A 55,023-nucleotide genomic window follows, 5' to 3' on the forward strand; every position below is an offset into this window, starting at 1 on the left:
CGTTCCAGAAGCAGACCTGGCCGAAGACGTCGAAGCCGGCGACGCCGTCCGGGTTGATCTTGTCGAAGCGGGGCTTGGGGATCTGCAGGCCGTTGATCCCGTCACCGGCGAGCGGTCCGCTCGTCACGGTGCGGTCGGGTACGGGGCTGCCCTCCTTGAGGTCGCCCTTGAAGTAGAGGCTGCCGACCTCGCCGGTGTTCCATGTGCCGACGCCGTTGCCCTCCACGGAGAATGTCGGTACCGGGATCCCGCCGAATCTGCCGGTGCCGGCCACGTCGAAGACGATGTCGGTCAGCTCGGGCGCCGCCCCGCTGGGCGATCGGCAGTCCTTGTACCCGATGTGCCCAGTCACCTCTGCCTCCCGGACCAGCACGCCGAGCGGCGGACTGAAGTTCACCTCGGCGTCGAGGCGGCACACGAGGTCGGGCACCGGGACCGGGGCGGCCTGGGCGGCGGGAGCGGTCAGGACCGTCCCCGCCATGACGACGGCGGCCAGCGCGGCCCTCCTCCCGTGGCGCGCCGGGCGGGGAGAGGCCTTCGCGGGGGACACCGTCGCTTTCGCTGCGTACGTCATGCCGTACAGCTCCTTCTCTGTTGTGTTCACGCCGTGGCCGTCCTGCCACGGAGGACTTCGCTCGCGGAACCGAGATGGCGCGCGAGGTCGCGGTACGACTCCAGGACCCCGGTCTCGACGTACGGGATCTGCCGTTCGGCGCAGAACGCCTTGACGACGGGGTACGCGTGTCGCAGGGCCGAGCGCGGCATGCCGGGGAAGAGGTGGTGCTCGATCTGGTAGTTGAGGCCGCCGTAGAAGAAGTCGCCGACCAGGGAGGTGGGCAGGGTGCGCGAGGTGAGCACCTGCCGTTCCAGCCAGCTCCACTCCTTGCCGACCCGGGTGGGCAGCCCCTTGTGGTTGACGGCGAAGGCCAGCCCGAGGAGGTAGCCGAGGAGGCCTTGGTGGACCGCCAGGAAGAGCAGAACGCTCGGCCAGGGCAGGAGCAGGAAGAGGGCGCCGAAGAAGAGCACCATGTGCAGGGCCATCAGCCCGCCCTCCAGGAGGGGCTGCCGCACGGCCCGCCTGCGCAGGGCGATGATCCCGGCGATGCGGAGCACCACGGCTTCCAGGCCCAGCAGCGGGAAGAACAGGTACCGCTGGTTGGCGGCGAGGAAGCGGGCGAATCCCTTGCGTTCCTGCGCCTGTTCGGGGGCGAAGATCGCCACGCGGCGCAGGATGTCCGGGTCGAGTTCCAGGTGGTTGGGGTGGTTGTGGTGCCGGTTGTGGTGCTGCTCCCACCAGCCGAAGCAGACCCCGAGCAGCAGGTTTCCGTGGATCAGGCCGAGGGCCCTGATGTGCTTGCGGGACCGGGTGATCTGCCGGTGTCCGGCGTCGTGCAGGAGGAAGGCGAGCTGCTCGTGCCAGACGGCGAGCCAGACCGCGGCCAGGACCACCTGCCACCAGGCGCCGTCGGAGAGCGCGAGGGCCGCCCAGCCGACGGCGTTCATCAGCCAGACCACCACGATCCCGGTGACGTACTGGCCCTTGCGGGCCCGCATCAGCCCGGCGTCCGTGACGCGCCGGGTCAGTTCACGGAAGTCGTCCTCCAGCGAACCGGGTTCGTACGGTGAGGAGTTGGCTGCCGGGCTGTCGGTCATCGGTGTGCCACCGAACCTTTCGTGCGTGTGCGTCTTGTACGTCCGCTGCGTCTTGTACGTCCGCTGAATCGCCTTGTGCCTCCGCCGGATTGCCTTGTCCCTCCGCCGGATCGCCTTGTATGTCCGTCGGATCGCCGGAAGTCACGGAGTCAGGCCCATGTCCGCGAGCCGTGCTTCCTGGGTGGCGCGCGCCCATTCGGCGGCGGTCAGCATCCGTTCCTCGGGGGTGGTGTCGACGAGGCGGCGGCCCGGCCACAGCTCGTAGTCGTCCGCGAGGTCGCGATGCTGGTCCAGGCCCTGCTGGTAGAGCTGCTCGCGGCGGAAGGTGAGTTCCTCGACCGGCAGCCGGGACCACAACTCCATGCCGCGCCCGATCAGTTCGCCGATCCGGCCCAACTCCTCGGGGTGGCGCCGCAGATGGCGCCGGACGATGGTGCTGCCCACCGACAGATGCCGGATCTCGTCGATGCCAGCCGCCCGCTCGATCTCGGCGGCCGGCGGGTCGAAGGGCCGCCACTTGCGCTCGCTCAGCTCGGCGGTGGGCGCGAGGACGCCTTCGACGAGGACGGTCAGGGTGATCACACCGCCGATGTAGTCCCGGCCCTCCTCGAGGACGGACAGCCCGAACTCCTCCAGCGGGGTCAGGATCGCGTCCCGGTCGGCGCCGGCGAGCGACTCCATCGTGGCTTCCAACCGGTCTTCCGCCACGCCCAGTTCGAGCAGATGGCCGCGGAAGGCGTAGGCGTGGCGGGCCTCGTCCATCAGCTGGGTGGTGAAGAAGTCCATCCCGGTGAGGTCGGGGGCGTACGCGACGAGGAAGGAGATGGCCCGGGCCGCCTTCTCCTCCGCCATCGAGCGGAAGGCGAGCTCCTGCATGACGGCCTGCCGCAGCGGGCCGTCGGCCAGCATGTGGTCCGGGACCGGTACGTCCGGTGAACGGCCCATCGGATCACCGCCGAGGGTGCCTTCGGGCACGGCGCGGAACCAGTAGCCGAGATCGCAGTACTCCGGTGTCAGTTCGGTGTGCAGCGCTCCTTCCAGGAGGTTCGGGGCGCGGTGGCGGTCGGCTTCCGCCGGGATCTTCGAAGCGAACGTGGTCATTTCGGCCTTTCTGGCTCAGGGTTCGTGGCTGCTGGGGATGGGGTTTCCGACCGACGGGCTGCTGATCGGCTCGGATGCCGGACCGACTCGTACGGCGGACCGGCTCGGACGGCAATCCGGCTCGGACGGCAAACAGGCTCGGACGGCAAACAGGCCTGGTTTCAGACCGACTTGGTGAGGCGCATCAGCCGCCATACGGCGCGGGGGCTCACTCCGCCCTGGAACGCCAGGTACTCCGGCTCGATGAGGTGCGGGCGCCACTTGAGCTTGAAGGACTCCTGGGCGGCGGCCGGGTAGACGGCCTGCCCCCTGGCCGCCAGCAGCTCCACGCAGCGGCGCAGGACACGGCTGGCAGGGCCGGGCTCGGCCGCGTCGGGGCGGAGTTGGACGAACGGGGTGAACCCGAGGTGCAGCCAGCCGCAGCCCTCGTCCTGGAACTGCCGCAGGGCGGTGGCGAACATCAGCTCCACCGTGCCGGGCGGGGCGTCGGGCAGTCGCCGCGTAAGGTCGTACAGCCAGCCTGCCCGCGCGCCGAAGACGGGCGAGTAGGACACGTACCCGACGGTCCGCCCTTCATGGATGGCGGTGAACAGGCGCCGGTGCGGTGCGCCCGGGCCGCCGCGTTCGCCGATGAGGAAGTCGAGTTCCTTGACGTGGCGGCCCTTGGCCCGCAGCCAGGCGGCGTCCACCGCGTCGAGGGCCGCGCCGACCGTTTCGCCGTCCCGTTCGGCCGCGGGCACCTCGGTGACGGTCACTCCTTCTCTGCGGGCCCGGTTGACCATGTTGCGGACCTTCACCATGCGCTGGCCGCCGAGGCTGTAGCCGTCCAGCGCGATACTGAAGGAGGCACCGAATCTGTTGACCACGAAGCCGTGCCGGGCATGCAACTCGGCTCCGGCGCGGGAGAGTTGTACGGCGGCGACCCGGCGCCCTTCTTCGTCGGCTCGCGCGAGCAGCGCGCCCAGCAGCCGCTCCCGGTCCTCAACCGGACATACGGGGCCGCCCAGTTGGAACAGATGCCGCCCGGCCTCCCGGTAGGGGACGAACCCGTCGACTCCGTCCGCGTGGAAGCGCCGGTTGCCGCGGTTCATCGCGAGGAAGGCACTGCTGTGGCTCCCGTGCCGGCGCAGCATCTCGTACGCCTCGGTGTCCGCGAGTGCCTGCGGGGCGCTCACCGGGTCGCCGCCTCGTGCTTTTCATGTGCTTCATGTGCTTCATGCCAGGGCACGGCCGCGAAGTCCCGTAAGGCGGTCTGGACGGAGGGGTGGGGCATGGGTTCGAAGGACACCGTGAACGACTTGGCGAAGTTGCCGAACAGGGCGCGGTCGCCGAAGAGATGGATGGGCAGGACCAGCAGCGCCCACTCCCAGCCGGACACCAGGATCCAGGCGCCGAGGACCGCGCCCTGCACGCTCAGGCTGTGCATGGTGTTGTAGAGCACGTAGTAGACGCGGGAGACGCGCCGGTCGGGACTGCGGTGGTACGCGATCGCGCCGGGGAGATAGCCGATGACGTCGACGTACGCGAAGAGGGCGACGGCGACCCACCAGCGCACCTCGTCCAGGTGCGCGAGGAAGAAGCCGGTGGCGACCAGCAGCCCGAGCAGGTACTCGAGGCGGAGCAGCCGGTAGGTGGTGGGGGTCTGACAGAGGTTGTGTCCGTCCACGGTCACCGCCCGAGGAGCGGGATCAGGGCATCCGGCCCGATGCCCGCCGGGCGGGTCGCGGTCACCAGGATCATGCTCTCCTTCTCCAGTCCCGGGAACGCCGCCAGGTGCGGGGCGAACCGCTCGACCGCGTACGGCAGTGCCAGCAGGTCGGCGACGCGGGCCTGCCAACCGTGGCCGCCCCACCAGTGCTCGGCGTCCGCGAGGTGCCAGACCCACGGGGTTCCGGAGCCGGACAGGGCCTCCAGCCAGGGCTTGACGAAGGGCGAGTCGGCGGCGTCGGCGTTCAGGCACTCGGCGCCGAGGGTGCTGCCCGGCGCGGACAGCCCGCTCACCGTGCGGACCAGGCATTCCACCGCCTCCGGCGCGAGATAGAAGAGCAGGCCCTCGCACAGCCAGGCGGTGGGACGGCTCGGGTCGAACCCGGCGGTGAGCAGCGCGTCCCGCCAGTCGCCCAGGAGGTCGGCGGCGACGGCGGTGCGGCCGGCGGTGTCCGGGCGGCGGCCGGCGAGGACCCGCTCCTTGAAGGCGTGCACGGCCGGCAGATCGACCTCGTAGACGTGGGTTCGGGCGGGCCAGTCGAGCCTGTACGCCCGGGTGTCCAACCCGGCGCCCAGCAGGACCACTTGACGGCATCCCGTGCGGGCCGCGGCGAGCAGGTGGTCGTCGAAGAACCGGGTACGGACGGCCAGCCAGTCGGGCAGCACCTTCTGCAGGACACCGGATCCCGGAGGGGCACCGGCCGGGCCCGCGGAGTCCAGGAACTCGGCCGCCAGGGGGTCCCGGAAGAGCGCGTCCGCCCGGCTCGACTCGTGGGCCCGCATGCGTACGGTCCACAGGGCGGTCTCCGAGACGCCGCCAAGGGGCGTGGCGGCGGTGGCGGTGGCCGCGGCGCGCGGCCCCGCGTCGTGCGAGGGGTCGTGGTGCGGCACAGGCAGGGACATGGGCATGGGTGTGTCCTTCGTACGTACGGTGAATGGGAACGGTTCGGAGAATGGGAACGGGTCGGAGTCGGGGTGGAGTTGGAGGTGCGGCCGCGTCAGCGGGATAGGCGGCGGCGGTCGAACAGCAGGGCCGCGGCGCCCAGGGCCATCAGGCCGCGTGACGGTGACCAAGGTCGTTGCCCGCCCATCGCGGCGGGGGTGTGCGGCTCGTGGAGCTGGAGCGCGAGCTGGCGGTTCGCGGCGTCGGAGAGGAGCCCTCGCCACTGTTCGGGGGCGGACGCGGCGGCGGACAGCAGGTCCATGGTGTTGCGGGCGACCTGGTCCAGGGAGAAGTACTCGCGGATCAGGGCCACGATGATGCCGCGTACCTCCGCCTTGAAGACCTCCGCGAGGGCGATGTCCGGCGCGAGGCAGCGCACCGAACCCTCCAGGTTCGCGAAGGACTTGCCGAGCAGGGAGATGGCGGGCGCCGAGCCGATGCCCCGCCTGGTCGCCTTCTCCAGCACGGTGGTCAGGGAGACCCCGAAGTTGATGTCCTCCAGGGAGGCCGTGGCGACCTTCGGGACCAGCGCCGCCATGTCGGCGGCGAACGCGGGCAGGTTCGACCAGGCGGTGACCCGGCCCATGTCCGCCCAGGCCCGGGCCAGGCCGTGGCCGTCGTTCTGGGCGATGGCCATGAGCAGCGGCAGCAGTTGCAGACTCGTCCGGCGGTCGAGGCGGCCGACCATGCCCCAGTCGATGAGCGTGGCGGGGCCGCCGGGCTGCGCGAAGACGTTGCCCGCGTGCGGGTCGGCGTGGAACATGCGGTCGACGAAGTAGCCCCGGTACATGAACCGCAGCAGGTCCTTGCCGATCTCCGTGCGCTCCCGGTCGCTGAACTGGGCGCGGTCCAGGTGCCGTACGGATGCGCCGGGCGCCAGCGACTGGACCAGTACCTTCGGGGTGGCGTGGACGACCCGGGGCACGGCCAGCGTCGGGTAGCGGCGGATGTTCTCGCGGGCCTCGTCCATGTTGCGGGCCTCGCCGGTGAAGTCCAGTTCGGGTTCCATCGCGTCGAAGATGGAGCCGAGCATCGCCTCCACGTCGATGACCTCGTTGAAGCGTGGTGCCGTGCGGGCCACGATCCTGGACGCCTTGCGCATCAGGGCCATGTCCGCGTGGACCGTGTCGCGGATGCCGGGCCGCTGGATCTTCACCACGGCGGGCCGACCGCCTGGCAGGGTGACCCGGTACACCTGTGCCAGGGACGCCGCTCCCAGCGGGCGGGTCGTGTCGATGTCGTCGAAGCGCAGCTTCCAGTCCGCTCCCAACTCGTCCTGGAGTACGGGTTCGAAGACGGAGAACGGCTGGACGTCGACCTGGTCGTGGAGGTTCTGCAGTTCGGCGATCATGGACGCGGGCACCATGTCGGGCCGGGTCGAGAGGATCTGGCCGAGCTTCACATAGAACGGGCCGAGGCTTTCCAGGGCGTGCCGCACCGCCTTGGCGCGGCGCGACCCGTCCCCGGCGGAGGCCTCGGCCTCCGCCGGGGACAGCGCGTCCCGCCTGGACCGCCGGCGCTCCCGCGTCACCTGGCCGACCTCGTCGGCGACGAGGCTTCCCAGCACCTTCACCACCAGCCGAAGCCGACTGCCGAGCATGGCACCCATGCGTGACAACCTCCTTGTGCCTGACGAGTTCTGTCGGTCTGCAGGCGGCCGCCCGCCGCCCCGGTCGCCCATCCGCGTGGGGTGACGAGGTGCGGTCGCCCGCGCGAGGTGAGCACCGGCGATCACCCCTCCGGTGTGGAGTCCTGCGCGAGCCCTCCGGGCGCAGCGGTCGCTCGCGCAGGCCCATCACGCAGGCCCATCACGCAGGCCGGTCAAACGGTGCGGTCACCGGCGCGAGGTGCGGAGCTGCGTCACCTCGCGAGGTGCGAGGCGAGGAGCCTGTGCCACCTCGCGAGGTACGGCTCCGCGCCCCGGCCACGGACGGCTGGCGTCGCGCGCTCCGCCAGGGGCAGGTGGCGCGGGCCTGGCTCAGCCGGTGCTCAGGTCCCCTTCCTGGCCGCCGGTGTGCGGCTGCCGCCGGTCACGGCACCGGTGACGCCCTGGACGTTCTCCAGCACCCCCACCAAGTTGGCGACGAGCTCGGAGAGTTGGGCGATCTGGCGGGGCAGGGCGGCCAGGCCCTCCGCCATGTCCGCCGCTCCCGACACCGCGGAGGTCGCCCCGCCCGCCACCTGCCCGAGCGCGGCCAGCGGATTGGCTCCACCGGCGCCACCCCCCAGGGCGGCCAGCGGGTTCGCACCCGCGGCTCCGCCGAGGGCGGCGAGGGGATTCCCGCCGCCGCCCGCGATGGCCGCGAGCGGGTTGGGCGCCGCGCCCGCGGCACCGGCGATCGCGGCGAGCGGGTTCGCCGCACCGGCCCCGGCCGCCGCGTTGGCGGCGTTCGCGAGTGCCGCCACGGGATTGGCCACGCCGCCCAGCGCCGACAAGGCGCTGACCGTCCTCAGGACGTCGCCCGGCAGTCCGGTAAGCGCCTGATACGGGTTCCCCGGGGTGAGCCAGTCCGTGGAATTGGAGTCATCTCCTTTCCGGTCGAGGATGTCATCGAACGCCTTCTTCGTGCTGTCGGCGATATCGCCGATGAAATCCTTGATCGTATCCTGGGTGTTGTTCTTGCCCACGGTCACTTCCCTTTCCCTCGCACCTGCACCCCCGGAGTTCGGGAGCCGTTCTGATGCCCGCGCGCGCAGAAATGAGCCACACACGGGAAGAAGGTGGAAATCCGCTATGCCACGGCACCGTCAAGAGCTCTGGCGCAGACGAGCCGCAGCCGCGCCCGACCACGCGTGAACGCACCCTCGGCCGCCTTGACCGAGATCTGGTGTATGCGGGCGAATTCCAGAGTGGAGATTCCATGGGCGCGAGCGAGCACGACCTGCCGCTCCCGCCCCCGCAACAGGTGCACCTGACGGAGCAGCCAGCGCCCGAAGTCCTTGTCGCACACACCCTCGTCGGGCATCTCGGGCGTGCGCACGTCCGCGGCGCGGCGCAGCAGCCGTCGGCTCCGCTCCAGCTCGCGGTAGTGGTCGACGCATAGACGCAGCGCGACCGTGGTCAGAAAGGGACCGATCCGCTCCCGGTCCAGATCGCCGTACGCGGCCGCCCTCAGCATCGCTTCCTGTACGCAGTCCTCCGCGTCCTGCGCATTCGGAAGCCGCCGGCGTACCAGCCTCATCAATCTTTCCCGATGGCTGGCGATCACATCCCAGGATAACTCTCGTCGCATTTCTTCCCGGGATTCATCAATTTGAGGTTCGTGAATTTCTGGATCGACGATACCGAACACACCCGAGCTGTCTACCGAATTCCTGTGGTCCATTGGCCCCGAGACGATTTCCTGGTGCGAAGTTGAATATTCACACGGCCTATCCAAACCCGACGCGAAGGTTCCTTTCCGAGCCGGGACAGCAGCAAACCGGGGCCATTGCCTTCCACTCATCCGCATGGAAACCGGACGATCGCGTTCCGCCACGCTTCGAGCCGTGCTACACATTTTGTGCACGCGCCTGCGGCAGCGAACGCCTGCTGAAACGTCACGGCGTTGACGAAAGCGGCTCCTGAGACTCAGATAAACCACCCGCACCGGCGATGCGCGCATTGAACAAGCCAAAATCCATCAGGGCGCGCAGGGTCCGGCCGCCCCCGTCACTCGGTGTCGGGCTCCTGGGTGAGGCGAGCGAAATCGGTGATGACGGGTACGAGTTCGCCGCGCAGCCACAGGGGCAACTGGTCCCGGTGGTGCTCGCCGCCCGGGATGCCGTCGGCACCCAGGGGTACGACCCAGAGGCTGTTCTCGCGCCGGGCGAGGTCCCAGACGTACCGGGCGGAGGGCCCGCGGGAGCTGAGATCGGTGACGCCGGGCGTGCTCGAGGTGGCCAGAACGCAGTCGTGGTCACCGCCGAGGCCGGGCCACTCCTCGTCCTCGGCGGCGGGGAGAATCCGGGCGGGAGCGAGGCGATGCAGTTCGCCCCAGGTCACGGCTTCCGCGTCGGCGACCTCCTGCAGCGCCGCCCGGACGATCCCCGTTCCGTCGAGCCCCGGGAGCAGGTCGGTTCGCAGGAGGTTCTCCAGCGCGGAGGCGATTTTCGCGGTGAGGTTCAGCCATGGCTCGAACACGGCGGGATACGGCAGGGGCGGCACGGCGAGTCTCTTCAACTCCGGGGCCGCCGCGACCCGTCGTACGACGGCCGAGCGCAGCCGCGCGTAGTCCGCGGCGGCGATGCTGTCGGCGTCCATACGTCGATTCCAGGACAGCAGTCGCTCCCGCAACCGCGCCGCTTGCGGACCGAGGCCGTCGAGCCGCGCCACCTGTTCCAGCAGGGGAACGGCGGCCGCGAGGTAGGTGTCCATGTGAATGGCCGCCATCTCCTGGGGCGTCCACTCCCGCGACTCCCGCAGCAGCTCGTCGATGCGGTCGGCACGGTACGGCGGGGCGAACTCCGCCCCGAGGGGTGCGGCGAGGCCACGCTCATTGGCCATCACCGCGATGCCGTCCACCTCGGCGCGCGGTGTGTCATGGCGGCCCTGCCACTCGTGCCCTCCCTCCCAGGCGGGCACGATCCGCAGTCGGTTGTCCCGGTGACGTATGGGCACGTATCCGGCCACCCGGTGCACCAGTCCTCCGGCCGAGTCCGCGGCGTGCACGACGTTCACCGGCTCGATCCAGCGGTCGAGCGCCCGGTCCACGTCCTCGACCGTACGGGCGCGGAGGAGGGCCGGGAGCACGTCGAACCCCAAGTCCGCGGTGACGCGCGGCGGATAGCGGAGACTGATGCCTCCGGGGAGCCCGACGGGTTCCGAAGGCTCCGAGTCCTGCGCATCCCTCGCATCCCCCGCGTCCCCCGCGTCAAGCCCGTCGATGATGACCGGCCCGCGTTCCGTCTCGATCACGTCGATCTCGACCGGATCGCCTCCGGCGACCCGAATGGTCTCCCGGTGACGGGCGGCCGGTCGCCACCCCGAGGGTCCCAACGCCTCGATGCCGCCGCCCGAGGCACGCAGGCGCTCCGCGTACAGGTCGTGGTAGTCGGACATGGCGTTGGTGATGGCCCAGGCGACGGTGCCGGTGTGGCCGAAGTGGGCGATGCCGGGGACCCCGGGGACGGCGAAGCCGACGACGTCGTACGAAGGGCAGGACAGGTGTATCTGCTGGTAGAAGCCGGGATTCTGGATGAAGCGGTGGGGGTCGCCCGCGATGAGCGCGGACCCGGAGGCGGTGCGGTCGCCCGAGACCATCCAGCCGTTCGAACCCGACGTGGCAGGACCGTCCGTGGCGAACAGTTCGAGGGCCTCGTCACCGAGCCGGCGGGCCACCTCCTCGCGCCACAGCTTGGTCGGGAACCCCGCGAAGAGGATGTGGTGGGCGAGCCAGACTCCGAGGGGTGTCCAGCTCCGCCAGGGCTCCGGGACGAGCCTGACGGCCGCGAACTCGGGCGCGTTCGCCGCTCCCCGCTCAAGGCCGGCGTTCACACCGTCGACGTACGCCGAGACCCATGCCGCCGTCTCCTCGTCCAGCGCGTCGAAGCAGCGCCGGGCAGTGTCGTCGAGCCGGGCCCGGCGGGCGAAGCGGTCCCAGGGGACGGCGTCCACGCCGAGGAAGGAGGCCGAGGTGCCCTGCGACCGGTGGCGCTCCACCTCGATCTGCCAGGCCCTGTCGTGCGCCGCGTTCCTCCCCTGGGCGAAGGCCAGTTGGAGCGGATCGGAGGCACGGAGATGCGGAATACCCCAGGCGTCCCGGTACGTACTGCCCGCCATGGTCCGCTCTCCTCAAACTCCTGGCACACGGCTGAACCGAGCACCCGACGACAGCCCCGCATCAAGTTAGCTTAGGCTAAGCTAACTTTTCTGAATCGGGCTCGGCGCACACGCCATCAGTGAGGAGTCCGCCCATGGGCTTACCGGTCATCAGCTCCTATCCCATGCCTGACCGTTCAGCGGTCCCTCCGTCCGGACCGCCCTGGACGATTGACCCGGCACGGGCCGCACTGCTCGTCCACGACATGCAGAACCACTTCGTCCAGGCCTTCCCGCCGGACTGCTCCCCCGTCGTGGAGCTCCTCGACAACATCACCACCCTGCGCGAACTCGCGGGCACCCTCGGCATGCCGGTCGTGTTCAGCTGCGAACCGGCCGCCCAACGCCCCGGCCAGCGAGGGCTGATGACCGACATCTGGGGTCCGGGCATCGGCCCGGAACCCGACGACGACGCGGCGATCGTCACACAACTGACACCCCGGGTGGGAGAGCACCTGCTGGTCAACGTCCGCCACAACGCGTTTCTCCGCAGCCACCTCGGCCGGCTGCTCCGCTCGGCGGGGCGTGACCAGCTGGTCCTCTGCGGTGTCCGGGCCCACCTCGGCATACTGCTGACGGCGGCGGACGCCTTCATGCACGACATCCAGCCGTTCGTCGTGGCCGACGCGGTGGCCGACTTCTCCGCCGAGGACCACTCCATGGCCCTGCGGTGGATCGCGCGCACCAGCGTCGTCTGCACCACCGACCAGCTGATCCGCCACCTTCTGCACGGCAGGGCCGCACAGAGCATGTGACGCCCGCTGCGGCTCGGCGGTACCGCCGTACGGAAGCCAAGCCCCACCGTGGGCCGTTCAGGCGCAGGGGCGCCCCGGATAGTCGTCGCTCTCCGGTACGCCCGCCTCGCGCATCCTGCGCAGGACCTCGGGCAGGGCGGCCTCGTCGTCGATGTCGACAGGGCAGTTGGCGTCCCGGTCGAACACCAGGGTGTCCCCGGCGGTGTCCCACAGCACCCACCGGTGCGGGTACGGCGACCCCTCCCACAGGTGCGCGTAACCCTCAATGCCGTCCGTCCGCGTACTCACAGTGCGGCCTCCTCGTTCTCCCGGCCGTCGACGAATGTCGCGACCACGTCGATGTCGCCGATGCGCGAGGCGTCGACACTCCTCGGGTCGTCGCCCAGGACGACCAGGTCGGCGCGCTTGCCCGGGGTGAGACTGCCCGCGCTGTCCTCCCAGTGGCAGGCGTAGGCGCCGCCCACGGTGTACGCGCGCAGGGCCTCGTCGACGGTGATGCCCTCGTCCGGACCGATCACCTGCCCCGACTCGGAGGAGCGCTCGACCATGAACTGGACGGCCCTGAGCGGTGATCCGTCCGCGACGGGCCGGTCGGAGCTGCCGACGAGCGTGATGCCGTGCTCCAGGAATCCCCTCCCCCGGTACAGCCACGGCGCCCGCTCCGCCCCCATGATCGCCGCGTAGTCGTCGCCGAAGTAGCGCAGGAAGTTCGGTTGGACCACGGCCGTCACGCCCAGCTGCGCGAACCGGGGCAGCTGGTCGGGCCGGATGAGGCCCGCGTGCTCGATGCGGTGCCTGGCGCCCGGGCGCGGCCGGATGCGCTGCGCCCGCTCCAGGGCGTCCAGGGCGACGTCGGCCGCCCGGTCTCCGATGGCGTGGACGGCGAGCTGCCATCCGGCGAGGTGACCGTCGACGATCGTGTCCGCGAGCAGCTCCGGGTCGTCCTGCAACTGGCCCGCGTGGTCGAGCCCTTGGTACGGCGTGCTCAGTGCGGCCGTACGGGCCATCATGCCGCCGTCGGTGTAGATCTTCAGGGCGCCCACGGAGAGCCGGTCGTCACCGAACCCGGTCCGCAGCCCGAGGTCGAGGGCACGGGGGATGCCGTCGTCCGCGTGCGCGGTGACCGTACGCAGCCGGTCCGCGGCCACCATGAGCTGCACCCGCAACGGCAACTTGCCCTGTTCCTGGGCGAGTTGATACGCACCCAGCTCCACCGGGCTGTGGCCGAACAGCGCGCCGCCGATACCCGCCTCGGCGCAGGCCGTCACGCCCTCGGCCAGACAGGTCCGCGCCGCGAGTCCGATCGCATCGGCCAACTCCTGCTGGGAGTACGGAAGTCGCAGCGCCCGTGCCGCTCCCATGGCGCCCTCGGCGAGAAAGCCCGCCTCATGCGGGAGTTCGGCGGGCAGCAGATCCAGGACGGCCGTGTTGACCATGCAGCCGTGTCCCGAGTCGTGCATCATGAACACTTTGCGCCCGGCGCTGACCTTGTCCAGCTCGGCGGCGGTCAGATGGCGTCCGAGACCGCGCTGGTCGTAACCCGCGAGATCCGCCCAGCCCCCGTCCGGCGTCTGCGCCACCGCCTCGGCCACGACGGCGAGGACATCCTCGACCGACGTACACGGTGCCACGCTCGGCGTGCCCGCCTTGAAGCCCGTCCAGGCCAGATGCACATGGCTGTCGATGAACCCGGGCAGCACGGTGGCGCCCTGGAGGTCGACCACCCTGCGGGCGGGCAGCGAGGTCACCTCCTCGTCCAGGCCCACGATCCCGCCCTGCCAGATGCCCAGGTCGTGGGCGACGGGACGGTCCGGGTCCATGGTGAGGATGCGCGCGTTCGTCAGTCTCGTGGAGAGCATCGACGGGGCCTCAGCCGGTCCGCTCCGCCCTTCGCTCGACCAGGCTCTTGGGGCGCATGTCGGTCCAGTTGGCCTCGATGTGGTCCAGGCACTCCTGGCGCGGGGCCGGGCCGTGGGCGACGGTCCAGCCGGCCGGGACGTCCACGAAGTCGGGCCAAATGCTGTACTGGCCCTCATCGTTGACGAGCACGGAGTAGGTGCCGTCGGGGTTCTCGAACGGATTGGTGCTCATACCGTGCCTCCAGAGTGTGCGGAACCGGCTCGGCCGGAAGACCGCAGGTCATAATAAGGTAAGGATTACCTAACCAAAAGCCCAGTCTCGGCGGACCTCGCGCTCCCCACTGCGATTAAGGGCCGCCTAACCCAAGGGAGTTGGCCGTTGGAGACCGCAAGGTGACGGGCAAGAGACTCCGCCCCGTCCTTCTCGTGACGTCGCTCGGCGCCGTCCTGGCCGGGCTCTGCCTCTTGTCACTGGCGCTCGGCGCGGCCAACGTACCCCCGGACCAGGTGGTTCAGGCCCTGTTCGGCGATGCGCCGAGCCGGTTCGTGGACAACATCGTCTGGTCGGCGCGGGTGCCGCGTACCGCGCTCGCGCTCACGGCGGGCGCGGCTCTCGGCCTGTCCGGCGCGCTGATGCAGGCCCTGACCCGCAATCCGCTCGCCGACCCCGGAGTGCTGGGAGTCAGCGCGGGTGCCTCCTTCGCCATCGTGGTGGCCGTCGGGGTGCTCGGGGTCACGTCGCTGTACGGGTATGTGTGGTTCGCGTTCGCGGGGGCGCTGATCGCCACCGTGGTCGTCTATCTGCTGGGCGGCCTCGGGCGGTCGGGGATGACTCCGGTGAAGCTGGCGCTCGCGGGAGTGGCCGTCACCTCGCTCCTGTGGTCGTTCACGCAGGCCATCGTGCTCACCGACGTGGACGCGCTGGACCGGTTCCGGTTCTGGTCCGCCGGGTCACTCGCGGACGCGGACGACGGGACGGTGTGGCGGGTGCTACCCTTCCTCGTCATCGGGGCGGTGCTGGCGCTGGCCTGCGCCCCGGCCCTCAACAGCCTGGCCCTCGGGGACGACGTGGCGGCCTCGCTCGGCCGTCGTCTCGGCCTGGTCCGCCTCGCGGGCGTCGCCGCGATCACCCTGCTGACCGGTGCGGCGGTCGCGGTCATCGGCCCGGTCGTCTTCATCGGCCTGGTGGTCCCCCATGTCGCCCGCGTGCTCGCCCAGTCGGCGGGCATCGGCCCTGATCAGCGCTGGCTGTTGCCGCTGTCCGCGGTGCTCGCTCCCAGCCTGCTGCTCGCCGCGGACATCCTCGGACGCCTGGTGGCCCGGCCCACCGAGATCCAGGCGGGCGTCCTGGTCGCCTTCATCGGCGGACCGTTCTTCATCGCCATGGTCCGCAGGCGCAATCTGGCGGAGGTGTGAGCATGACGCACTCGAAGACAACCGCCCTGAAGACCCGTCCGGACACCGGCAGTTCATCCCGCTCCAGTCACTTCCGCACCTACCGGCTGGCCTTCCCGCCCGTCTCCGGTGTCTTCCGTCCCCGGCTGGTGGCCCTGTGCGCGGTGCTCGCCGCGGGCGCCTTCCTGCTGTTCTGCTGGGGCCTGTCGATGGGCGACTATCCGATCGCCTTCGCCGATGTCGTACGGGCCCTGGTGGGCTCCGGCGACCCCGGCACCGTACTCGTGGTCGAGGAACTGCGGCTGCCCCGCGCCCTGGTCGGGCTGCTCGCCGGGACCGCCTTCGGGGTCTCCGGCGCGCTGTTCCAGACCATGACCCGCAATCCGCTGGCCAGCCCCGACATGATCGGCCTCACGCAGGGCGCGGGGGCCGCCGTGGTCGCGGGCATCGTCCTGGGCTGGGACGGCGGCCTGGGCACCCAGACGCTCGGACTGTTCGGCGCGCTGGCCACGGCCCTGATCGTGTACCTGCTGGCCTGGCGGCGCGGCACCACCGGATACCGGATCATCCTGGTCGGCATCGGTGTGGCCTGGATCTGCACGAGCGTCACCGACTATCTGGTGGCCAAGGGCGGACGCTTCCAGGCACAGGCCGCACTCGGCTGGCTGGTCGGCAACCTCAACGGCCGGACGTGGGACCAGGTCGGGCCGCTCGCCATCGCGCTGGCCGTGCTGCTCCCGACAGCGCTGCTGCTCGGCCGGCTGCTGCGTACTCTCCAGCTCGGCAACGACGTGGCCACCGGCCTCGGCACCCGCGTGCAGCCCGTACGCCTCGCCATCCTGCTCACCGGTGTCGGCCTGATCGCCTTCGCCACGGCCTCCGCCGGACCCGTCGCCTTCGTGGCACTCGCCGCCCCGCAGATCGCGCAGCGGCTGGCCGGTACCGCCTGGCCGCCCACGGTTGCCTCGGGACTGACCGGGGCGCTGGTGGTCCTGGGCGGCGACCTCATCGCCCGTACGCTCGTCTCCGGCACGGAACTGCCGGTCGGAATCGTCACCGGCGTGCTCGGCGCACCGGTTCTGCTCTGGTTGCTCGCCCGCGCCAACCGCGCGGGTTCAGGAGGTTGATCCCATGCCGGCTGAGCCCCGGTCGACCGACGGCACATCCGCCGATCGCACATCGGCCGACGTCCCGTCGACCGACCGCGTGCCGACCACCTACCCGGACCTGCGGGCGAGCGGTCTGCGGCTGGCCTACGACAACCGGCTGGTGGTGGACGGCCTCGACCTGGCCGTTCCGCCCGGCCGGATCACGGCCATCGTCGGCGCCAACGCGTGTGGGAAATCCACCCTGTTGCGCGCCCTCGCCCGGCTGCTCGCGCCCCGCGAAGGTGCCGTCCACCTCGACGGCCGGGCGCTGCAGTCGATACCGAGCAGGGAGCTGGCCCAGCGCCTGGGCATCCTGCCGCAGAGCCCGGTCGCGCCCGAGGGGCTGACCGTCATCGACCTGGTCAACCGCGGCCGTTCACCGCACCAGACCTGGTGGCGGCAGTGGTCCAAGGCCGACGAACAGGCCGTGCACCAGGCCCTGGACGCCACCAACATGACCGATCTCGCGGACCGGCCCGTCGACGAGCTCTCCGGCGGTCAGCGGCAGCGTGCCTGGATCGCCATGGCGGTCGCCCAGGGCACCCCCGTACTGCTGCTCGACGAGCCGACGACGTATCTGGACCTGGCCCACCAGATCGACGTCCTGGACCTGATCACCGACCTCAACCGGCGCGAGCACCGCACGGTCGTGATGGTGCTCCACGACCTCAACCAGGCCTGCCGGTACGCCGATCACGTCGTCGCCATGAAGTCCGGACGGATCGTCGCCGAGGGGAACCCGGCCGAGGTGATCACCGCCGAGACCGTCGAGGACGTCTTCGACCTGAGCTGCCAGATCACGCTGGACCCGGTCAGCGGCACACCGCTGGTGATTCCCATGGGGCGTCACCACGGGGCTCCGTCCGTGGAGGCGGCGGTGCGGACGGCCGACTGAGGACTCGATGTGGCCGCCCCGCCCGCCGACGCCGGAAGGCAAGCGGGGCGGCCACAGAGCTCACTGCCCCGCGGTGTCCGGCACGATCGTCGTCCCGGTTCCGACGGCGCCGCTCAGCCCGTCGAGCAGCGCATGCGGTGCGCGCCCGTCGAGCACCCGGGCCGTGCCCACCCCGGACCTGATGGCCCGCAGGCACGCCTCCATCTTGGGCCCCATGCCGCCGTTCAGCCCGGGCAGCAGCCGCTCCAGCTCCCCCGCGCCGATCCGGTCGACGACACGATCGCTCTCCGGCCAGTCGGCGTACAGCCCGGGGACATCGGTGAGGACGACCAGGACCCGCGTCCCCAGCGCGGCGGCCAACGCGCCCGCCGCCGTATCGGCGTTGACGTTGTAGACCTGTCCGTCCTCGCCCCGGCCGACGGAGGAGACCACCGGGATGTGCCCGCTGTCGAGCAGGAGGCGCACGACCGCGGTGTTCACCCGCGCCACGTCCCCGACCAGCCCGATGTCGACGGGCTCACCGGCCACGTCGGCGTACCGCTTGACGGCGGTCAGGGTGTGCCCGTCCTCGCCGCTGAGGCCGACGGCGTACGGACCGTGCTCGTTGATCAGCCCCACCAGGTCCTTCTGGACCTTGCCGGACAGCACCATCCGTACGACCTCCATGGTCTCCGGAGTGGTGACCCGAAGCCCGTTCAGGAAGGCGGACTTGAGCCCCAGCCGGTCCAGATGGGCGCCGATCTGCGGACCGCCGCCGTGCACCACGACCGGTCTGACGCCGGCGCGCCGCAGGGTGAGGACGTCTTGTGCGAAGGCCCGCCGGAGCGTGTCGTCGGTCATGGCGTTGCCGCCGTACTTGACGACGACCGTGTGTCCGCGCAGGGGCTCCAGTGCCGTGAGGCGCTCGGTGAGGTCGGCGGACGTCGCCATGTCGTTCGTGGCCGTTTCGGTCACGACCGCCCCGCTCACGGACGAGCCGTGAGGTAGCCGCCCATCGTGCGGAAGTGGTCGGTCGCCGCGTGCTCCACACCGTCCTCCGTCCGTACGCGCTTGACGACCAGCCCGGGCAGTCGGCCGCTCCTTGCCTCCGCGCCGGCGACGATGACGACTCCGTCGCCCTCACGGATGAAGATGCGCCCCGGGGTGCCGCCGTAACGGCCCTGCGAGACCTCGGACTCGACGATCCGGATCCGCTGCCCGCGGTGGTGGGTGAAGGCGTTGGGGTACGGGTCGCACTGGGCGCGGACGAGTCGCTCGACGTCCTCAGCCGGCCAGGTCCAGTCGATGCGGCTGTCCTCGAGGGACCGCTTGTGGAAGAAGCTGGCGCGGCTGCGGTCCTGGGGGATCCAGCGCGCGCGGCCCGAGGCGATCAGGTCGAGCGACTCGTCGACGACCGGCGCGATCAGGTCGACCGTGCGGTGGAACAGGTCGGTGACGGTGTCGGCCGGGCCGACCGGTACGGCGCGCTGCAACAGGACGTCGCCCGCGTCGAGTTCGGCGTTCATCCGGTGCGCGGTGACACCGACCTCCCGCTCGCCGTTGATGAGCGCCCAGATCAGCGGGGAGAAGCCCGCGTACGCCGGGAGCAGCGAGTCGTGGATGTTGAGCGTGCCGTGGGGCGGGAGGTCGAAGACCTCCGGGGGCAGCACGGTCCGCCAGTTGTTGGCGACGATGAGGTCCGGTGCCACGTCCCGCAGGGCGGCGAGGAGTTCGGGGTCGTCGGGCCGGTTGCGCAGCAGGACCGGTACGTCGTGCTTCTCGGCCAGGTCGGCAACCGAGTCGTCCCAGATCTTCTCGTATACGTGGTCGCTCTTGGGGTGGGTCACGGCCATGACCACCTCGTGGTCGGACTCCAGCAGAGCCTGGAGGGTGCGGTGCCCCCAGGTCTGATAGCCGAACATGACGACCCGCATTGTCGATCCTCTCCTAGGACACACCATTGCAAGGTAAGGCTAACCTTATTTAACATCAGTGGCGCCTAGGGGAAGGAAAGTTGCGGTGAACGCACTGCACGACGAACCGGACGCCGTCCTTGATGTGCTCGGCATAGGATTCGGGCCGTCAAATCTCGCACTGGCCATCGCGGTTGAGGAACACAACGCCGGGGCCGCTCCGGAGAACCGGATCCGCGCGGAATTCCTCGAGCGCCAGCCGACGTTCGGCTGGCACCGGGGAATGCTCATCGAGGACGCCACGATGCAGGTGTCCTTTCTCAAGGACCTGGTCACCATGCGCAATCCGACGAGCGACTTCAGCTTCCTGTGCTTCCTGCGGGAGCGGGGCAGGATGGTGGACTTCCTCAACGCGAAGACGCTGTTCCCGCTGCGGATCGAGTTCCACGAGTACTTCGAGTGGGCGGCCGCCCGCGTCGCGCACCTGGTCGACTACTCGGACGACGTCGTGTCCGTGGAACCGGTGACGGGGGCCGACGGGGAGGTCCGCTGGCTGGACGTGGTCAGCCGCGTGCCCGGGGACCCCGAGCGGACCATCACGCGACGGGCCCGGAACATCTCGGTGGCCGTCGGCCTCGAGCCGCATCTGCCGCCGGACACGGAGCTGTCGGACCGTATCTGGCACAACAGTCAACTCGTCCCGCGCGTCCGTGAGTTGAACGGTTCCGGTACGTCGGTGGGCCGCGTCCTGGTGCTCGGCGCGGGCCAGAGCGCCGCCGAAGCGGTGGACTACCTGCACCAGTCGTTCCCCGAGGCGGAGATCTGCGCGATCTTCGCCAAGTACGGGTACACGCCCGCCGACGACAGCCCGTTCGCCAACCGGATCTTCGATCCCGAGGCCGTGGACGTGTACTTCCGGTCCACACCCGAGGTCAAGCAGTCCCTGGTCGACTACCACCGCAGCACCAACTACTCGGTGGTCGACATGGATCTCATCGAGTCCCTGTACGCGACGATGTACCGCGAGAAGGTCCAGGGCCGTGAGCGGCTGCGCCTGCGCAACGTGTCCCGCATCCGGGACGTACGCAGCCTGGACGACCGCCTGGAGGTCACCGTCGAGTATCTCCCCACCGGGGAACGGGAGGTGATCTCCGCCGACCTGCTCGTCCACGCGACCGGCTACCGCCCCAGGGACCTCGACACCCTCCTGGGCAGGACCGCGAAACTCTGCCTGCGGGACGACAAGGACGCCGTGCGCGTCGGGCGCGACCATCGCGTCGAGCTCTCACCCGAGGTCACGGCGGGCATCTATCTGCAGGGCGCGACCGAGCACACGCACGGTCTCACCTCGACTCTGCTGTCCACCACGGCGGTTCGCTCCGGCGAGATCCTCGAATCCCTGCTCGCCCATCGCGCGGACGACATGACCGCGCGAACCGGCTGAGGGCTCGCGTGGCCGGGTGTGACGGCATGGCACGAATCCGCATGCCGTCCCACCGGCACCCCCCTGGCGTGGTCCGGTCCGGCACCCACACCACGGACGACCAGACCGCCGCACACCATCGCAGCCCTGACACCACCACCCTGAGGGACCACTGATGCTCGGCTCTTCCAGAGGCGCACGCCTCGTCGCGGCGCTCGCCTCCGCACTCCTCCTCTTCACCACCGCCGCGGCCTGCGGCTCCGAGGACGACTCCGAGGCAGGCTCGGACAAGTCCGCCGCCGCGAACGGCGCCTTCCCGGTGACCATCGCCCACAAGTACGGCAACACCACCGTCAAGTCCGAGCCGAAGCGGATCGTCACGGTCGGGCTGACCGACCAGGACGCCGTACTCGCCCTGGGCAAGGTGCCCGTCGGCACCACCGAGTGGCTCGGCGGCTACCAGGGCGCCATCGGCCCCTGGGCCGCCGACAAGCTCGGCAGCGCGAAGGCCCCGACCGTCCTCAAGGACACCGGCACGGGACCGCAGACGGAGAAGATCGCCGCGCTCAGGCCGGACCTGATCCTCGCGGTCTACGGCGGCCTGACGAAGGATCAGTACACGACCCTGTCGAAGTTCGCGCCGGTGGTGGCCCAGCCGAAGGAATACAACGACTTCGGGGTCCCCTGGCAGCGGCAGACCGAGATCATCGGCACGGCGCTGGGCCAGGAGACCGAGGCGAAGGACCTGGTGAAGGGCGTCGAGGCCGACTTCGCGACCGCGGCCGAGGACAACCCGAAGTTCGCCGGGGCCGACGCCGTGATGGCGACCCCATACGAGGGCATCTTCGTCTTCGGCAGCCAGGATCCGCGCTCGCGCGTCCTGACCGACCTCGGCTTCGAGCTGCCGACGGACCTGGACAAGGTCATCGGTGACGAGTTCGGCGCCAACATCAGCAAGGAGCGCACCGACCTGCTGAACACCGACGCGATCGTGTGGATCGTCTCGGATCCGGCCAAGGACGAGGCCAAGCTCCACAAGAACGCCCTCTACAACGACCTGGACGTGGCGAAGCAGGCGCGTGAGGTCTTCGTCAAGGAGTCGAGCGACTACGGCAACTCTGTCTCGTTCGTGTCGGTCCTGAGCCTGCCGTACATGCTCGACCGCCTGGTCCCGCAGCTGGCCGCGGCCGTCGACGGCGACACGGCGACGAAGGTGGCGCAGCCGGCGTCCTGAGGCCGTCCCCCACGGATACGCAGCGGATACTCGGAGGGCCGGACACACCGGATGGCCGGTGCACCGGCCATCCGGTGTGTCCGGCGACACGCGCGCGGCACGAGACCCTGAAAGTATGATCAACCAATGTCTGACATGACCGAAACCACGCCCGGCTGGCTGACTCACGACGAGCTCGAGCAGGCACGCGCCCGCATGCCGATCCTGTATGTCGAGGCCGTTCCGGTGCGCGTCGACGACAACGGCGAAGTCACCAGCATCGGACTGCTGCTCCGCATCGGCCCCGACGGGACGGTCAGCCGCGCGCTCGTCTCCGGCCGGGTGCTGCACCACGAACGGGTGCGGGACGCCCTCCTGCGCCACCTGGAGAAGGACCTCGGCGCGGTCGCCCTGCCCCGGGTCCCGGCCTCGCTGCAGCCCTTCACCGTCGCCGAGTACTTCCCGACGCTCGGGGTCACACCGTTCCACGACCCCCGCCAGCACGCGGTGTCCCTCGCCTACATCGTCCCGGTGGCCGGCGACTGCCGCCCCCGCCAGGACGCCCTCGACCTGGTCTGGTTCAGCCCCGAGGAGGCCTCGTCCCCCATGGTGCTGGGCGAGATGCCGGGCGGCCACGGAGCCCTCCTCAAGCAGGCCCTCGCCCATGTGGGCTGCCTGTCCTGACGGACTGGAATGGGCAGTGGGCGCCGAGCGTGTCGACCGAGATCGCACGCTCCAGGTCGTACGTGACCTCGCGGTGCGTCAGGCGGCGGCGCTCAGGGCGGCGGTCTTGCCCTTGCTGACCGCGTCCTCGTGGGCCCTGACCTTGGAGGCCTCGGCGAGCGGGATCAGCTCGGCCATGGCCGGGTTGGAGTGCGCCAGAGTGAGCTCGGGAACGATGAAGTCGACCTCCATGCCCAGCATGTCGCCGAGGATCGCCTGCAAGAAGTTCTGCACGTACTCGTAACCCTCGCGCGGAGTGCCGGGGGCGTAGGAACCGCCGCGGCTGGCCACGACGTACACCGGGACGCCCTTGGTCGAGGAGTCCTCGGCGGCTGCGGTGCGGCCCATGAGGACCACCTGGTCGAGCCACGTCTTCAGCGTGGAGGGAACCGTGAAGTTGTACATCGGGGCGCCGATCAGGACGGCGTCCGCGTTCTCCAGTTCCTCGATCAGCTTCAGCCGCGCGGCGAAGGCCGCCGCCTGCTCCGGGGTGTGGTCGGCGGGATCGGCGAAACCGGCGGAGGCGGTGAGGGCGTCCAGGTGCGGCACCGGGTCGGCGTCAAGGTCCCGGTAGATCACGGTGCCGTCGGGGTGCTGCTCCTCCCATGCCGTGCGGAAGGCGGCCGTGACCGAACGGGAGGCGGAAGCGGACTCGGGCCACAGGGACGAGTCCAGGTGCAGCAGTGTTGCCATGAGGGATCTCCAAAAGGACGAATGCGAAGCAAGCGACACGAAGAGCTGGCCGCTTTTCCGTTCGTTCCTATTGATAGCACAGGTACTTACTTTTTTTTAGCTACGACAGGGGTCGCAGTACACTGAGGTCATGAAGGAACCGGTCGCAGAGCCCTGTAAGACGGTCGACGGCACCATCACGCGTGTCTTCGGGCTGCTCGGAAAGCGCTGGACCGGCCCCATCGTGTCCGTGCTGATGGAGCGCCCGGTGCACTTCACCGAGCTGCGCCGGGCCATCCCGGGCATCAGTGAACGCATGCTCTCGGACCGGCTGACCGAGCTGGGCGCGGCAGGACTCGTCCTGCGCGAGGTGGACGAGGGGCCGCCGCTGCGGGTCTCGTACCGGTTGACGGAGGCCGGCGCTGCCCTCGAACCGGCTCTGAAGGAACTGGCCACCTGGGCGGAGAAGAATCTCCCGGAGGCGGGGCACGGCATGGAGTCGTGCACCGCTTGAGCGACCGCCACACGCGCGAAGCAGAACCGGCGACTACCGCACCCACGAGGTGGGAACTCCCGCACCCACGAGCTTGAGACGTGCCCTCCCCCATGGGCTCAGCTCGGGGAGTGATCCGGCCGACGGACATCGAGCGGGAGAACTCCGGCGCCCCTAGGCTGGCTTCGCACTCGACACACCGCCGTTCCGGCGGAAGGACGATCGGGGAGGATCTCATGACGCCGGCGGTGGACCCGGATCGCTCGGAGTGGGACGTGATCGTCCTCGGCGGCGCGGCCGCGGGTGAGAACGCCGCTCAGTACGCGAGCCAGTACTCCGGCCTGTCCGCGGTGCTCGTGGAGAGCAGCCTGCTCGGCGGCGAGTGCTCGTACTGGGCGTGCATGCCCAGCAAGGCACTGCTGCGGCCCGTGGAGGTGGTGGACGCCGCCGCCCACCTGTCCGGAGTATCGGCACAGCTGGACCCCGCCGGGGCACTCGACCGGCGCGACCGTGTGATCAACGGCTTGGACGACAGTTCCCAGGTGGCCTGGGCGCTGGACACCGGGATCGACGTGGTACGCGGCTATGGGCGGCTGGCCGGTGAACGCACCGTCGCGGTGAGCCGGCCGGACGGTTCGACCAGGACGCTGACGGCCAGGCATGCCGTTGTCATCGACACCGGTTCCTGTCCGGCCGTACCGGACGTTCCGGGACTGCGCGCCGCACTGCCGTGGACCTCACGCGATGTGACCACGATGCGCGAAGTGCCGCGTCGGGTGGTCATTCTGGGCGGCGGCGTGGTCGCCTGCGAGGCGGCCACCTGGCTGCACGGGCTGGGCGTCGCCGAGGTGACGGTCGTCCATCGTGGCGAGCAACTGCTGGCCCGGCAGGAGCCGTTCGCGGGTGAGCTCGTCGGTGAGGAGTTGCGGGACGGTGGCGTGCGGCTGTGCCTCGGACGCCGCATGTCCCAGGTGAAGCGGTCCGACGCCCGTGACACGGGCCAGGGCCTGGTACACGGCGGCGAGGTGAGCGTGACACTCGATGACGGCACGGTCATCGTGGCCGACGAGGTCGTCGTGGCCGCCGGGCGCACCCCGAACACCGAGGACATCGGCTTGGAGACCGTCGGCCTCTCCCCCGGCGGGTACCTCGACGTCGATGACCACCAGGGTGTGGAGGGGGTGGCCGGCAGCTGGCTCTACGCCATCGGCGACGTGTGCGGTCGGGCACTCCTCACCCACATGGGCAAGTACCAGGCCCGTATCGCCGGAGAGGTCATCGCGGCACGAGCCGACGGCTCCGCCGACCTGCCGTCCGCCGCGGCCGGACACCTCGGGCTGCCACAGGTCACCTTCACCAACCCCGAGGTCGGCAGCGCCGGCAGGACCGAGCAGCAGGCGCGCGACGCGGGTATCGATGTCGAGGTCGTCGAGTACGACCTGGGCGCGCTCGCCGGAACCTATGTGATGCGTGCGGACTATCGCGGCCGGGCCAAACTCGTCATCGACCGCACCGATGACGTGGTCGTGGGGGCGACGTTCGTCGGCGCCGGCATCGCCGAACTCGTGCACTCGGCGACCACGGCGATCGTGGGGCGCGTCCCCCTGTCGACTCTGTGGCACGTCGTGCCCAGCTATCCCACAGCCAGCGAGATCTGGCTACGCCTCCTGGAGACACTCCGCTCACAGCGCCACGCGGCACACGGGAAGTGAGACGCCTCGGACTCGAACGGCCGAGAGCGTGCGTCGTCGGAGAGTGAGGAGAGTGAGCGGCGTGGCCTTGATCCCGTTCCTACTCCGGGGTCCCGCCGTCCTTCTGCGGAGTCCCGCCGCGCGCCGCGCTGGTCAGGCCGGCATCGCTTCGCGGACCTTGGCGGTGTCCACGAACTGTTCGAAGCGGACGATCAGGCCGCCGCGGACGACGAAGTGGTGGGCGACACGGACGTTGATGTCCTTGCCGGTGGCCTTGTTGGTGGCGGTGTAGCGGGCCAGGACCACGACGTTCTCGCCGTCGACGACGTAGGTGTCGTCGTGGGCGGTCCAGTCGTCCCACTCCTTGCCCAGCTGCTCCATCACGTTGGCGGTGACGCCGTCCGGGGTGCGGTAGGTGCCGGCCAGGGGGAAGCCGGCCATCTCGGTCCATTCCACGTCGTCGGCCAGGGTGGCCCGCAGGGCTTCGAGGTCTCCGTGAGCGGAGGCGAGGTACTGGCGCCGCACCACGTCGGCGGGGGCGGTGGAGGTGTGGAAGCCGGTCGTCTCGTTCATGGGGAGGGCGGCCTTTCTGGTGAGCCGGGGTGCCGGGGCACGCAAAAAACAGCGAGAGAGCGCAGGTAGTACGGGCGAGGGCTCGGTGACGTGTCGCGATCCGGTGCCGGGCGATCGGGGGGATGCCCGGCACCGGACCACGAAAGGGTGTGTCAGCCCCAGCTCATCTCGCCCTTGGCGACCTTGGCACCGATCTGTGCGGCGATGAGCATGCCGGCGTCCGGGTAGCGGGCGACCAGCGCGCCGGTGAGGGCCTCACCGGTGTCGGCCTTGGCGGCTTCGGCCTCGAACGCGGTGAGGTAGTCGCGGGTGTAGACGATCGGGCTCGCGTCCAGGGTGTCGGTGGGCAGCCGGTGGCCGGGGACGGCGAACGCGGGGTCCAGGGCCGTCATCTCGTCGAGCAGCTCGATCCACACGGCGCGGTCCTCGGGCTTGGGCGTGTCGGCGACCCAGACGTGCTCGTTCTGGAAGAGCAGTACGCCGCCGACGATCGCCCGATGCTCGGCCTGCCACAGGTAGTGCCGGTCGGACAGGCCGGGGCGGCCGCCCTTGAGCTGGAACACGTGGCCCTCGAAGGTGATGTCGCCGGCCAGTTCGGCGAGCTCGACCAGGCGGGTGGGGCGGTTGACGCCGACCGGCTCCCACGCCTTGAGCTTGCCCTCGTACGCGGCCTGGATGTGCTCGATCACCAGCGGAGTGGCGACCAGCTCGGCCTCGGGGAAGGCGTCCGCGATCACCTCGGCGCCCCAGTAGAAGTCGGGGTCGGCGTGGCTGATGAAGACCTTGGTCAGTGTCTTGCCGGAGTCGAGGATCTCGGCGACCAGGCGGTGCCCGTCGGCACGCGTGAACCCGGCATCGATCAGGAACGCCTGCTCCTCGCCCGTGATCAGGGTGGCGGTCTTGTTCTTGGAGCCGACGGGGAAGTCCAGGTCGATGACCTTGAAGTCGAGGGTGCTCATGGTGATTCCTTCGTGGGAGGGGAGGGTTCGAACAGGGTGTTGGTGCGAAGAGAGAAGAGGGTGTTGGTGCGAAGAGACAGGGGTCAGGGCGCGGCGGTCAGCGCGGCCAGGTGCCGGTCGATCCGGTCGGCGGTGGCATGACCGACGGCCAGGGCCGTGGTGCGGTCGTCCTGGACGGCCAGCAGGGTGGGGAAACTCTGGACGCCCAGACCGTCCGCCAGCAGGAAGTCGCCCTCCGCGGCGGCGGCCGAACCATGTGCGGTGAACGCGCCGACGACGGTGTCCGGGTCCAGGCCGGCCGCTTCGGCGACCGCGCGATACGTGGCCGGGTCGGACAGGCTCAGGCCGTCCACGTAGAACGCGTGCTGCAGCGCGGCGGCCAGCTCCACGATGTGGTCGGGCGCGGCCTGTCGCAACGCGGCCACGCCCCGGGCGGCGGCTTCGGAGTCCATCACGAACGAGCCGTCCTCGATCAGCCGCGCGTAACCGGGCCCGAACTCGACCCCGGTCAGCTCACTGATCTTGGCGTTGGCGCCCTGGACGTGTCCGAACTCCCGGACCGGCACCCGGCGCGAGCCGGTGAACAGACCGCCGGACACCACTTCCACGTGCAGGTCGGGATGCCGTCGGACGATCTCGGCCAGGGTCGGTGCGAAACCGTACGACCAGCCGCAGTAGGCGTCGAAGACGTACACGAGCTTCATGAGGGGTGTGCCTCCCGGTTGCGGAACCCGCCTTCCGCGGGCCATTCGCCTGACACAACAGTATCTGACTCGTCAGATATTTCCGCATGGATGAACGCCTCGACTGGTCGGCTCCTCAACCGAGTGGCCCGGCCACCCGGCCGTTGGCGCCCCGGCTCGGGCGGCGAGGCGGAAGACGGGGCAGGCAGGTTCAGCGCAGGCGCGGCAGGGCGTCGCGGGCCGTCAGGCTCAGCGTCCGCAGGTCGCGCGCGAAGCGCTCCCGGTGCTCCGCGGGCAGCGGGTCCAGAAGGAACCGCTGCACGTTCTCCACGTGCAGACGAGCAGCCCGCACCACGGTCTCCTCCCCGAGCGGCGTCACTCTGACCAGCCGTCCCCGGCGGTCGCCCGGATTCTCGTCGCGGGTCACCAGGCCCGCCGCCTCCATCCGGTCGATCAGCCGTGTCACACCGCCCGTGGTGAGGACCCGCTCCTGGGCGATGGCCCGCATCGACATGCCCGGCTCTCCGGCCCGGCCCAGGATCAGCAGCACCTCGAACATCAGGTGGCTGATCCCGCACTCCTCCTCTATGGCCCGGCCCAGGATGTACTCCAGCCGGTTCGCGGCCCCCTGCAACCAGCCGAACGCCAGCACCAGCCCGTCGTTGGCCGCCTGCTCCGCCGTCGTGATCTGCCCGTCCCCGGCCACCGACCCGCCTCTCTCACCTCAGTCGTGGCGCGGACGCGCCGCCGCCCATCATCCCCCGCGGGCAAGGGCAAGCCGCGTTGGTCCTCCGCTCGACAGGGACCGCCGCGACCGCCAGGCCGTGCCGTGCCCGCCGAGCTCGCGCGAACGACCGTGGCTGACGTCCGCGCCTAGGCCGAGGCCGAAGCAGGACTTGGTCAGGCGTCGATCCCGCCCCGCTTGACGAGCTGGCTCACGATCACGTTGCGCTGGATCTCGTTGGTGCCCTCGCCGACGATCATCAGCGGTGCGTCGCGGAAGTACCGCTCCACGTCGAACTCGGTCGAGTAGCCGTAACCCCCGTGAATGCGGACGGAGTTGAGGGCGATCTGCATGGCTGTCTCGGAGGCGAACAGCTTGGCCATGCCCGCCTCCATGTCCACGCGTCGGCCCGCCTCGGCCTCCCGGGCCGCGTAGAGGGTGAGCTGGCGCGCCGCCGTCAGTGAAGTGGCCATGTCTGCGAGGTAGTTGCCGATCGACTGGTGCTGCCAGATGGGCTTGCCGAACGACTCGCGTTCCTGGGCGTAGGCGAGGGCGTCCTCGAACGCCGCCCGGCCAACACCCAGGGCACGGGCGGCCACTTGGAGGCGCCCTGTCTCCAACCCCTTCATCATCTGGGCGAACCCTTCCCCCTCGACCCCGCCGAGCAGAGCATCGGCCGGCGCCCGGTGGTCCTCGAAGGACAACTCGCAGCTCTCGACGCCCTTGTAGCCGAGCTTGGGCAGATCGCGCGAGACAGTCAGGCCGGGCCCGTGTTCCACGAGCAGGATGGAGATGCCCCTGTGCGCGGGGGCGGCGTCGGGGTCGGTCTTGCACAGCAGGGCGATGAGCCGGGAGCGGCGCGAGTTGGTGATCCATGTCTTCGCCCCGTTGACCACGTAGCCGTCCGCGTCCCTGCGCGCGACAGTGCGCAGGGACTGCAGGTCCGAACCGCCCCCTGGCTCGGTCAGCGCCATGGTCGCCCGGATCTCACCGGTGGCCATCCGAGGGAGGTAGCGGCGCTTCTGCTCCTCGGTGCCGAAGTGCAGCAGCAGTTTCGCCACCACGGTGTGGCCGCCCATCGCACCGGCCAGGCTCATCCAGCCGCGCGCGAGTTCCTCCGTGACGAGCACGTAGCAGGGAACGGAGACCAGGGTGCCTCCGTACTCCTCCGGGATGGCGAGCCCGAAGATGCCGAGCCTCTTCATCTGCTCGATCAGGGACTCGGGGTAGGTGTCGGCGTGTTCGAGCTCGCGCACGACCGGCCTGACGTCCTTGTCGACGAACTCGTGCACCGTACCGACGATGAGCTGCTCGTCCTCGGACAGGATGTCGAGAGTGCTCATGCGTGCCGCTCCTTGCGGGATGGGCGAGATGGGCGGGGGCAAGACGGGCGGAACAGGCGAGACTCGGGACGGGTCTGGTCGAGCGGTTCAGATGACGCGGTCGGCCCTCAGGCCGTCGATGTCGGCCGCGCCGTGCCCCAGTTCGGCCAGGATCCGCTCGGTGTGCTCACCGGCCGAAGGGACAGGGCCCATACGCGGCGCCGTGCCGGCCAGGTCCGCCGGCGGCAGGAGCGCCGACACCACCGCGTCGCCCGGAATCCGTACGTCCCGCCAGCGGTCCCTGCCACTGAGCACGGGATGCGCGAGGAACTCCTCGATGTCGTTGACCCCGGCGTTGGCGATGCCCGCCGCGTCGAGCAGTTTCATCACGTGACGGCTGTCCAGGGAACGGAAACGCTCGGCCACGATGGCGTTGAGTTCGTCGCGGTGGGCCACACGGTCGGATCCGGTCGCGAACCGTGGATCGTCCGTCAGATCCGGGCGTCCCAGGAACTGCTCGCACAGCGCGGCCCATTCGCGTTCGTTCTGAATCGAGAACAGGACGTCATGGCCGTCGGCCGCGGTGTAGGCGCCGTACGGGGCGATGGTGGCGTGCTGGGTGCCCACCCGTGGGGGCTGGGTTCCGCCGTAGCGGGTGTAGTAGGCGGGCTGGCTCATCCACTCGGCCAGCGCCTCGAACAGCGAGACCTCCACAGCGCGCGCCACTCCCCTGGTCGCCCGTGTGAACAGTGCGGTGAGGATGCCCGAGTAGGCGTACATGCCGGCGGCGATGTCGGCGATCGACACTCCGGCCCGGGCGGATCCGTGCTCGTTCCCCGTCAGCGAGACCAGGCCGGTCTGGCACTGCACCAGCAGGTCGTACGCCTTCCGGTCGGCCCACGGGCCGGATGTGCCGTATCCGGAGATGGTGCACGGGATCAGTGCCGGATGACGCTCTCTGAGCGCCTCGGCACCGAGCCCCAGCCGGACCGCCGCGCCCGGGGCGAGGTTCTGCACGAACACGTCGGCCCCGCCCAGCAGTTGTTCCAGGATCTCCCGTCCGCGCGCCGATTTCAGGTCCAGCGTCACGGACTCCTTCGACCGGTTGAGCCACACGAAGTAGCTGGACTCGCCGTGCACCGTGGTGTCGTAACGGCGGGCGAAGTCGCCTCCTCCGGGCCGCTCCACCTTGATGACCCTGGCCCCGAGGTCGGCGAGCTGGCGGGTGGCGAAGGGGGCGGCCACCGCCTGCTCGACGCTGACGACGGTGATGCCGGAGAGCGGCAGTTCCGCGGGGGGCTCGGTCATGCGGTGACCTCCAGAAGCTTTCGTGTCCCGTACCGCGAGTACGAGTACCATCATGTTCGTTCATGACAGATTGAGTGAAATAGCGATATCTGATGGCACCATGCCCGGTGCGGATGGTGATGGAAACCCTTGGACGTCAAGCAGCTCAAAGCGCTCATCACAGTCGCCGAAGTGGGCAGTGTCACGCGCGCCGCCGAGCTGCTCCACCTGGTGCAGCCCGCCGTCACCCGGCAGATCCGCACCCTGGAGCAGGAGCTCGGTGTTCCGCTCTTCGAGCGCACCCGGCAGGGCATGCGCCCCACGGAGGCCGGGGCGATCATGGTGGACCGGGCCCGGCGTGCCCTGGGCGAACTGGAGCGGGCCCGCGCCGAGGTGCAGCCGGCGCCCGGAGTGGTGACCGGCATCGTCACGGTCGGGCTGCTGGAGAGTGCGAGCGATCTGCTGGCGGAACCACTTGTGTCGGCGGTCGCCCGCGACCACCCGGGTATCGAACTCCGGCTGATGACCGCGTACTCGGGACATCTGCAGCGGTGGCTCGACGACGGGGACCTGGATCTGACTCTCCTCTACGACCTGGACAGCACCCCGTCGCTCAACGCCCGCCCGCTGGTGCGGGAGCGCCTCTGGGCGGTCGCTCCGCCGTCGGCCGGGCTGCGGGCGGACCGGCCGGTGCCGTTCGCGGAGACAGCCGCGCGTCCTCTCGTCATGCCCACGCCGGGTCACGCGCTGCGCAGCCTGATCGACGCCGCGGCGACGCGAGCCGGAGCCGCACTGGACGTCGCCGTCCAGACCAACTCCATGCGCGTGCAGAAGCAGCTCGTGCTGGCCGGGCACGGCTGGACCGTGCTGCCCGGCGTCGGCATCGCCGAGGACGTCGCGCGGGGCACTCTGAGCGCCGCGCCGCTGTGCGAACCGGACGTGTGGCGGTCGATCGTCCTCGGCACCCCGAGATCCGGACGGACGCCGCAGGCGGTGGAGGTCGTCGCCCGGGAACTGGTACGAGGGATCAACTCGGCGATCTCCCAAGGCAGCTGGCCCTCCGCCCAGGCCCAGGGAACCGACGCCCGCGCGGCGGATGTCTGACCGAACGCGTCCCTCTCCTGAAGGACAGAAGGACGATGCAGCCCACCCCACCCCCGCCCAGCTCGTACGTGGAGTCCTGGACCCCCGGGCCGGTCTCGGACGAAGACCCTCTGCCCGCCGGCCCAGTGGCGGCCCTGTCGGCGGTCCTGAACCTGCCGGACACCGTCGCGAAGACCGGTGACCCGCTCCCCCCGCTGGGGCACTGGCTCTACTTCCTGCCCTGGCCCGCGCAACGGGAACTCGGAAACGACGGCTACCCGCTGAACGGACACTTCCTGCCGCCCGTCCCCCACCGCCAGCGCATGTGGGCCGGCGGCCGCTGCTAGATCACCGAGCCGCTCCGCCTCGGCAAACCGGCCGAACGCGTCAGCAGCCTGAGCTCGGTGACCGCCAAGCACGGCCGCACCGGGGACATGCTGTTCGTCACCGAGCGGCGGGAGTTCCGGCAGCGCGGCCGGACATGCCTGGTGGAGGAACATGACATCGTCTGCCTCGCCACCCACCGGGAGGCGCAACACGTTACCGCCGAGGTGATGTTGAGGTGACGTTCGCAGGAACCGGCCGCCGAAAGGTGAACGGACCATGAGGCGTTCCACCTTTGGGCACCATAAGAAGCACACAGAATACGCACGCGAGGGTCTACTCAGCCGGCGCCAAAAGAAGCCCCGCTCTCCTGTGTGGGCAATTTGCAGAATGCGTGCCCATATTCGGGAGGTACCGATGGGCCTGTAACGCGATGGCGGCTGCCTGACGCAGACATACACGGGCCCGCGCCACGACCCGCGGGCGTGACATGGCAGGAACTCCTGAGAGGCGAGCCCGGAACGGGTTTGCCCCTGCCTCGGCCTGCAAAGTGATGCGTCAAGATTGGATTTCAGTGAGCAATATCGACCCGATGCGCGGATCCCAGACCTATGACCAGCCCTCCGGGCACTCACACCGCGGCGAGCGGGGCCAGACCGCTGCCCGACGGACAGCCCTGGCTGTCCACACGATCGCTGACATCGCCGCCGTTTTCCTGGGCCTGTGGATCCTGCTCCACCTGCTCGGAGCCAACGAAGCCAATGTCTTCGTCGAATTCGTGCACGATACGGCCGACTGGCTGGCCTGGTGGTCACAGGATGTTTTCACAATGGACACAGAGGGCCTTCGAGTTCTCCTCAATTACGGTCTGCCGGCTCTGATTTACCTGCTGGTCGGTCATGGAATCGCCGCGCGACTCAGCCGCGCATGACCATGACCGCGTTGAGATCTCAATGAGTCCTGCCGATCTCAACGAGTCCTGCCGACCGGACGCCCGGACGGGTTCAAGTACGACACCAAGAAGGACCAGCCCTGTGACACCCAACCCAACCGGAAACGATCATCTGCCGGTCTACGAGAGCCTGGTACGCGAACGCGGTGACGTCGTGGCGGAAGCTCGCGTGGTGGCCGAACAGGCGCAGCGCCAGGCAACGCATGCACTCAGCGGGCACGACGAGGTTGCGCCGAAGCCCGATCCGCAGTGAGCCCCGAAGAACCCCCGCAGGAGCATCACACGGACTGCACACAGTCCTTCCAAAGCCTCGTTAGCGTGGCTGGCTGCTCGATCCCACGTACGAACGTGGCCGGGCCGCGACCCGGCGGGTCGACGGCATGTCAACTCAGGAAGACCTTAGATGGACTACTGCTCCTCATGTCACCGACATCTCAATGGCGCCCTGGTGTGCCCCGGGTGCGGTGCCTACGCTCCTGACATCGCTCCGGTCACCGCCGACGGCCGCACCGTCCCGACCCCGGCCACCAGGGCGACGACGGGCACAACGATTACGTGGGAGTCCACGGCCTCATCGGACACGTTGCACGGAGTCCGACTTCACGCCACGGCAGACGAGACCGCGGTGGCAGCGGACATGAGCGAAGCCCCGCAGACCGACCCGACCGGCGACCTCGCGGCCGTGCCGCCCGCGCCGCAGGGACGGGCGGCACGGCGTCGCCAGCGGGCCCGCTGGAAGAAGAACCAGCGCAAGGCCGTGGTCGCGACCGCTGTCGCACTCGTCGGAGGCGGCCTGACCGTGTCCGCGATGGACTGGCAGCCCGGCGATCGGACACAGGCGGCCACGGCTCCGGGAAGCGCCGGCACCGAGGAGGAGCAGTCGACGCAGCACACCGGCCCGACGTCGACGCAGCCCGGCACCCGCCCGTCCTCGCCCGAACCCCGAGGGCAGTCCCCCGCGCCCGACCGCTCGCGTCGCAAGCACGCCGCCACCCCGCCCCGCACCACGCCGTCACGCATTCAGCCGGACGCCGCTGCCCCGCCTCGTACGACGCCGACGCCGGACTCGCAGCCGCAGACCGCCTCCCCGACCTCCGCCGGAACCGGAACGGTCCCCGACCGCACCGATACGACGCCGGCACAGACGCCCGCGCCCACCGCCGCCGACGGCAAGGGCACAGGAACGTCCGGATCAGGAACGACTGACCCGGGAACGTCACAGCCGAACCCCGCGCCCGCCACGACTTCGCCGACGGAGATCTGCCTGCTCGTGGTGTGCCTCGGCTGACGAAGCCGAACCGTTCAGTCGGTGGGAGCGAGCGGCCTAACGCGTGGGCACCACGGCGACGGGGCAGCTCGCGTGGTGCAGTACCGCGTGCAGCACCGTGCCCAGACGCAGCCCGAACCTGCCCTCGACCGGGTGGCGCGGAAGCACCACCAGGCCGGCCCGGGTCGACGCCTCCACCAGAGCAGCGGCGGGCGAGTCGACGGTCAGCTCGGTGTCCACGTGGACGGTCGGGTACTCGGCGACGAGACGGGCGGCGCGGTTCAGGAGCTGGGCATGGACTTGCCGTTCCTCGTCGAGGTCGCTGACCCGCGGCACCATGAGGCCCATGTGCGCGAGAGGCGTCCAGGCATGGACCAGGCGCACGCCGGCCTGGCGCAGCCGGGCCTCGGCGAGGGCGAACCGTACAGCGTCCTCGTCCCGGTCGTCGCGTACGCCGACCACGATTCCGTCGTCGGCGGCTTTCCCGGTGTCCCCGCGCACCACCACGACCGGCCGGTCGGCGTAGGCGGCCACCTTCCGGCTCACCGAGCCCAGCAGCAACCCGGCGAAGCCGCCGCGCCCGCGGGTCCCGACCACGACCAGGCCGGCGTCCTCGGCCGCGTTCAGGAGCGCCTCGGCCGGATCCTCGTGGGCGAGAGCCGTATCGATCGGCACGCTGGGACGGGCGGCCCCGAGCCGCGCCCGGGCATCGTCCAGCATGCCGACGACCGCCTCGATGACCTGCTCCGTGAGGCCCACCCCTTTCTCCCCATGCGCGGCGCTCTCCCCATGCGCGGTGTCCGCGCCACGGCCGACGGCATGGACGACCTTCAACGCGCAGCCGCGCAGCTCCGCCTCGGTGGCCGCCCAGTCCGCGGCGAGCCAGGAGTACGACGTGTCGTCGATCCCGACGAGCACGGTACCGAGCCGACCGTCGCCGCCGCCGCTCATCGTGCCGCCGCTCATCGTGCCTCCCGGGCCGCTTGTGCGGAGTTCAGGCCGTCGTGACGTGCCTTCCCTGCCTCGTCACCGCGAGGCACGGACCGGACAGCGTCCCGCCCGGTCTGCCCGCGGTCTCGTACCGCATGCCTCTGCGCTCCTTCCCGAGTACCGCGCCTTCCCAAGTACCGCACCTTCCCGAGTACCGCGCCGCTGCTCGTCACGCACCGCGATCGTCAGGCACCACGACCGGCCGCGCTTTCCCCCTGGTCGACGGCGCGCTCGAGGTGTTCGCGTTCCAGGAGACCGAGAAGCCGCCCCTCCGGGTCGGTGACCGGAACGGCCTCCGTCCCGGACCGGGTCATGCGTTCCAGCAGCGGGGCGAGCGGCTCATCGGCGCGGACCGTGGTCGGCCCGGGCCGCAGGGCGTCCCCGACGGTTCCCTCGGTGCGCTCGGCCGCGTCCTCGTGGCGGAGGAGACCGACGACCACCTCGTCGTCGTCGACCACGACGCCCACCCGCCGTCCCGTCTCGTCGAGCACGGCCAGGGCGTCTTCGAGCGGCTGGCCGACGGTGCACATGGGTACGTTGCGGTCCGCCACGTCCCCGGCCAACGGCGTTGAGGCCGTCTGCCCCTCCCTCGGCAGCCCAGCGGCCAGCCAGTCCGCCTTGCCGGGAACGTAGTCGTACACCTGCCGGAAGCCGAGCTGCTCGAGCCGTGCGGCGGCCCGCGGGCTCATGTCGCACAGCTCGTCGGCGCAGTAGACGATCACGGGCCGGCCGGCATCCAGCCGCTCGGGAGCCTGCAGGTCCAGGTCGCGCAGCCCGATGCGGAGCGCGCCCGGCAGGTGGGCCTGCTCGTACGGCTCCGGTGGCAGCACCTCGACGAGCTGGGCCATGTCCTGCTCGACGAGCCGGAACACCTCCTGCCGGTCCAACAGTCGCGTCGGCATCGCTCCAGCTCCTTCCGGAGGTCTTCACTCCCGGGCCGGTGCCGGTCGGGCGCTCCTCACCTCGCACGCCGGGTACCCGGGGCTCTGGCACCCACACGGTCCCCAGAGCCCCCAGCTCCAGCACGCCCGGCCCGGGCGTTGCACCGACACCGGGCACACGGGGAGTGCGGTGCGTGCAGCCGTCGGGCGGCTTGCTGGTCAAGCGGCAGGACTTTGCCGACGCCCGCGCCCGGCCCGCACCGCGCACTCGGACGGCGGCCCGCCGGCCCCGATCTCGTTACGCGCCCGGGCGAGGAGCTCCGGCCGAAGGCCGCGCCGCCCGGGAACGGAGAGGGCGATCAGCTCGCGTCGACGGCGCACCCATACGCCGGGCCGCCCGAGATCGGCCACGGGCCCGGCGCACCTCGTCGATCAGCTGTTGCTCCCGGCAGGGGCGTACCTGTCTGCCCCTACCGGGACTGTTATCCCTTGCCTCCGATGGTGATACGGCGCCGCTTGCCGACCCCGGACTTCGGCAGCCGGACCGTCAGGATCCCGTCGGTCAGGTCCGCCTCGACCTTCTCGCCGTCCACCCCGCTCGGCAGGCTGGTGCGGTAGAAGAAGCGGCCGGCGCGGCGCGACAGCACCCGGCCCTGCTGCTCCTCAGTCAGCTCACCGGAGATCTGCAGTGGAGCGGGGCCGCTCGCGGGTCCGGAGAGGCCGGCGGGACGAGCGACTGGCGGGGTGCACTCAGGTCAGTGCCGACGCAGCCCGAAAAGGGCCTGCACGTCATCGGCGTGGATCGTGACCTCCCGGGGCGAACCGGGATCGACGGCCAGGGACACGTCATCAGCGGGCCACAGCGCGGCCAGGATCCCCAGTCGTACCCGCTGGTACGGCGGCACGTACGGCAGTGCCCGGGCCATCGCCTCCTCCGAGGTGAACACAGGGACCACGGGCCCTTCCTCCCGGTGCCGGATGACAGGTACGGGGACGGCACCCGGGCTCCCGGACCCTTCGCCCGCGGCACGGTCGCCCTCGGGCACCAGTACCTGCTCCTCAGCGAGACGGTCCACCAGCGCCCTCTCGGAGGCGCTGACGGTGCCCGCCCGAGCACGGAGAGCCACCCGGATCCTCGATGCGAGGGTGGCGGACCAAAAGTTCATGCGCAGTCCTGACTGGTCTCGTGGGGTGCCTTCACCGAGGGCCCCGCATGTGCCGCGACGGCGCCGTCGGCCGGGTCATCCGGGGCGGCGAGCGCCCTGCCGGTGCGCACCGAACCGGCCACGAACCGCTCCCCCGCCCGGGCGCCGACGAGGAACTGAGCGGGGAAGACGATGGCGGAGTTCTTCTCCTCGGCGATCTCCCCCATGGCACGGAACGCCTCGTCCGGCTTCGCGGTGTCGGTCGGCACGTCGTCGCCGAGCAGCGATCGGCCAACGACGTCAGGCACCATCGTCCGGGCGGTCTGCCCGACCCCACCGGTCACGTGCTCGATCTCCACCGGCGACTTCAGACTGGCCACAAATACCGCCTCCTCTCTTGAGGGGTCTCCAGCAAGCGCGCCGTGATGCGTCCCGCGTACGCCGTTTCCGGGGCCGGACGACGGGCACCCGGAACGCCAACCGCGCGCCCCCTGGACCCGGCGCTCGGAAGCGGGCCGACAGAGGAGGGCGCCGTGAAGCTGGACGAATTCCTGGCCCGCGTCCGCGACCGCGGGGAGTACCACAGCCCTGAGGAGGCCGAGCACGTCAGTGTGGCGGTGTTGTGGGCGCTCGCCTGCCGGATCACCCCGGAAGAGGCCGACGACCTGGCGGCCCAACTGCCGACTCCGCTGGATGAGGCACTGCACCTGGACCGGGGTCGCCCCGAGCCCTTCGGCCGCGAGGAGTTCCTCCGTCGCGTGGCCCAGCAGACCGGTGCCCGGCCCCGTACCGCGGAATGGGACGCCAGTGCCGTACTGTCCACCGTCGCCGACGCGGTGTCCGGCGGGCAGGTCAACCACTTGCTGTCCCAACTGCCTTCGCGCTACGCGGACCTCTTCGGCAGGCCGGGCCTGAGCTGACCGCTCACTGCACGCCAGGTGGCCCCCGGCCCGGCCTGCACCACGGTCGCCGCTGCGTCCGTCACCACGGTCGCCGCCCCGTCCGTCGGACGTTCCGTGCAGCGAGCGCGCAAAGGGGTACGCGGGAGCCGTTCGAGGAATCCGGCGATCGTGATCCACGCGGGAGGGCGGTGAAAGGATGGCCGGCAAGAGGAGTTCCGGCGGCACTGTGGCGCATCGGCTCATCGAGGAACACCTGCTGGAGGGGCGCATGGTCCCTGGTGAGGAGATCGGTCTGCGGATCGATCAGACCCTCACCCAGGACGCCACCGGCACGCTGGTGATGCAGGAGCTCGATGCGCTCGGCCTGGACCGGGTGCAGACCGACGTCAGTGTGCAGTACGTCGATCACAACCTGCTGCAGGCGGACGAGCGCAACGCCGAGGATCACGCCTTCCTGCGCTCGGCCGCCCGGCGCTTCGGCGTCTGGTACTCCAAGCCGGGCAACGGCGTCTCGCACCCCACCCACATGCAGCACTTCGGTCTCCCCGGCAAGAGCCTGGCCGGCTCCGACTCCCACACCTGTGCGGCAGGTTCACTCGGCATGCTGGCCATCGGCGTCGGTGGTCTGGAGGTCGCGCTGGCCATGGCCGGGCGGCCGCTGTATCTGACCATGCCCCGGATCTGGGGGATCCGGCTGACCGGCGCCCTGCCCGACTGGGTCAGCGCGAAGGACGTGATCCTGGAGCTACTGCGCCGCCACGGGGTCAAGGGCGGGGTGGGCCGCATTCTGGAATACCACGGCCCCGGACTGGCCGGGCTGACCGCGATGGACCGGCACGTCATCGCCAACATGGGTGCCGAACTCGGCGCCACCACCAGTGTCTTCCCCGCCGACGACGCGGTGCGCGCCTTCCTGCGCACCGAGAGCCGCGAGGACGACTTCCGCGAGCTCACCGCCGAGCCGGGGGCGCGCTACGACCTGGACGAGGAGATCGACCTCACGGCTGTGGAGCCGCTGATCGCCAGGCCCACCTCACCGGGCAACGTCGTCGCCGTGCGGGAGGTGGCGGGCGAACCGCTCGGACAGGCCGTGATCGGCTCCTCGGCCAACCCCGGCCTGCGTGACTTCGCCGTCGCCGCCGCCATGGTCCGCGGCCGGCAGACCGCCCCGGGTGTGAGTTTCGACGTCAACCCCACCTCCCGGGAGATCCTCCAGGACCTCACCCGCACGGGCGCCACCCTCGATCTGCTGGCCGCCGGTGCACGGCTGCACCAAGCCGGCTGCCTGGGCTGCATCGGCATGGGCCAGGCCCCGGCCTCGGGGCGCAACTCGCTCCGCACGTTCCCACGTAACTTCCCCGGCCGCTCCGGCACCGAGGACGACGCGGTCTGGCTCTGTTCCCCGGAGACCGCGACCGCCTCCGCGCTCACCGGGACCATCACCGACCCGCGCGCCTGGGCCGCCGAGCACGACGTGCCGTATCCGTCCCTGGAGCTGCCCGAGGAGGCGACGGTCAACACCGGGATGCTGGAGCCGCCGCCCGCCCCGGACGAGGCCGCCGGCATCCGCCTGGAACGCGGGCCCAACATCTCCGCCCTGCCCGACTTCGACCCGCTGCCCGACACCATCGACGCACCGGTGCTGCTCACAGCTGGCGACCACGTCTCCACCGACGAGATCTCCCCGGCCGGTGCCAGGGCCCTGCCGTACCGCTCCAACATCCCCAAACTCGCCGAGTTCACCCTCACCCGGCTCGATGCCGACTATCCCCGCCGAGCCACCGAACTCCGTGAGCACGGCGGACACCTGATCGTCGCCGGCGAGAACTGGGGCCAGGGCTCCTCCCGCGAACACGCCGCGATCACCCTGCGCCACCTGGGGCTACGTGCCGTACTCGCCCGGTCCTACGCCCGCATCCACTGGCAGAACCTCGCCAACTTCGGCGTACTCGCCCTGGAGTTCGACGACCCGGACGATCAGGCCCGTATCCAGCCGGGCGACCGGCTGCGCCTCGACGGACTGCACGAAGCGCTGGCCCCCGAAGCGCCACCGACGCTCACCGCCCGCAACACCACCCGAGAGGAGACCTACCGTCTGCACCACCACCTCTCGGACCGGCAACGCCGCGCGGTCCTCTCCGGCGGCACGATCCCCGCCCTCGCCCCGACCACGCCATAGGCGCTCACGCACGCGAGAGGAGCAGCGGCATGACAGACCGCGCAGACATCGTCACCACGCTGGCCGAACAGCACCGCGAGCTGGAGCAGGCCCTCAGGGACATCCTGACCGTGCCGGCCGACGACCCTCGGCGCAGAAGCAGACTCAAGCAGGCAGCCGTCACACTGGCGTGTCATACGGCGGAGGCGGAGCGCCACCTGCATCACCTCGTGCACCGCTATGTGCCCTACGACGCCGACAGGCTCGTTCAGCAGCAGGTCACGGACCTCCTCCGTGCCGAAGAGACCATGAAGGACCTGGAGCTCACCGACACAGACAGCGGCGAGTTCGCCCCGCTGGTCCGGCGGCTGATCGCGAGGATCCGTCGCCATGGCAAGCACAAGGAAGCGGCCCTCTTCCCGCGGCTGCGCACGGCTGCTCCGCCCGAGGCGCTGGCCTGGCTCGGAGACGCGGCCCGCCAGGTCGAGGCCGAGGCCGCCGCCCTGCGGGACGAGGTGGAGCGCTCTGCCCGCCGGGACGTGATCGACCGGATACAGGCCGCGCTCGCTCCGGAAGACGCCCGCACGACGGCGTATCAGCAGGCCGAACGGCTCGACCGGTTCCTCACCGGCGACGCGGAGCTCTCGGAAATCTGAACCTGGACATCAACCTGGACATCAGCGGGGCCGATCCCGAATGCCGAGGGAGGCACGGCAAACGCCAAGGGAGGCATGGCGTGACCGACGAACGTTCCGAGAAGTCGGGCAGGCCGATGCCGCGGACTAGGCCCCAGTCCACCGACGCCGAACAGGACCCCCGGCCCACCGACGAGGAATCCCAGTCCGCTGCCGTCCGGTCAGCGCTGGTACAGCCCCACGAGGGTGCCGCTGGCCAGTTCCCGTTTCTCGACCGCCTCGTGCACCTGGTCGACGCCGGGCGCGTCGGGGAGGACGCACGGTTCCGACAGGGCGTACAGCCGGAAGAAGTAGCGGTGCGCCTCGTCGCCCGGGGGAGGATGCGGTCCGCCCCAGCCCGGTTCGCCGAAGCCGTTGACGAGTTCGGTGCCGCCGGGCGGGCACTGCCCCGCGTCGACTCCGTCGCTGCGGGGATCGATGCCGACCACGATCCAGTGCGCGAAGTTGCCCGACGGGGCGTCGGGGTCTTCGCACAGCAGCACCAGCTCGGCCGCGTCGTCCGACGCGCCGCTCCACGTCAGCGGAGGAGAGACGTTCTCTCCCTCGTACGCGTACCGACGCGCGATATACGAATGATCATTGAATGCGCTGCTGCGTAGGTCGATGCCAGCCATGTGTGCCGGGGTACCCCGGGCGGAGCCGGACATGCGGAATGTGGCCTGGCCGTCGGCCCGCGCGGGGGCGTCGGCCGGAGCGACGCGGGAGCACGTCCATCGGGTGGGATCCGTCGGTCTGGGAAGGGAGTCGTCCGGGCTGCGGGGCGTGGCGCGAGATGACGCCGATAAGCGGTGTGCTCAGCCTCGAAGCCGGAAACCTACTCAGTCGAGTAAGAGCCGCGGCGTGACGCAGCTCGACATCGGCGCCGGATTCGAGGGCGGACTGTCGGTGGTCATCCTTGCGATCTTCCTGGACAGGGTCACCGGCAGCCTCGGGACACCGCGGCCCCGCCCCGCACGGCCGCTGTCCCGCTCCTCCCGCCGCCGGACGGCGAAGCAGGACCGCGAACCCGAGGTCGCCGCCGTCGTCGAAGCCGTCCCCGTAGGACACATGAGCGTGAAGGGAGCATCCCGATGAGCGTCCGTGAGCATCCAGCGGTTGCCGTCCGCGTCGCTGGGCGGAGGGCCGTCGTCAGGTGTCGGCGGGTCAACCGATCGGATCGGGGCGGTAGTTCGCCTGGTGGAATCGAGCGAGTTGCCGCGCCATGCACACTGAGCACTCGATCCAGCCCAGGTCGTCGTCCTTCGTCCGGGGCCCGCGCGCCGGGGGATCGTGGTCGGCGTGTCCGTCGGCGCGGTAGCGCTCCAGCGTTGCCTGCGGAACGAAGGCGTTGAATTCGCCCTCGTACATGGTCTTCTGGCAGAAGTCGCACGAGTCGGCAACGTCCGGCCGTACGACGTTCTCCGGCCAACTCCCGTAAGTCCGCTCCCATCCCAAGGCCGCGAAGAGAACACATCCGGCCGGGTCCACCGCCCCGGAGTCGGCGGGCCGGCGGTTGTTCACCGCGTTTGACCGGGCCGTGTCCCGATCGAAGACGAAGAACTCGCTGCACGTCTCACAAATGCTCCACGCGCTGTCCTGGCCGGCCATGCTCCGCACGAAGTCGCTGAAGGCCACCAGCAGTTGGTCACCGTCCATAAAGAGGCCCCACACCGCCTTGTTCGCGGAGAAGGCATGCGCCCAGTACCGCTCGGACAACACAACGGTCCTGGTCGGGAGGAAATACGCGCGTTCACGGTCCAGGTCCGCATTGCAGGAGTCACACACTCCCGAGCCACCCGAGCCACCCGAGCCACTGGAACGGACAACCCTCCGGCGGACGGGCTTGTCCGACCGGCCGCCGAACAGCTTGTCCTTGAACCAGCCCATGGGCACCGCTCCTCCGGGACGACGTACGGCGGCCTTACTGTCGAGACCGTCGAGAGTAGGGACGACGCTCCGGGACCGGTCCCGACCGAACCGACCTCGATGGCGGCGAATGACACCGCCCTGCACTTCCGAGCGGTTCCCGCCCAGGCCGGGCGGCCCTTGGAGGACCGGGATCTCAGCCCCAACACCCCTGCGGCGTACGCTGGCCGCATGGTGGACCTCCCCTCGCGTGAACCCGCGGTGGACGCGCGGGCGGTCAAGGTCGGTGTCCTCCTCGCCCGGGAGCCGGATCCGATGGGCGAGTGGCTCGCGGACACGACGTCCTTCGACGCGGCGGGGGTCGACGCTCTGTGGGTCGATTCCGGGCCGGAGCCGAAGTGGGACGTCCTGGCGTTGACGGCGGCGCTCACGGTGCTCACCTCCCGGTCGCTGCTGGTGGTGACGCTGCCCAGCTCAGGCGCTCCGGTGGCGGAACTCGCCCGCACGCTCGAGACGATCGGCAGCCTGAGCCACGGCCGCCTCGTTCTCCTCGCCGATCCCGGTCAGTGCGATCAACTCGCCGTCCACGCCCCCCGCGTGAGGATCTTCCGACGTCTTCCCGACGAGCCGGGCGTATTCGAGGAACCGGGCACGGGCGATGAGGCGGGACGGTGGCTCTCCGTCCCGCCTCCCCAAGGGAGGGCGTCCTGGCGGGCCGCGCTCGCCGATGCCGCCGAACACGGCGTCCACGGGCTGGTGGTGCCCGCCGACCCGCTGCTGCTGGACATCCTGCGGAATCCGGACGACCCGACCGGTCGCCGCGATCTCCACCTCGCCCAGGGCTGAACGAGACCGCCGGGGCCGCGACAGCCTGGCTTCCGGCTCGTTGAAGCATTGACGGCCACCTGCCACGGATCGAAGATGGCATCGGAGAAGACATCGAAGAGGGCCGCGGAGCGCAGTGCGCGTCGTGGTCGATCGAGGTTCGCAAGGCGGGTTACCCGGCGCCGCACCGACAGGGTGCGGGGAAGGAAGACCGGCGATGGAGGACACCACACGGCGTGACTTCCTGGGGTTGAGCGCGGCCGGCACGGGAGCCCTGGGTGTTTCGGCGCTCGGCTTCGATGTCGCTCCCGCCAAGGCGGTGAAGCAGGACCTTCGGATCGAGGGAGCCACCGTCTCGCACTCCGTCTGCCCGTACTGCGCGGTGGGGTGCTCCCTTCTCGCGTACACGAAGAAGAAGCACGGCAGGACCGAGCTGCTCCAGATCGAGGGCGACCCGGACAGCCCGGTCAACGAGGGGACCCTCTGCCCGAAGGGCGCGACCTCGCTGCAGCTCGCCATCTCCCGCCGCCGCGTACCGAGTCCGCTGTACCGCGCGCCCGGGGCCACCGACTGGAAGCGTGTCTCCTGGGAGTTCACCCTGACGAAGCTGGCCCGGAACATCAAGGCGTCACGGGACCGCACGCTCGTCACCAAGGACGCCGACGGGAACACCGTGAACCGCTGCGAAGGCATCGCGTTCGCCGGCGGAGCCGCGTTCAGTTCCGAAGAGGGCTATCTCGCCACCAAGTTGATGCGCGGCCTCGGCCTTGTCCATCTGGAGCAACAGGCCCGGGTTTGACACGGTCCCACGGTGGTCAGTTTGGCCGCCACGTTCGGCCGAGGGGCCATGACCAACCATTGGCGTGACATCAGGCATGCCGATCTGATCCTGGTCAACGGGGCGAATCCCGCCGAGGCCCACCCCGTCGGCTTCCGCTGGCTCATGCGGGCCAAGCTCGACCGCGGCGCGAAGATCATCCATGCCGACCCGCGCTTCACCCGGACCTCCGCCGTCGCCGACACGCACCTGCGCATCCGTACCGGAACCGACGTCGCGTACTTCGGCGGACTGATCAACTACGTCCTCGAAAACGACCTGTACCACAAGGAGTACGTGGAGTTCGCCACCAACGCGGGCCTCGTGATCAAGGACAACTACCAGTTCCAAGACGGGATGTTCAACGGCTTCGACGAGGCCACCGGCGCCTACGACCCCACGGCCTGGACGTACGAGACGGACGACGAGGGCAACGCCGAGGTCGACATCGACCACCCCCGTTCGGTGCTCAACCTGATGCGGGAGCACTACAGCCGGTACACGCCGGAGATGGTCGAGCGCATTACCGGCATCCCGCAGGGCCAGTTCCTCGAGGTGGCCAAGCTGGTCGGCGAGACGGGACGGCCGGAGAAGGTGATGACGATCGTCTACGCGGTCGGCCTCACCCACCACACCACCGGCGTCCAGCTCATCCGCTCCGGGGCGGTGCTTCAGCTGCTGCTCGGCAACATGGGACGCCCCGGCGGCGGCATGAACGCCGAGCGCGGCCACGCCAACATCCAGGGCAACACCGACCACGCGATCTCCTGGGACATCCTGCCCGGCTACCTGCGGATTCCCGCGCCGGGCCAGCGGAACCTCGACGACTACGTGAAGCAGAGCGCGAGCAAGAAGCTGCGGCCGAACGCGGTGAACTTCTTCGGCGAGAACTACCGCAAGTTCATGGTCAGTCTGCTGAAGTCCTGGTACGGCGACGCGGCGACGAAGGACAACGAGTTCGCCTTCGACCGCCTCCCCAAGCCTGCCGCGAACGCGTCCTGGATCTCCATCTTCGATCAGGCGCTGCAGGGCAGGATGGAGGGGCTGATCCTCTCCGGGATGACGGCCACCAGCATCGGGCCGGACTCCAACCAGGTGCTGGAGGCCCTGTCGAGGCTGAAGTGGCTGTGCGTCATGGACCCGTTCCGCACTACCAGTTCGGAGTTCTGGAACGCGCCCGGCATGAACCCGGCCAAGGTGCAGACCGAGGTGTTCATGCTGCCGGCCACGCACTGGATCGAGAAGGACGGTTCGTTCACCAACAGCGGCCGCTGGGTGCAGTGGAAGGACCAGGTCCTGCCGCCCGAGGGCGAGGCACGGCACGACCACTGGATCCTCGCCGAGCTCTTCCTCCGGGTCAGGGAGCTCTACGAGGCGCAGGGCGGCCGGTATCCCGATCCGGTCCGCGAGCTCACCATGCCGTACAAGGATCCACGCAAGCCCCAACTGGACGAGATCGCCCGGGAGATCAACGGCAGCAGCCTCAGGACCGGCAAGCGGCTCGAGACCTTCGCCGCCCTCGCCGACGACGGCACGACGGCCGCGGGCGACTGGATCTACACGGGCCACTACCCGGAGAGCGGCAACCTGGCCAAGCGTCGTGAGGGCGTACAGGATCCGGAGAAGAACGACCCGACGGGCATGGGCTTCTACCCGAACTGGGCGTGGAGTTGGCCCGCCAACCGGCGAGTCCTCTACAACCGGGCCTCCGCGGACCCGCAGGGCCGCCCGTGGGATCCGAAGCGGCCCGGGATCAGCTGGGATGCCGCCGCACGCGCGTGGGTGGGCGACGTGCCCGACTACCCGCCGGACGCGGCGCCCGGCGCCGACGCGCCCCTCCCGTTCATCATGACCGGGGAAGGCCTGGGGCGGCTGTTCAGCAACGGCGTCGCGGACGGTCCCTTCCCCGAGCACTACGAACCGATCGAGTCGCCGGTGCGCAATCCGCTGCACCCCGAGGTGTCGGCGACGCCCGCGGCCTTCCTCTACGACAAGAAGGCGGGCCGGCCGAACCGCTTCGGCACCTCGGCGGACTATCCGTACGTCGCGACGTCGTACCGCCTCACCGAGCACGAGCACTACGTCACCCAGAACGTCGAGCATCTGGTCCAGCTGCAGCCGGAGGCGTTCGTCGAGGTGCCCACCGAACTCGCCCGGGAGAAGGGGATCGAGACCGGTGACCGGGTGCGTGTCTCGTCCAAGCGGGGCAAGCTCGAAGTGCGCGCGGTGGTGACCAGGCGCCTCGGTCCTCTCCAGGTGGACGGGAAGAAGATCTACCAGATCGGCATTCCCATCCACTGGGGTTTCGTCGGCATCAACACCGGCCAGCACTGGCTGGCCAACGCGCTCACCCCGTTCGTCGGCGACGCCAGTTCGCGCACGCCGGAGTTCAAGGCGTTCCTCGTCGACATCGAGAAGATGTGATGGCCGTGCTGCGCGCCGAGGCGAACCCGTGGGCGGATCCCCGCCGACGGGCGGAGTCCCTGCGCGCACGGCACGCCTACGCCACGGAGGTGCTCACCCTCTACCTCGCGCTGCTCGACGTGTGGGAGGAGTCGTGGGCGGCCGCGCGTACGGAGCAGCCGGAATCGCTCCCCGACTGGGCCGCGCGGCGCGTGCTGCCCCGCGTCGTCGCGGCGACGGCGGCCCATGGTCCGAAGCCACTCGCCGACAGCCTCACGGGCGCGGGCCGTGCGGAGGCCGGCGCGGCCGAGGATCTGCTGGCCGCCTGGCTCGCGGGCGCTGAACTCGTCCCGGTGGAGCGGTACTTGGCCCGCACCTCACTGCGCGGGCCACTGAAGACGGTGGACGCCGATGTCGCGTGCGCGGGGGACCGCTCACCGAGGGGCGGCCGCCGCTGCCCGCGCTGCGGCGGCCCGCCTCAGCTCAGCTTCCGTACCGACTCCGGCGATCAACTGGTCAGCGGACGCCGGAGGCTGCTGTGCGCCCGGTGCGGGGAGAGCTGGGGCTTCACCGCCAACACCTGCGCCTCGTGCGGGGAGACGGCAGGGGCGCGGCGCACCGTCTACTCCGAACAGCGCGAAGGCCCGGAGGTGGGTCGTGGCGACGGCGGCGACGCTACGTTTCCGCATCTGCGCGTCGAAGCCTGTGCGAGCTGCAGCCGGTACCTGATCGACGTCGATCTGGGCCGCGACCCCCGGGCCGTACCGGAGGTCGACGAACTGACGGCGCTGCCTCTCGACCTGTACGCGGCCGAGCACGGCTTTTCCAAGATCACACCCAACGTGATGGGGTTCTGAGATGGCAAGGATCACGCCTGGCCAGGCCTACGGGTTCTTCACCGACACGAGCGTGTGCATCGGCTGCAAGGCCTGCGAGGTGGCCTGCAAGGAGTGGAACGAACTGCCCGGGAACGAGCCGGTCTTCGGCGACGGATACGACAACACCGGGAGCCTGGACGCGCAGAACTGGCGGCACGTGCAGTTCATCGACAACGTGCCGGACGAGACGAGCGGCACCGGCCAGGGCAAGGCCTGGCTGATGATGTCGGACGTCTGCAAGCACTGTCAGCACGCGAGTTGTATGGAGGTCTGCCCGACCGGCGCGATCATCCGGACCGAGTTCGACAGCGTCTTCATCCAGCCCGACGTGTGCAACGGCTGCCGCAACTGCATCGCCGCGTGCCCGTACGACGTGATCGCACAGGACGAGCACAAGGGAGTCGCGCAGAAGTGCACTCTCTGCTACGACCGGCTCCAGGGAGACATGGAACCGGCCTGCGCGAAGGCCTGTCCGACCGAGTCGATCCAGTTCGGTCCGGTCGAGGAACTGCAGCGTGCCGCGCGCCAACGTGTCAGCGATCTGCACGACCAAGGTGTCACCGAAGCACGGCTGTACGGCGAGGACGACTCGATCTACGGCGGGCTCAACGCGTTCTTCCTGCTCATGGACGAACCCGAGGCCTACAAACTGCCGAACGAGCAGAACGCCGTGCTGCCGCGGCGCAACAACGTGCCCGGTTATCTCGGCACCCTGGGCACCGCCGTCCTGGCCGTGCTCGGCGGCCTGATCGCGCTGCGCCGACGCCGGGAGCCGACCCCCGCAACGTCCTCCGGCACTACGCCCCCTGACCCCGAGGCGGGTGACGAGTGATGCTCCTGGCCGAGGAGGTCCAGCACTTCGTCCGCTCCCCCGACTGGACCTGGTTCATCCTCTTCTACTTCTTCTTCGCCGGTATCTCCGGCGGCGCCTACGCCATCGCCGCCCTGTTCCGCCTGCGCGGAGAGCCCTCGGACGAGCACGCGGCCCGGCTCGGCCACTACGTCTCGTTCGCCGCGCTGCTGCCGTGCCCGGTCATGCTGGTCCTCGACCTCGGCAGCCCGCTTCGCTTCTGGCACATGATGTGGAACACCACACCCGGTGAGGCGGGCTTCAACTTCAAGTACTGGTCCCCGATGTCCGTCGGGGTGTGGGCCCTGCTGGTGTTCGGCGCGTTCGCCACGGTGTCGTTCATCCAGGCGCTCGTGCGCGACGGACGGATCCGCCTGTCGCTCGTACGGCGGCCGGTCAAGCTCCTCGACGGGGTCCTCGGCGAGCTGGTCGTCGCCATCGGGGCCGTCTTCGGTCTGTTCGTCGCCGGCTACACCGGCGTACTGCTGTCCGTCTCCAACCAGCCGGTGTGGAGCGACACCTGGGCACTCGGCGGGCTCTTCCTGGCCTCCGGCATGACCGCCTCGGCGGCCCTGCTGCTTCTGCTGCTGCGCCACCGCCGCTCGGCGGAGCCGAGCGCGGCCAAACTCATCGTCTCCGAACGCCTCTACGCGCTCCTCGAGCTCGCCCTGATCGTGATCTTCCTGCTCACACTGATCCCGGCCGACGCGGTGGGAACCGTCTTCGGCTTCCCCTGGATCCTGCTCTGGCTGGTCGTGTTCGCCGGGCTTCTGCCGGGCGTCGGCGGCCTGCTCGCCTCCCGCCTCGCCGTCACGGGCGAGGGGGTGCCGGTGCCCCTCCAGTCGGCTTCGGCCGTACGGTCGTTGGCGATGCCCGCCCTTGTCCTTCTCGGCGTGCTCGCGCTGCGCGCCGCCGTCATCTTCAGCATCCAGTAGGCCGGTGCCATGACCACCGCCCCGACCCGCGAGCAGGTGACCGAGGCGCTGGCCACGGTCCAGGACCCGGAGATCCACCGGCCGATCACCGACCTCGGCATGATCGAGCAGGTGGACATCGGCTCCGACGGATCCGTACGCGTCGCGGTGCTCCTGACCGTCGGCGGGTGCCCGCTGCACGAGACGATCAAGCGTGACGTCACGGGTGCGGTGTCGCGGCTTTCCGGGGTGTCGCGGGTCGACGTCGGATTCGGCGTGATGAGCGACGGACAGCGCCGGGCGCTGCAGGACCGGCTGATGGGCGACCGGGGCGGCCGCGAGATCCCCTTCGCCAGGCCCGGTTCGCTGACGCGGGTCTACGCCGTCGCGAGCGGCAAGGGCGGGGTGGGCAAGTCGTCCGTGACCGTGAACCTGGCCGCGGCGATCGCGGCGACGGGACGCAGGGTCGGCATCGTCGACGCCGACATCTACGGGCATTCGGTTCCCCGGATGCTGGGGGTGACCGGCAGGCCCACCCAGGTGGAGCAGATGATCATGCCTCCCTCGGCGCGGGGCATGAGCGTCATCTCGATCGGGATGTTCACCGCCGGCAACACACCGGTCGTCTGGCGAGGGCCCATGCTGCACCGCGCCCTGCAGCAGTTCCTGGCCGATGTGTACTGGGGCGATCTGGACTTCCTGTTCATGGATCTGCCACCGGGCACGGGCGACATCGCGATATCCGTCGGCCAACTGGTGCCGTCGGCGGAGATCCTGGTCGTGACGACACCGCAGCAGGCCGCGGCGGAGGTGGCCGAGCGGGCCGGTGCGATCGCGCTGCAGACCCATCAGCGGATCGTGGGCGTGGTCGAGAACATGTCGTGGCTGCCGTGCCCGCACTGCGGCGGGAAGGTGGAGGTGTTCGGATCGGGTGGCGGCCGACGCGTGGCGGAGGCGCTCACCAGGAGCGTGGGCGCGGACGTTCCGCTCCTCGGCCAGGTGCCGTTGGACGTACTGCTGCGCGAGGCGGGCGACACCGGGGAGCCGCTGGTGCTGACCGATCCGGACGCACCGGCCGCCAAGGAGCTCCGGTCCGTCGCCGACCGGCTCGGCGCACGAGGGCTCGGCCTGGCCGGGCGTCGACTCGGCCTCACCCCGGTCAGCTCCTCGGCGTCCCACCACGCTCATCGCCATGACTGAGCGCTCCGCTGGAAGCACGGTGATGCTGTATCGATATGCGGCTCCGCCGCGTGCGCGGGCCGGTGGGGGCTGGTCGCGCAGTTCCCCGCGCCCCTTACGGGGCGCGGTACCGCGCCGGACTTCGCCGAGGCCACTTAGAACCTTTCTGAGTCCGGCTGGTTGACAGACGGATCCCGTCGGCCAAGGTGGGGGGCGGAGGCGTCTGGGTGGCTGGTGCCCCTCCCGGTCTTCAAAACCGGTGTGGTCCGGAATCCGGGCCAGGCGGGTTCGATTCCCGTCCGCCTCCGCCACAGCACCGATGCGGTGCGAGGGACTGGGTGGTGACGTGAGCACTGACCAGACGAGGGACCGGCGGCGCGGCGTGCCGCGCACGGATGCCGTTCTCCGGGATCCCCGACTCGTCGCGGCCGTCGACACACTGGGCCGTGCGGCGGTGAAGGACGTCGTCGCGCTGGCGCAGGAGCGGGTACGGCGCGGTGAGATCCTGCCGGACTCCGTCGCCGACGTCGCGGCCGCGTCCCTGCCGCGCCACGCCACCACACTGCGCCCGGTGGTCAACGCCACCGGTGTCGTGCTGCACACGAACCTCGGCCGCGCCCCGCTCTCGGCGGCCGCGGTCGACGCGCTGCGGGCGGCTGCCGGGACCACGGACATCGAGTTCGACCTGGCCACCGGGCAACGCGCCCGTCGCGGCCGCGGCGCCCTGGAGGCGCTGGCCGCCGCCGTTCCGGCCGCCGAGGCGGTGCACGTGGTCAACAACGGCGCGGCCGCGCTCGTCCTGGTCGCCACCGCGCTGGCGACCGGTCGCGACATCGTGGTGAGCCGCGGTGAACTGATCGAGATCGGCGACGGGTTCCGGCTGCCGGACCTCCTGGAGTCCACCGGCGCCCGGCTGCGCGAGGTGGGCACGACGAACCGCACGTCCCTGCGCGACTACGCGGCCGTGATCGGCCCGGACACCGGGTTCGTGCTCAAGGTCCACCCCTCCAACTTCGTCGTACGAGGCTTCACTTCCGCGGTCGCGACGCGTGACCTGGCCGGCCTCGACGTCCCCGTGGTCGTCGACATCGGCTCCGGTCTGCTCGCCCCCGAACCCCTGCTCAGGGACGAGCCGGACGCGACCACCGGGCTGGGCGACGGCGCCGCGCTCGTCACGGCAAGCGGTGACAAGCTGCTCGGCGGCCCGCAGGCGGGGCTGCTCCTCGGCCGCGCGGCCATCGTGGCACGGCTGCGTCGGCATCCCCTGGCGCGGGCGCTGCGGGTCGACAAGCTCACGCTCGCCGCGCTGGAGGCCACCCTGCGCGGACCGCAGTCGCCCACCTGGCAGGCACTGCACCGTCACGGACCCGATCTCCGGTCACGCGCCTATGAGTTGAGCGCCGCTCTCCGTGACCACGGGGTCGCCGCCGAGGCCGTCGGAACCGCCAGTGTGGTGGGCGGCGGCGGAGCACCGGACGTCACCCTGCCCTCCTGGGCCGTCGCCCTCTCCCCCGCCCTCACCTCGCCGCTGCGTGCGGGCGAGCTGTCCGTAGTGGGCCGGGTGGAGCGCGGGCAGCTGCTGCTCGACCTGCGGTGCGCACCTCCTGACCAGGACGAGACGCTCCGCACCGCCGTGCTCTCCGCCGCCCGGGACCGGCAGGCCTGACATGTATGTCATCGCCACCGCCGGTCACGTCGACCACGGGAAGTCGACCCTCGTCCACGCGCTGACCGGGATGCAGCCCGACCGGTGGGCGGAGGAACGGCGCCGCGGGCTGACGATCGATCTCGGGTTCGCGTGGACGGAGTTGCGGCCCGGGGCGACCGTCGCGTTCGTCGACGTACCAGGACACGAGCGGTTCGTCCCGAACATGCTGGCCGGCATCGGTCCCGTACCGGCAGCGCTCTTCGTCGTGGCCGCGGACGAGGGCTGGATGCCGCAGTCGGCCGAACACCTCGCGGCGCTGCACGCCCTCGACGTACGCCACGGCCTGCTCGCCGTCACCCGCAGCGATCTCGCCGACCCCCGGCCCGCGACCGACCAGGCGCTGGCCGAGATCCGTCGTACCTCGCTCGGCGAGGTCGAGGCCCTGGCCTTGAGCCCGCCGACCGGCGCGGGCACACCCGAACTGCGTGCGGCGCTGGACCGGCTGCTCGCCGGACTGCCGGCGCCGGACCTGAATGCGCCGGTACGGCTGTGGATCGACCGCTCGTTCTCCATCCGGGGCAGCGGAACCGTCGTCACGGGAACCCTCTCCGCCGGACGGATGCGCGTCGGGGACGAGATGGAGATCGCTTCCCAGGGACGCACGGTGCGCGTACGTGCCCTGCAGTCGCTGGGGCGGCCGATCGCCGAGGCGGCGGCCGTCGCCCGCATCGCCGTGAACCTGCGCGGCGTCGAGTCCCACGAGCTGCGCCGCGGGGACGCGTTGCTCACGCCGCACCGGTTCCGTCCGAGCGACGTGCTCGACGCCCGCGTCCACGGCGACCCCGTCGCGTCCCTGCCGCGCGATGTGATGCTGCACATCGGCTCGGCGGCCGTGCCCGCCCAGGTACGTCCGCTCGGCGCCGACACCGCCCGGCTCACCCTCGCCCGCCCGCTGCCGCTGCGTCTCGGCGACCGCGGCCTGCTCCGCAATCCGGGACTGCACCACGTCAGCGGCGGCACCACCGTGCTCGACGTGGCACCACCGGCACTGGTCCGGCGCGGCGCGGCCGTCTCCCGCGCGAAGGTGCTGGCCACGCTGGACGGGCGCGCCGATCAGTACTCGGAGCTGCGGCGCCGCGGCATCGCGCGCAGCGAGGACCTGGAACGCATGGGCGTCACCGTGACGGCCCGCCCGGTGGCGGGCAGTTGGCTGGTCGACGACCGCCTGTGGGCGGAACTGCGGTCGAGACTGTCACGGTTCGTGGCCGACTGGTCGCGCGGACATCCACTCGAACCGGGCCCTCCCCTCGACGTGGTCCGGCGAGCGCTGCGCCTGCCCGACCGCACCCTCGTCCACGCCCTGCTCACGCCGCCACTGGCCGTCCGGGCCGGCCGTATCGTCCGGGCCGACCGGCAGGCAGCCCTCCCGCCGCCCGTCGCCCTGGCCGTCGCGAAGGTCCGCGCCGAACTGGCGGCAGCACCGTTCGCCGCACCGCAGACCGTACGGCTCACCGAACTCGGCCTGGGTCCACGGGAGTTGGCGGCGGCCGTACGGACCGGCGCGCTGGTCCGGCTCGCCGAAGGCGTCGTGCTGCTGCCGTCCGCGATCCACGACGCGGCGAAGGCGCTCGGTGCGCTGCCGCAGCCGTTCACCGTGGGCGAGGCACGCGCGGCTCTCGGGACGACGCGCCGGGTCGCCGTACCGCTGCTGGAGCTCTTGGACCGACGGGGTCTCACCCAGCGGCTGCCCGACGACCGACGGCGCACACGGGACCATGCGAAGCCGCGGGAAGGGCGATCATGACGGTGACCGAAGGTGTCCGGCTCACGCAGTACGCGCACGGCGGCGGCTGCGCCTGCAAGATCCCGCCGGGCGAGCTGGAGGAGATGGTCCGCGGACTCGCGGGCTCGGGCCCGGTGCGCGAGCCGCTGGGCGACCTGATCGTGGGGCTCGACACCGGCGACGACGCCGCGGTGGTCCGGATCAAGGACGGCCGGGCGCTGGTGGCGACGACCGACTTCTTCACGCCCGTGGTCGACGACGCGTACGACTGGGGCCGGATCGCGGCCGCGAACGCGCTCTCCGACGTGTACGCCATGGGCGGTGAGCCGGTGGTCGCCGTCAATCTGCTGGGCTGGCCACGCGGGGTGCTGCCGTTCGAACTGGCCGCGGAAGTGCTGCGCGGCGGCGTGTCCGTCACCCGCGAGGCCGGCTGCCATCTCGCGGGCGGGCACAGCGTCGACGACCCCGAACCGAAGTACGGCCTGGCCGTCACCGGGATCGCCGACCCCGACAGACTCCTGCGCAACGACACCGGCCGCCCCGGACAGCCGCTCACGCTGACCAAGCCGCTCG

At 70.5% G+C, this 55,023-nt stretch carries 58 protein-coding genes and 1 tRNA gene (1 of these 59 cut by a window edge); 30 read left to right on the plus strand and 29 right to left on the minus strand.

Going from position 1 to position 55,023, the window contains the following annotated elements:
* From GAS53_RS54950 to GAS53_RS03845, 10 genes are all read right to left on the minus strand, one after another.
* Positions 1 to 574: hypothetical protein (locus GAS53_RS54950; RefSeq protein WP_192582930.1), on the minus strand; the 574-nt coding region annotated here is incomplete at its 3' end.
* A gap of 26 nt (positions 575 to 600) precedes the next feature.
* Positions 601 to 1,653: a fatty acid desaturase family protein gene (locus GAS53_RS03805; RefSeq protein ID WP_151475962.1), complete on the minus strand. Its 1,053-nt coding sequence runs from the start codon at positions 1,651 to 1,653 to the stop codon at positions 601 to 603.
* 141 nt (positions 1,654 to 1,794) lie between these two features.
* Entirely contained in the window at positions 1,795 to 2,754 is a 960-nt protein-coding gene (locus GAS53_RS03810) for a VlmB-like protein (RefSeq protein ID WP_151475963.1), read from the minus strand.
* A 161-nt stretch (positions 2,755 to 2,915) separates the two neighbouring features.
* Positions 2,916 to 3,929 carry a bifunctional lysylphosphatidylglycerol flippase/synthetase MprF gene (locus GAS53_RS03815; RefSeq protein WP_318721056.1) on the minus strand — a complete coding sequence of 338 codons (1,014 nt, stop codon included), beginning with the start codon at positions 3,927 to 3,929 and terminating at the stop codon, positions 2,916 to 2,918.
* Positions 3,926 to 4,426 (minus strand): hypothetical protein, encoded by a 501-nt coding sequence (locus tag GAS53_RS03820; RefSeq protein ID WP_225858698.1) that lies wholly within the window; start codon positions 4,424 to 4,426, stop codon positions 3,926 to 3,928. Before GAS53_RS03820 ends, GAS53_RS03815 begins: the two co-directional genes overlap by 4 nt.
* Positions 4,423 to 5,370: an SAM-dependent methyltransferase gene (locus tag GAS53_RS03825; RefSeq protein ID WP_151475964.1), complete on the minus strand. Its 948-nt coding sequence runs from the start codon at positions 5,368 to 5,370 to the stop codon at positions 4,423 to 4,425. The genes GAS53_RS03820 and GAS53_RS03825 overlap by 4 nt, the downstream gene beginning before the upstream one ends.
* An 89-nt stretch (positions 5,371 to 5,459) precedes the next feature.
* Positions 5,460 to 7,013, minus strand: a complete 1,554-nt coding sequence (locus tag GAS53_RS03830) for an ABC1 kinase family protein (protein WP_151475965.1) — start codon at positions 7,011 to 7,013, stop codon at positions 5,460 to 5,462.
* Between the two features lie 380 nt (positions 7,014 to 7,393).
* Positions 7,394 to 8,038 carry a hypothetical protein gene (locus GAS53_RS03835; RefSeq protein WP_225858699.1) on the minus strand — a complete coding sequence of 215 codons (645 nt, stop codon included), beginning with the start codon at positions 8,036 to 8,038 and terminating at the stop codon, positions 7,394 to 7,396.
* Positions 8,039 to 8,136: 98 nt separating this feature from the next.
* Positions 8,137 to 8,637 carry an RNA polymerase sigma factor gene (locus GAS53_RS03840; RefSeq protein WP_151476027.1) on the minus strand — a complete coding sequence of 167 codons (501 nt, stop codon included), beginning with the start codon at positions 8,635 to 8,637 and terminating at the stop codon, positions 8,137 to 8,139.
* Positions 8,638 to 9,056: 419 nt separating this feature from the next.
* Positions 9,057 to 11,165 (minus strand): penicillin acylase family protein, encoded by a 2,109-nt coding sequence (locus GAS53_RS03845; protein ID WP_151475966.1) that lies wholly within the window; start codon positions 11,163 to 11,165, stop codon positions 9,057 to 9,059.
* Between the two features lie 164 nt (positions 11,166 to 11,329).
* Between GAS53_RS03845 and GAS53_RS03850 the strand changes: the two genes are divergently transcribed.
* A complete protein-coding gene (locus GAS53_RS03850; protein WP_151475967.1) occupies positions 11,330 to 11,959 on the plus strand; it encodes an isochorismatase family protein in 630 nt (209 codons plus the stop codon).
* Positions 11,960 to 12,016: 57 nt separating this feature from the next.
* On the opposite strand, the gene GAS53_RS03855 is transcribed toward GAS53_RS03850, so the two are convergent.
* From GAS53_RS03855 to GAS53_RS03865, 3 genes are read right to left on the minus strand one after another with little or no spacing between them, the layout of a single operon-like run.
* Positions 12,017 to 12,247: a hypothetical protein gene (locus tag GAS53_RS03855; RefSeq protein WP_151475968.1), complete on the minus strand. Its 231-nt coding sequence runs from the start codon at positions 12,245 to 12,247 to the stop codon at positions 12,017 to 12,019.
* Positions 12,244 to 13,818 (minus strand): amidohydrolase, encoded by a 1,575-nt coding sequence (locus GAS53_RS03860; RefSeq protein WP_151475969.1) that lies wholly within the window; start codon positions 13,816 to 13,818, stop codon positions 12,244 to 12,246. Before GAS53_RS03860 ends, GAS53_RS03855 begins: the two co-directional genes overlap by 4 nt.
* 10 nt (positions 13,819 to 13,828) lie before the next feature.
* Positions 13,829 to 14,050 (minus strand): MbtH family protein, encoded by a 222-nt coding sequence (locus GAS53_RS03865; protein WP_151475970.1) that lies wholly within the window; start codon positions 14,048 to 14,050, stop codon positions 13,829 to 13,831.
* A gap of 161 nt (positions 14,051 to 14,211) precedes the next feature.
* On the opposite strand from GAS53_RS03865, the gene GAS53_RS03870 reads away from it, so the two are divergent.
* The 3 genes from GAS53_RS03870 to GAS53_RS03880 are packed head-to-tail and all read left to right on the plus strand — an operon-like array spanning position 14,212 to position 17,256.
* Positions 14,212 to 15,234 carry a FecCD family ABC transporter permease gene (locus GAS53_RS03870; protein ID WP_192582932.1) on the plus strand — a complete coding sequence of 341 codons (1,023 nt, stop codon included), beginning with the start codon at positions 14,212 to 14,214 and terminating at the stop codon, positions 15,232 to 15,234.
* A 2-nt stretch (positions 15,235 to 15,236) separates the two neighbouring features.
* Positions 15,237 to 16,340, plus strand: coding sequence for a FecCD family ABC transporter permease (locus tag GAS53_RS03875; RefSeq protein WP_151475971.1), 1,104 nt, complete (start codon positions 15,237 to 15,239; stop codon positions 16,338 to 16,340).
* Positions 16,341 to 16,344: 4 nt separating this feature from the next.
* A complete protein-coding gene (locus GAS53_RS03880; protein ID WP_151475972.1) occupies positions 16,345 to 17,256 on the plus strand; it encodes an ABC transporter ATP-binding protein in 912 nt (303 codons plus the stop codon).
* Between the two features lie 60 nt (positions 17,257 to 17,316).
* Here GAS53_RS03880 and argB read toward each other — a convergent pair whose 3' ends face one another.
* Both argB and GAS53_RS03890 read right to left on the minus strand, forming a co-directional pair.
* Positions 17,317 to 18,186, minus strand: a complete 870-nt coding sequence (argB, locus tag GAS53_RS03885; RefSeq protein WP_151476029.1) for an acetylglutamate kinase — start codon at positions 18,184 to 18,186, stop codon at positions 17,317 to 17,319.
* A 35-nt stretch (positions 18,187 to 18,221) separates the two neighbouring features.
* The gene (locus GAS53_RS03890; protein ID WP_151475973.1) at positions 18,222 to 19,169 is read right to left on the minus strand and encodes a methionyl-tRNA formyltransferase; all 948 of its coding nucleotides are present in this window, start codon (positions 19,167 to 19,169) and stop codon (positions 18,222 to 18,224) included.
* Between the two features lie 85 nt (positions 19,170 to 19,254).
* On the opposite strand from GAS53_RS03890, the gene GAS53_RS03895 reads away from it, so the two are divergent.
* From GAS53_RS03895 to GAS53_RS03905, 3 genes are all read left to right on the plus strand, one after another.
* Positions 19,255 to 20,592 carry a lysine N(6)-hydroxylase/L-ornithine N(5)-oxygenase family protein gene (locus GAS53_RS03895; RefSeq protein WP_151475974.1) on the plus strand — a complete coding sequence of 446 codons (1,338 nt, stop codon included), beginning with the start codon at positions 19,255 to 19,257 and terminating at the stop codon, positions 20,590 to 20,592.
* A gap of 154 nt (positions 20,593 to 20,746) precedes the next feature.
* The gene (locus tag GAS53_RS03900) at positions 20,747 to 21,805 is read left to right on the plus strand and encodes an iron-siderophore ABC transporter substrate-binding protein (protein WP_151475975.1); all 1,059 of its coding nucleotides are present in this window, start codon (positions 20,747 to 20,749) and stop codon (positions 21,803 to 21,805) included.
* 135 nt (positions 21,806 to 21,940) lie between these two features.
* Entirely contained in the window at positions 21,941 to 22,468 is a 528-nt protein-coding gene (locus GAS53_RS03905; RefSeq protein WP_192582943.1) for an NUDIX hydrolase family protein, read from the plus strand.
* 78 nt (positions 22,469 to 22,546) lie between these two features.
* Here GAS53_RS03905 and GAS53_RS03910 read toward each other — a convergent pair whose 3' ends face one another.
* Positions 22,547 to 23,200: an FMN-dependent NADH-azoreductase gene (locus tag GAS53_RS03910; RefSeq protein WP_151475977.1), complete on the minus strand. Its 654-nt coding sequence runs from the start codon at positions 23,198 to 23,200 to the stop codon at positions 22,547 to 22,549.
* Between the two features lie 130 nt (positions 23,201 to 23,330).
* On the opposite strand from GAS53_RS03910, the gene GAS53_RS03915 reads away from it, so the two are divergent.
* Together GAS53_RS03915 and GAS53_RS03920 are read left to right on the plus strand one after the other, a co-directional pair.
* Positions 23,331 to 23,693, plus strand: coding sequence for a winged helix-turn-helix transcriptional regulator (locus tag GAS53_RS03915; RefSeq protein ID WP_151475978.1), 363 nt, complete (start codon positions 23,331 to 23,333; stop codon positions 23,691 to 23,693).
* 215 nt (positions 23,694 to 23,908) lie between these two features.
* Complete coding sequence (locus GAS53_RS03920; RefSeq protein WP_151475979.1) at positions 23,909 to 25,384, plus strand: dihydrolipoyl dehydrogenase family protein; 1,476 nt, start codon at positions 23,909 to 23,911, stop codon at positions 25,382 to 25,384.
* Positions 25,385 to 25,516: 132 nt separating this feature from the next.
* Here the strand turns inward: GAS53_RS03920 and GAS53_RS03925 are convergent, their stop codons facing one another.
* The 6 genes from GAS53_RS03925 to GAS53_RS03950 all read right to left on the minus strand — a co-directional run bounded on the left by GAS53_RS03925 (position 25,517) and on the right by GAS53_RS03950 (position 30,932).
* Positions 25,517 to 25,936 carry a nuclear transport factor 2 family protein gene (locus GAS53_RS03925; RefSeq protein ID WP_151475980.1) on the minus strand — a complete coding sequence of 140 codons (420 nt, stop codon included), beginning with the start codon at positions 25,934 to 25,936 and terminating at the stop codon, positions 25,517 to 25,519.
* A 152-nt stretch (positions 25,937 to 26,088) separates the two neighbouring features.
* Complete coding sequence (locus GAS53_RS03930) at positions 26,089 to 26,895, minus strand: MBL fold metallo-hydrolase (protein WP_151475981.1); 807 nt, start codon at positions 26,893 to 26,895, stop codon at positions 26,089 to 26,091.
* An 83-nt stretch (positions 26,896 to 26,978) separates the two neighbouring features.
* The gene (locus tag GAS53_RS03935) at positions 26,979 to 27,599 is read right to left on the minus strand and encodes a DsbA family protein (RefSeq protein WP_151475982.1); all 621 of its coding nucleotides are present in this window, start codon (positions 27,597 to 27,599) and stop codon (positions 26,979 to 26,981) included.
* 190 nt (positions 27,600 to 27,789) lie between these two features.
* Positions 27,790 to 28,284 (minus strand): MarR family winged helix-turn-helix transcriptional regulator, encoded by a 495-nt coding sequence (locus GAS53_RS03940; RefSeq protein WP_151475983.1) that lies wholly within the window; start codon positions 28,282 to 28,284, stop codon positions 27,790 to 27,792.
* 194 nt (positions 28,285 to 28,478) lie between these two features.
* Positions 28,479 to 29,645, minus strand: coding sequence for an acyl-CoA dehydrogenase family protein (locus GAS53_RS03945; RefSeq protein ID WP_151475984.1), 1,167 nt, complete (start codon positions 29,643 to 29,645; stop codon positions 28,479 to 28,481).
* 87 nt (positions 29,646 to 29,732) lie between these two features.
* Positions 29,733 to 30,932 carry a CaiB/BaiF CoA transferase family protein gene (locus GAS53_RS03950; protein ID WP_151475985.1) on the minus strand — a complete coding sequence of 400 codons (1,200 nt, stop codon included), beginning with the start codon at positions 30,930 to 30,932 and terminating at the stop codon, positions 29,733 to 29,735.
* Positions 30,933 to 31,061: 129 nt separating this feature from the next.
* On the opposite strand from GAS53_RS03950, the gene GAS53_RS03955 reads away from it, so the two are divergent.
* The 6 genes from GAS53_RS03955 (at position 31,062) to GAS53_RS54970 (ending at position 34,558) form a co-directional block, all read left to right on the plus strand.
* Positions 31,062 to 32,015 (plus strand): LysR family transcriptional regulator, encoded by a 954-nt coding sequence (locus tag GAS53_RS03955; protein WP_151475986.1) that lies wholly within the window; start codon positions 31,062 to 31,064, stop codon positions 32,013 to 32,015.
* Positions 32,016 to 32,050: 35 nt separating this feature from the next.
* Positions 32,051 to 32,341 carry a hypothetical protein gene (locus GAS53_RS54955; RefSeq protein ID WP_192582933.1) on the plus strand — a complete coding sequence of 97 codons (291 nt, stop codon included), beginning with the start codon at positions 32,051 to 32,053 and terminating at the stop codon, positions 32,339 to 32,341.
* 57 nt (positions 32,342 to 32,398) lie between these two features.
* On the plus strand, positions 32,399 to 32,560 hold the full coding sequence (locus tag GAS53_RS54960; protein WP_192582934.1) for a hypothetical protein: 162 nt from the start codon (positions 32,399 to 32,401) through the stop codon (positions 32,558 to 32,560).
* A gap of 332 nt (positions 32,561 to 32,892) precedes the next feature.
* Positions 32,893 to 33,249 carry a hypothetical protein gene (locus GAS53_RS03965; protein ID WP_151475987.1) on the plus strand — a complete coding sequence of 119 codons (357 nt, stop codon included), beginning with the start codon at positions 32,893 to 32,895 and terminating at the stop codon, positions 33,247 to 33,249.
* Between the two features lie 103 nt (positions 33,250 to 33,352).
* Positions 33,353 to 33,523, plus strand: a complete 171-nt coding sequence (locus GAS53_RS54965) for a hypothetical protein (RefSeq protein ID WP_192582935.1) — start codon at positions 33,353 to 33,355, stop codon at positions 33,521 to 33,523.
* A gap of 150 nt (positions 33,524 to 33,673) precedes the next feature.
* Complete coding sequence (locus GAS53_RS54970) at positions 33,674 to 34,558, plus strand: SCO2400 family protein (protein WP_450164051.1); 885 nt, start codon at positions 33,674 to 33,676, stop codon at positions 34,556 to 34,558.
* 36 nt (positions 34,559 to 34,594) lie between these two features.
* On the opposite strand, the gene GAS53_RS03975 is transcribed toward GAS53_RS54970, so the two are convergent.
* From GAS53_RS03975 to GAS53_RS03995, 5 genes are all read right to left on the minus strand, one after another.
* A complete protein-coding gene (locus tag GAS53_RS03975) occupies positions 34,595 to 35,503 on the minus strand; it encodes a universal stress protein (RefSeq protein WP_225858700.1) in 909 nt (302 codons plus the stop codon).
* A gap of 209 nt (positions 35,504 to 35,712) precedes the next feature.
* Entirely contained in the window at positions 35,713 to 36,429 is a 717-nt protein-coding gene (locus GAS53_RS03980; protein WP_151475989.1) for a CBS domain-containing protein, read from the minus strand.
* A gap of 461 nt (positions 36,430 to 36,890) precedes the next feature.
* The gene (locus tag GAS53_RS03985; protein ID WP_151475990.1) at positions 36,891 to 37,097 is read right to left on the minus strand and encodes an Hsp20/alpha crystallin family protein; all 207 of its coding nucleotides are present in this window, start codon (positions 37,095 to 37,097) and stop codon (positions 36,891 to 36,893) included.
* Positions 37,098 to 37,163: 66 nt separating this feature from the next.
* Positions 37,164 to 37,574 (minus strand): SseB family protein, encoded by a 411-nt coding sequence (locus GAS53_RS03990; RefSeq protein ID WP_151475991.1) that lies wholly within the window; start codon positions 37,572 to 37,574, stop codon positions 37,164 to 37,166.
* Positions 37,571 to 37,933, minus strand: a complete 363-nt coding sequence (locus GAS53_RS03995; RefSeq protein WP_151475992.1) for a hypothetical protein — start codon at positions 37,931 to 37,933, stop codon at positions 37,571 to 37,573. Before GAS53_RS03995 ends, GAS53_RS03990 begins: the two co-directional genes overlap by 4 nt.
* 153 nt (positions 37,934 to 38,086) lie before the next feature.
* Between GAS53_RS03995 and GAS53_RS04000 the strand changes: the two genes are divergently transcribed.
* From GAS53_RS04000 to GAS53_RS04010, 3 genes are all read left to right on the plus strand, one after another.
* A complete protein-coding gene (locus GAS53_RS04000; RefSeq protein WP_151475993.1) occupies positions 38,087 to 38,473 on the plus strand; it encodes a DUF2267 domain-containing protein in 387 nt (128 codons plus the stop codon).
* Positions 38,474 to 38,651: 178 nt separating this feature from the next.
* Positions 38,652 to 40,634, plus strand: a complete 1,983-nt coding sequence (locus tag GAS53_RS04005) for an aconitate hydratase (protein WP_151475994.1) — start codon at positions 38,652 to 38,654, stop codon at positions 40,632 to 40,634.
* A gap of 29 nt (positions 40,635 to 40,663) precedes the next feature.
* Positions 40,664 to 41,269, plus strand: a complete 606-nt coding sequence (locus GAS53_RS04010) for a hemerythrin domain-containing protein (RefSeq protein WP_151475995.1) — start codon at positions 40,664 to 40,666, stop codon at positions 41,267 to 41,269.
* A gap of 200 nt (positions 41,270 to 41,469) precedes the next feature.
* Here the strand turns inward: GAS53_RS04010 and GAS53_RS04015 are convergent, their stop codons facing one another.
* Positions 41,470 to 41,922, minus strand: coding sequence for a YbhB/YbcL family Raf kinase inhibitor-like protein (locus GAS53_RS04015; protein ID WP_151475996.1), 453 nt, complete (start codon positions 41,920 to 41,922; stop codon positions 41,470 to 41,472).
* 226 nt (positions 41,923 to 42,148) lie between these two features.
* Between GAS53_RS04015 and GAS53_RS56005 the strand changes: the two genes are divergently transcribed.
* The gene (locus GAS53_RS56005; protein WP_225858701.1) at positions 42,149 to 42,382 is read left to right on the plus strand and encodes a hypothetical protein; all 234 of its coding nucleotides are present in this window, start codon (positions 42,149 to 42,151) and stop codon (positions 42,380 to 42,382) included.
* Positions 42,383 to 42,451: 69 nt separating this feature from the next.
* Here the strand turns inward: GAS53_RS56005 and GAS53_RS04025 are convergent, their stop codons facing one another.
* Positions 42,452 to 43,174, minus strand: coding sequence for a hypothetical protein (locus GAS53_RS04025; protein WP_151475997.1), 723 nt, complete (start codon positions 43,172 to 43,174; stop codon positions 42,452 to 42,454).
* A gap of 210 nt (positions 43,175 to 43,384) precedes the next feature.
* Here GAS53_RS04025 and GAS53_RS04030 point away from each other — a divergent pair, with 210 nt between their 5' ends.
* The 11 genes from GAS53_RS04030 to selD all read left to right on the plus strand — a co-directional run.
* The gene (locus GAS53_RS04030; RefSeq protein WP_151475998.1) at positions 43,385 to 43,999 is read left to right on the plus strand and encodes a hypothetical protein; all 615 of its coding nucleotides are present in this window, start codon (positions 43,385 to 43,387) and stop codon (positions 43,997 to 43,999) included.
* 196 nt (positions 44,000 to 44,195) lie between these two features.
* The gene (locus GAS53_RS56010) at positions 44,196 to 44,777 is read left to right on the plus strand and encodes a twin-arginine translocation signal domain-containing protein (protein WP_225858702.1); all 582 of its coding nucleotides are present in this window, start codon (positions 44,196 to 44,198) and stop codon (positions 44,775 to 44,777) included.
* A gap of 12 nt (positions 44,778 to 44,789) precedes the next feature.
* Positions 44,790 to 47,219, plus strand: coding sequence for a formate dehydrogenase-N subunit alpha (gene fdnG / locus GAS53_RS04035; protein ID WP_225858703.1), 2,430 nt, complete (start codon positions 44,790 to 44,792; stop codon positions 47,217 to 47,219).
* On the plus strand, positions 47,219 to 48,055 hold the full coding sequence (locus tag GAS53_RS04040) for a formate dehydrogenase accessory protein FdhE domain-containing protein (RefSeq protein ID WP_151476000.1): 837 nt from the start codon (positions 47,219 to 47,221) through the stop codon (positions 48,053 to 48,055). The genes fdnG and GAS53_RS04040 overlap by 1 nt, the downstream gene beginning before the upstream one ends.
* A 1-nt stretch (position 48,056) precedes the next feature.
* The gene (locus GAS53_RS04045) at positions 48,057 to 48,908 is read left to right on the plus strand and encodes a 4Fe-4S dicluster domain-containing protein (RefSeq protein ID WP_151476001.1); all 852 of its coding nucleotides are present in this window, start codon (positions 48,057 to 48,059) and stop codon (positions 48,906 to 48,908) included.
* Positions 48,908 to 49,861, plus strand: a complete 954-nt coding sequence (gene nrfD, locus GAS53_RS04050; RefSeq protein WP_151476002.1) for an NrfD/PsrC family molybdoenzyme membrane anchor subunit — start codon at positions 48,908 to 48,910, stop codon at positions 49,859 to 49,861. Before GAS53_RS04045 ends, nrfD begins: the two co-directional genes overlap by 1 nt.
* A 9-nt stretch (positions 49,862 to 49,870) precedes the next feature.
* Entirely contained in the window at positions 49,871 to 51,040 is a 1,170-nt protein-coding gene (locus tag GAS53_RS04055) for an Mrp/NBP35 family ATP-binding protein (RefSeq protein ID WP_151476003.1), read from the plus strand.
* A gap of 194 nt (positions 51,041 to 51,234) precedes the next feature.
* Positions 51,235 to 51,330 (plus strand) — tRNA-Sec (locus GAS53_RS04060).
* An 8-nt stretch (positions 51,331 to 51,338) separates the two neighbouring features.
* Positions 51,339 to 52,685 carry an L-seryl-tRNA(Sec) selenium transferase gene (gene selA, locus GAS53_RS04065; protein ID WP_151476004.1) on the plus strand — a complete coding sequence of 449 codons (1,347 nt, stop codon included), beginning with the start codon at positions 51,339 to 51,341 and terminating at the stop codon, positions 52,683 to 52,685.
* 1 nt (position 52,686) lies between these two features.
* On the plus strand, positions 52,687 to 54,471 hold the full coding sequence (gene selB / locus GAS53_RS04070; protein ID WP_151476005.1) for a selenocysteine-specific translation elongation factor: 1,785 nt from the start codon (positions 52,687 to 52,689) through the stop codon (positions 54,469 to 54,471).
* A protein-coding gene (gene selD, locus GAS53_RS04075) for a selenide, water dikinase SelD (RefSeq protein WP_151476006.1) crosses the window boundary here: on the plus strand, positions 54,468 to 55,023 show its 5' portion. 452 nt of this gene lie beyond the right edge of the window; 556 of the gene's 1,008 nt are visible here — the first part of the coding sequence; it begins with the start codon at positions 54,468 to 54,470; its stop codon lies off the right edge, out of view. Before selB ends, selD begins: the two co-directional genes overlap by 4 nt.

This window comes from Streptomyces albicerus (assembly GCF_008905045.1).
Classification (GTDB): domain Bacteria; phylum Actinomycetota; class Actinomycetes; order Streptomycetales; family Streptomycetaceae; genus Streptomyces; species Streptomyces albicerus.

Excerpts from the sequence above, each read along its gene's own strand:
- argB (WP_151476029.1), bottom strand. The coding sequence starts at position 18,186 with ATGGCGACGTCCGCCGACCTCACCGAGCGCCTCACGGCACTGGAGCCC.
- GAS53_RS03975 (WP_225858700.1), bottom strand. The coding sequence starts at position 35,503 with ATGAGCGGCGGCACGATGAGCGGCGGCGGCGACGGTCGGCTCGGTACC.
- GAS53_RS04040 (WP_151476000.1), top strand. The coding sequence starts at position 47,219 with ATGGCCGTGCTGCGCGCCGAGGCGAACCCGTGGGCGGATCCCCGCCGA.
- selA (WP_151476004.1), top strand. The coding sequence starts at position 51,339 with ATGCGGTGCGAGGGACTGGGTGGTGACGTGAGCACTGACCAGACGAGG.
- GAS53_RS03865 (WP_151475970.1), bottom strand. The coding sequence starts at position 14,050 with ATGAGCACCAATCCGTTCGAGAACCCCGACGGCACCTACTCCGTGCTC.
- GAS53_RS03810 (WP_151475963.1), bottom strand. The coding sequence starts at position 2,754 with ATGACCACGTTCGCTTCGAAGATCCCGGCGGAAGCCGACCGCCACCGC.
- GAS53_RS03915 (WP_151475978.1), top strand. The coding sequence starts at position 23,331 with ATGAAGGAACCGGTCGCAGAGCCCTGTAAGACGGTCGACGGCACCATC.
- GAS53_RS03900 (WP_151475975.1), top strand. The coding sequence starts at position 20,747 with ATGCTCGGCTCTTCCAGAGGCGCACGCCTCGTCGCGGCGCTCGCCTCC.
- GAS53_RS03875 (WP_151475971.1), top strand. The coding sequence starts at position 15,237 with ATGACGCACTCGAAGACAACCGCCCTGAAGACCCGTCCGGACACCGGC.
- GAS53_RS03905 (WP_192582943.1), top strand. The coding sequence starts at position 21,941 with ATGACCGAAACCACGCCCGGCTGGCTGACTCACGACGAGCTCGAGCAG.
- GAS53_RS03840 (WP_151476027.1), bottom strand. The coding sequence starts at position 8,637 with ATGCGACGAGAGTTATCCTGGGATGTGATCGCCAGCCATCGGGAAAGA.
- GAS53_RS03850 (WP_151475967.1), top strand. The coding sequence starts at position 11,330 with ATGCCTGACCGTTCAGCGGTCCCTCCGTCCGGACCGCCCTGGACGATT.
- GAS53_RS03980 (WP_151475989.1), bottom strand. The coding sequence starts at position 36,429 with ATGCCGACGCGACTGTTGGACCGGCAGGAGGTGTTCCGGCTCGTCGAG.
- GAS53_RS03925 (WP_151475980.1), bottom strand. The coding sequence starts at position 25,936 with ATGAACGAGACGACCGGCTTCCACACCTCCACCGCCCCCGCCGACGTG.
- GAS53_RS03935 (WP_151475982.1), bottom strand. The coding sequence starts at position 27,599 with ATGAAGCTCGTGTACGTCTTCGACGCCTACTGCGGCTGGTCGTACGGT.
- GAS53_RS03920 (WP_151475979.1), top strand. The coding sequence starts at position 23,909 with ATGACGCCGGCGGTGGACCCGGATCGCTCGGAGTGGGACGTGATCGTC.
- GAS53_RS03825 (WP_151475964.1), bottom strand. The coding sequence starts at position 5,370 with ATGCCCATGTCCCTGCCTGTGCCGCACCACGACCCCTCGCACGACGCG.
- GAS53_RS04015 (WP_151475996.1), bottom strand. The coding sequence starts at position 41,922 with ATGGCTGGCATCGACCTACGCAGCAGCGCATTCAATGATCATTCGTAT.
- GAS53_RS03890 (WP_151475973.1), bottom strand. The coding sequence starts at position 19,169 with ATGCGGGTCGTCATGTTCGGCTATCAGACCTGGGGGCACCGCACCCTC.
- selB (WP_151476005.1), top strand. The coding sequence starts at position 52,687 with ATGTATGTCATCGCCACCGCCGGTCACGTCGACCACGGGAAGTCGACC.
- GAS53_RS03950 (WP_151475985.1), bottom strand. The coding sequence starts at position 30,932 with ATGACCGAGCCCCCCGCGGAACTGCCGCTCTCCGGCATCACCGTCGTC.
- GAS53_RS03930 (WP_151475981.1), bottom strand. The coding sequence starts at position 26,895 with ATGAGCACCCTCGACTTCAAGGTCATCGACCTGGACTTCCCCGTCGGC.
- GAS53_RS04025 (WP_151475997.1), bottom strand. The coding sequence starts at position 43,174 with ATGGGCTGGTTCAAGGACAAGCTGTTCGGCGGCCGGTCGGACAAGCCC.
- GAS53_RS56010 (WP_225858702.1), top strand. The coding sequence starts at position 44,196 with ATGGAGGACACCACACGGCGTGACTTCCTGGGGTTGAGCGCGGCCGGC.
- nrfD (WP_151476002.1), top strand. The coding sequence starts at position 48,908 with ATGCTCCTGGCCGAGGAGGTCCAGCACTTCGTCCGCTCCCCCGACTGG.
- GAS53_RS04045 (WP_151476001.1), top strand. The coding sequence starts at position 48,057 with ATGGCAAGGATCACGCCTGGCCAGGCCTACGGGTTCTTCACCGACACG.
- GAS53_RS54955 (WP_192582933.1), top strand. The coding sequence starts at position 32,051 with ATGCAGCCCACCCCACCCCCGCCCAGCTCGTACGTGGAGTCCTGGACC.
- GAS53_RS03845 (WP_151475966.1), bottom strand. The coding sequence starts at position 11,165 with ATGGCGGGCAGTACGTACCGGGACGCCTGGGGTATTCCGCATCTCCGT.
- GAS53_RS03990 (WP_151475991.1), bottom strand. The coding sequence starts at position 37,574 with ATGAACTTTTGGTCCGCCACCCTCGCATCGAGGATCCGGGTGGCTCTC.
- GAS53_RS03830 (WP_151475965.1), bottom strand. The coding sequence starts at position 7,013 with ATGGGTGCCATGCTCGGCAGTCGGCTTCGGCTGGTGGTGAAGGTGCTG.
- GAS53_RS03805 (WP_151475962.1), bottom strand. The coding sequence starts at position 1,653 with ATGACCGACAGCCCGGCAGCCAACTCCTCACCGTACGAACCCGGTTCG.
- GAS53_RS03860 (WP_151475969.1), bottom strand. The coding sequence starts at position 13,818 with ATGCTCTCCACGAGACTGACGAACGCGCGCATCCTCACCATGGACCCG.
- GAS53_RS03910 (WP_151475977.1), bottom strand. The coding sequence starts at position 23,200 with ATGGCAACACTGCTGCACCTGGACTCGTCCCTGTGGCCCGAGTCCGCT.
- GAS53_RS03945 (WP_151475984.1), bottom strand. The coding sequence starts at position 29,645 with ATGAGCACTCTCGACATCCTGTCCGAGGACGAGCAGCTCATCGTCGGT.
- GAS53_RS03880 (WP_151475972.1), top strand. The coding sequence starts at position 16,345 with ATGCCGGCTGAGCCCCGGTCGACCGACGGCACATCCGCCGATCGCACA.
- GAS53_RS54970 (WP_450164051.1), top strand. The coding sequence starts at position 33,674 with ATGGACTACTGCTCCTCATGTCACCGACATCTCAATGGCGCCCTGGTG.
- GAS53_RS04030 (WP_151475998.1), top strand. The coding sequence starts at position 43,385 with ATGGTGGACCTCCCCTCGCGTGAACCCGCGGTGGACGCGCGGGCGGTC.
- GAS53_RS04010 (WP_151475995.1), top strand. The coding sequence starts at position 40,664 with ATGACAGACCGCGCAGACATCGTCACCACGCTGGCCGAACAGCACCGC.
- GAS53_RS04005 (WP_151475994.1), top strand. The coding sequence starts at position 38,652 with ATGGCCGGCAAGAGGAGTTCCGGCGGCACTGTGGCGCATCGGCTCATC.
- GAS53_RS04055 (WP_151476003.1), top strand. The coding sequence starts at position 49,871 with ATGACCACCGCCCCGACCCGCGAGCAGGTGACCGAGGCGCTGGCCACG.